Genomic DNA, 57,671 nt, shown 5'->3' with positions numbered 1-57,671 from the left:
GCGCAATCAGATGGCGCTGACGCTGGATCCGCATCAGAAGCAGGCGCGCAGCGGCGTGGTGGAGGCGCAACGCGATCTCGACCGCCTGGATCTGGCCGATGCCGGGTTCGCATCGCTGCAGCAGGAATATCCCGACGACGCCGGCCTGCAACGGCTTGGCGCATCGCTGGAACGTCAACGCGGCTGGCAGGTGCACCTGAGCCATGCCTGGGGGCGCAGCGAGAACGACACGCTGACCAACAGCACCTCGCCGCTCGGCAATCATTTCGGAAGCTCACTGCTGGAAGCCGAATCGCCATTGCTGGGCGAGCGCTGGCGCGTCGGTCTGCGTGCACGCGACGACTGGGCCGATTTCCAGGACACGCGCGTGCGTTACCGCAGTTTCTGGCTGGGCACGCATTACCGCTACGACCGCCTGGACTTCAGCGCATACGGCGGCCGGGCGTTGGACGATTTCGATCGCGACGGCACTGCCTGGGCACTGGATGCCGGCTGGCGCTTTTCCGATGCGTGGTACGGCAGCCTCGCCTGGCGCACACGCGACCCGGAAGCCTCGCTGCAGGCGCGCCGCCTGGGCATTACCGGCGACAGCATCGGCGCCGCCGTGCGCTGGACGCCCAGCGACGAAAGCCGCTGGGATCTGCAGGCACGCCAGTTGCGCTACAGCGACGGCAATCGACGCGAACAATTGGACCTTTCCGGCAGCCAACGCCTATGGGCCAACCCGCATGTCCTGGTCGATGGCCTGTTCGCCGCATCGGCCGGGCGCGCCGAAGACGACCGCGTGGTCAATTACTTCAATCCACGCCGCAATGCGAGCGTGGCCGCCGGCGTGCGCATCGAACAGATCGGCTGGCGCCGTTACGACGACGCGTTTCGGCAGCGATTTGAAGTGACCGCCGGGCCGACCTATCAAACCGGCTTCGGTAGCCGCTGGGTGCCTGCGGTGGCCTATCGCCACCTGTGGTCGCTGGGCGATGGCAGCGCATTGAGCTACGGCGTGAGTTGGTCGCGCCCGGTCTACGACGGCCAGCGCGAACAACAACTTGGATTGGACCTGGATTTCCGATGGGGAGGTACGCCGTGATCCGCCTGCCGCTGCTGCTGGTCGCATTGCTGCTGATGACGTTTGCTTCGTCGGCGCAGGCAGGCCTGCTGGTGCTCAGCTACCACGATATTCGCGACGACGTCGCGGCCAAGGGCGACCCGGACCGCTATGCGGTGTCCACCAGTAATTTCGCTGCGCACCTGGACTGGCTGCGTTCGCATGCCTACCACCCGGTGAGCGTGCAGCAGGTGCTCGACGCACGTGCCGGCAGGCGCGCCCTGCCCTCGCGCCCGGTGCTGCTTACCTTCGACGATGGCTTGCGCAGCGTCTATACGCGGGTGTTTCCGTTGTTGCAGGCCTACGGCTACCCTGCATTGGTGGCGCCAGTGACGCGTTGGGTGGAACTGCCTGCTGGGCAGGTGGTGCCCTATGGCCCACGCGATTTTACCCGCGACGATTTCGTCACCTGGGCGCAGTTGCGCGAGATGCAGGACAGCGGCCTGATCGAAGTCGGCTCGCATAGCGATGACCTGCATAAGGGAATCGCCGGCAACCCGTTCGGCAATCAAACCCCGGCAGCGGTCACGCGGCGCTGGGACGCAGGCAACGGCTACGAAAGCGAAGCCGATTATCGCCAGCGTATCGAGACCGATCTGCGCCACAGCCGCGACGCCATCGTGGCGCATCTGGGCAAGCCGCCGCGCGCCATGGTGTGGCCGTATGCCGCCTACAACCGGGCCAGCAACCAGATCGCCGCACGCCTGGGCATGACGCTCAGCTTCGACCTGGAAGGCCGTTCGCACGAAGCCGATATCGGCCAGCAAGGCCGCGACCGGGTGGATGGCCAATCGCTGGCCAGCCTGGGTCGCCTGCTGCTGTTCAACAACCCCGACGTGCGCGATCTGGCCGGCGAACTGCGGCGCGACCTGTCGCGCGATGGCGTGCGTGCGATCCAGATCGACCTGGATTACGTCTACGACCCGGACCCGGCGCAGCTGGCGCGCAACCTCGATGTGCTGGTGCAGCGGGTCAAGGACATCGGCCCCAGCCACGTGTTTTTGCAAGCCTTCGCCGACCCGGATGGCGATGGCGCTGCAGACGCGCTGTATTTCCCCAACCGCCATCTACCGGTGCGCGCAGACCTGTTCGGGCGTGTCGCCTGGCAGCTGCGTACCCGTGCCGGCGTGCGCGTGTTCGCCTGGCTGCCGGTGCTTGGCTTCCACCTGCCGGATGCGCAGCAACAAGCCGCGTTGCAGATTCGCGGCAACGACCCCAAGGATGTGCCGCGCCTGGATCCAGGCAACCCGCGCACGCGTGCGTTGGTGGCGGACATCTACGAAGACCTCGCCGCAAATACCTACTTCGAAGGCCTGCTGTTCCACGACGATGCCTACCTGCGCGACGACGAAATACCGGCCTACGGCAATGGCGACCCGGCCAGGCGCACCCGGGAACTGATCGGCTTTACGCAGGAACTGAAAGCCGCGGCCGAGCGCTGGCGCCCGAAGCTGGTGACGGTGCGCAACCTGTTCGCGCAGCCGGTGCTGGAACCGCACAGCGAAGCCTGGTTCGCGCAGCGTCTGGAGGCGTTTGCCAACGCCTACGACTACACCGCACTGATGGCGATGCCGTACATGGAACAAGCCAACGACCCGAGTGCCTGGCTCACCCAACTGGCCAAGCGCGTCGGCCAGCAACCGCGCGGTTTCGACAAGACCATCTTCGAACTGCAGACGGTCGATTGGCGTAGCGGCAAGCCGCTGCCCGACGGTGTGTTGCTTGCGCACAGCCAGCTGCTGCTGGCAGCCGGCGTGCGTCACCTGGCGTATTACCCCGACGATTTCATCGGTGGTCATCCGTCTCTGCCGGAAGCGCGCGAGGCCATCTCGGCTCGCCAATTCCCCTATATCGAGCGATGACCGATGACGACCAGCCGCTTATTGGCCGCCCTGTTCAACTTTGCGTTTTATTACCCGATCATCATGGCGTTCTTCTGGATGATCGGCGGCATCTACTACTACCTGCGTCGTGAACGCGGCACGCCCGGCCCATTCAAGCCACCGCCGATGGCCAGCGAGCCGTTCGTCTCGATCCTGATGCCTTGCTACAACGAGGCCAAGCACGTTGCCGAAACCATCGCGGCGATGAGCGCGCAGCAATACGCAGACTTCGAGATCATTGCGATCAACGACGGCAGCACCGACCGCACGGCCGAAGTGCTCGACGACCTCACCCACCAGCACCCACGCCTGCGCGTGGTACATCTGGAGCAGAACCACGGCAAGGCCAACGCATTGCGAGTCGGCACGCTGGCCGCACGCTCGGATTACCTGGTGTGTGTGGATGCCGACGCGATTCTGGACCCCAATGCGACACGCTGGATGGTCGGCCACCTGGTCTCCGGCCCGCGCGTCGGCGGCGTCACCGGCAACCCACGCGTGCGCAACCGCACCACGCTGATGGGCCGCATGCAGGTGGGGGAATTCTCCGCCATCGTCGGCCTGATCAAACGCGCGCAGCGAGTGTACGGGCGGCTGTTCACCGTCTCCGGCGTGATCTGCGCGTTCCGCCGTTCGGCGCTGCACCACGTCGGCTTCTGGTCCGACAACATGGTCACCGAAGACATCGACATCTCCTGGCGCCTGCAGCTGGACGGCTGGGATATCCGTTACGAACCGAATGCGCTGTGCTGGATCCTGATGCCGGAAACCTTTCGCGGCCTGTGGATGCAGCGCCTGCGCTGGGCGCGCGGCGGCGTCGAAGTATTGCTGAGCCATGGCCGCCGCGCACTGGCCTGGCGCAGCCGGCGCATGTGGGCGGTGCTGCTGGAATACGCGCTGAGCCTGGCCTGGGCGTACACCATGTTGCTGATCATCGTGCTGTGGCTGCTCGGCAAGTTCATCGCGCTGCCACCTGCGTTGTATGTCGACACCATCCTGCCGCGCTGGCATGGCCTGGTCCTGGCCGTGGTTTGCCTGCTGCAGTTCGGCACCAGCCTGATGATCGAACGCCGCTACGAAAAAGGCCTGGCCCGCCAGTTCTTCTGGGTGATCTGGTACCCCGCCGCGTTCTGGATGATCGGCATGCTCACCGCCGTCATCGCCTTCCCACGCGCCCTGCTCGCACGTCGCAACAAGCGCGCCCACTGGAAAAGCCCCGACCGAGGAATCCAATGACACCGCCCATCATCAACCTGCCGCAACGCCTTGGCCGCTCGCGGCGCCTCGCCTACGGCGCCGCCACCGCCGGCGCCTGGATGGTCTACTTCTACCTGTGGGCACCACTGGCAACGCTGATCGCCTGGTTCTTCGGCCTGCGCAGCGCGTACACCGAGCTGTACCTGAAGCACAACGCGATCGACCCGTTCGCCCTCGGCGCACTGCCGGTGATCGCGTTGATGGCCGCCATCACCACGGTCGGCTGGGCCGAATACAACCGCCTGCGTTTTGCCAAGGCCGACAAGCGCAAACGCCCCGGCACCGTCGCCGAACCGGAGGTCGACAAGCGCCTGGGCGCTCCCGAACAACTCGGCAGCTTGCTGCGCCACAGCCGTATTTCGACGGTGGCGATGGACAAGTTTGCGCGACCGGTGGCGGTCCGTGTGGTGCGGCATCGGTGAGTGATTCTGGCAGTTCGCATCAGATCCCGCTGAACAGGCGCATCGTGCAGTAGCGACTTCGCCGGCATGGCCCCCATTGCCACGAGGAGTCAGGTGATGAGGACGTCACGCGATCGCCTAAAGATCGAGGCCCGCCCCGGTGGCGTTCTTGCATTGCGGGCGAGTCTAGTCGCCCATGCTTAGATCGTTCGGGCTGCCAGGTCCTACCTTGGCAATTCACTTCCCATAGGCTGGATGACTTGAGACGTCGGCTGCCCCGCACCATCCAGACGCTGAGCAATAAAGTGAAGCTGCTGCGACATTGTCGCCAGTGCAGTGTTCGTCTTGCGCTGCTCCGCCAGCAGTTGTCCCAGTAACGGTTTGATACCAAAAACAGCGAACGGCACCAGCAGCCACAATACCGACAGCACAAGGCCGAAGATCGCAGCTGCGAAATAGATCAGTTCCATGAGTCAGCCCTAAATTAAAATTTTTCGAAGGTTCTTCCAACGTAAGTGGGTCCGCACTGGCCTATTTACGCATTCGCCCAGTCAGGTGCTGCCGATCAGTTGCGAGGATCAGCGATCAGCCTGGACGGCGAACCGTACAGAACAAGCACGCGGACGCCTGCTGCAAATGCAGGCGTCGCGCCTTGCACTACTGTCATCAGTGAACCGTTTTCGGTCTGCACGACGTACTCCACGCCATCCGCCTGCGATGCGGAGCGCTCAGCTGCGGCCCCGACAATGGCGCCGGCGACTAACCCGCCAACTGCTCCTACTGCGTTGGCACGACTACTGCCGCCCATCGATGAGCCGGCAATGCCGCCTGCTGCCGCGCCCGCCGCCGCGCCGCCGCCCTGGGTGCCATTGATCGAAACAGCGCGCGCACTGATCACCGTGCCGGCAACGGTCCGATTTACTTGACCAACCGACCCCACCGAATAGCTGTCGGTGCGCACGTTAGGTGCGCACCCAGCTACTGCGGCAGTGAGGATGACCGCGGCGATGAAAGACCTCACGGGGTCGCCTGGCTGCTCGGGAACATTGGCTTGCTGACGTCGACCGTTTCCAAAGCCTGCAGGAACAGCGCGATGTTGTTCTGGGCAGAGCGATTGACAGACTCGCGAGCGCGGATCACGCCGGCGAACGCATAGCCCGCCGGCACAGTGCCCGAAGCGCTCACGTCCTGGGTGTAGACGATGCTGCCATTCGCTCGATCGATCAGCTCGTAGCGCGCGATGGTCTTGGTGGTCATGGACGCGCCGAACGACGGTATGTCGATCGCCAGGATCTTCACCGACAAACTCAACTTTCGCGGTGCGTCGTCACGAAAAATCGCCATCCGGTTGAGCGCCTCGGTCAGGGCGTTCTCCCACATGTCCGGTATTTCGTGCTGCGCCTCGGGCGGAACCTTGCCCTTTGCCTCGTCCGGCCGGGCTAGCGTGACCGTGAGCGACTTCAGCTCAGCATCGAGCTTCTTGCTGCTGACTCCTACGCCCGGCACAGAGAAGTTGAGCGGCGGATTAGCCGCACAGCCAGAAAGCGCCGCGATCACGATCGCAGCGGCGAGTAGCTTTTTCATTCCATTCCCCTGTTGCTTCCATTGCGGCATGGGGCCGCACCCCTACAGCTAACGCGATAGTAACAAATGACTCGAACTTCACTAGATGAACATCTCCCCCAGCTATCGATGTCGCAGACCAGCAGCCAGCTCTACCCCACGTTCGGCTGGCGCAGGCCAAGGACTGACATGCGCCAGGAAGCTATGCCCTTGCCGCCCAGCATTCCCGAATGCCAGCCGGGCCACCGCCCTCAGCTGGTCACCACAGACGGCGCACCACACCGCTATCGCATCGGCGGGCCGGCGCCAACCACGGTCCACATCAGCGCTGCCGCTGCCGCATCGACGGCTTGGTGGCTCTGGCAACGGCGATAGGCGCCGCGACCAGCGCCGGAGGCCGAGGCATCCCCATACTCAGAGAGGGGCTTGCTACTCTTGGTAACCGCGCAGTAGACAGCTGTAGTTACCATGCAGTTACGGAGCTTGCGCAAACACCGACCCTAGCGCTGACTGCTTGATTTTCCTGGTGACCCCGGCCCGATTCGAACGGGCGACCTTCCCCTTAGGAGGGGGACGCTCTATCCAGCTGAGCTACGGGGCCAAGGGCGGCATTGTCGCACGATCGTTGCGATTGCCAAGCCGGCAGGTGGTCGGCGGAGCCTGCTAAAATCGCCGGCTACCCGTGTCGTGGGCTGGCTTTGCCGCCGTGCGACCGCCACTGCTTCCAGGAGATCCCATGTCCGCTGACCTGCTCAAGGCGCTCGACCTCGCTGCGTCCAATTCCGGCACCTATCTTGGCGAGGCGACCTGGTCGCAGGCCACCGGCGCCGGAGTGCTGCAGCCGCTCAATCCGACCACCAATGCGGTGATCGCCGATGTGCAGGCCACCACGCCGGAAGATTACGAGCTGATCATCCAGCGCGCGCAGGCCGCCTTCAAGGTATGGCGGACCACGCCTGCTCCGCGTCGCGGTGAGGCGGTGCGCCTGTGCGGCGAGGCGCTGCGTGCGCACAAGGATGCGCTCGGTTCGCTGGTGGCGCTGGAAATGGGCAAGAGCAAGCCCGAAGGCGATGGCGAAGTGCAGGAGATGATCGACATCGCGGACTTCGCGGTCGGGCAGAGCCGCATGCTCTACGGCTACACCATGCACTCGGAGCGTCCGGGCCACCGCATGTATGAGCAGTACCAGCCGCTGGGGCTGGTGGGCATCATCAGCGCGTTCAACTTCCCGGTGGCGGTGTGGGCGTGGAATGCGTTTTTGGCGGCGATTTGCGGCGATATCTGCATCTGGAAGCCGTCCAACAAAACGCCGCTGACCGCGATTGCGACGATGAAGATCTGCAATGCGGCATTGAAGGACGCCGGCTTCCCGGACATCTTCTTCCTGATCAACGATGCCGGCACTTCCCTGTCGGAGAAGCTGGTCGAAGACGGCCGCGTGCCGCTGATCAGCTTTACCGGTTCGACCCAGATCGGCCGCGTGGTCGCCGAGAAGGTCGCGCATCGCCTGGGCCGTTGCCTGCTGGAACTGGGCGGCAACAACGCCATCATCCTGGACGAAACCGCAGACCTGAAGCTGGCCATCCCCGGCATCGTGTTCGGCGCCGTCGGCACTGCCGGGCAGCGCTGCACCACCACGCGCCGCCTGATCGTGCACGACTCCATCTATGAGAATGTGCTGGCGACGCTGGTCAAGGCGTACAAGCAGCTCGACAGCAAGATCGGCGACCCCACCGACCCGGCAAACCTGATGGGTCCGCTCAACAGCCAGGGCGCGGTCCAACAGTTCCTCGACTCGATCGCCAAGGCCAAGGCGGCCGGCGGCACGGTCGAAGTGGGCGGCACCGCGATCGATCGCCCGGGCAATTTCGTGCTGCCGGCGATTGTCACGGGGCTGCAGAACAGCGATGCAGTGGTGCAGCACGAAACCTTCGCACCGATCCTGTACGTGATGCAGTACAGCACGCTGGACGAAGCGATCGAGCTGCAGAACGGCGTGCCGCAAGGCCTGTCGTCGTCGATCTTCACCCAGAACCTGAAGGCGGCAGAGAAGTTCCTGTCGGCGGCCGGCAGCGATTGCGGCATCGCCAACGTCAACATCGGCACCTCGGGTGCGGAAATCGGTGGCGCGTTCGGTGGCGAGAAGGAAACCGGCGGCGGCCGCGAGTCCGGCTCGGATGCCTGGAAGGTGTATATGCGTCGTCAGACCAACACCATCAACTACTCCGATTCGCTGCCGCTGGCGCAGGGCATCAAGTTCGATCTTTGATCGGAAGCGGCTAGCAAGCGCACCGCGCCGCCGTCAGGCGGACGCGGTCGGTGCCCGGGGCGCACCTGCCATGCGGACATTGCAGGGCTGATCGCGCTGCTCACAGCCGCGACGATTGTTCGCTTCGTTTCGCTGGCCAGGCGAAGGCTGTAAGCCGCGCCTGGCAGTCATCGGCGCGCCTGTTCTGCCGTGCAGCCGTGCTGGGGATGCACCAGGCTGACAGGGACTGGCTGGGTCTGCTGATGCAGGACGGCATGAAGCCCAGAGCCTATCCCTGCACGAAGCCGTCCCCGGCCACCGCCATCAGCTCTGATAGCAGCAGCAGCTGGCCGACCTACCAATGGCAGCGTCGTAAGCGCGAACCGCATGGCCTGCCCCACCCGGCGCAGCCGCGCCACGTCGCCGGTCGGTAACAGCACCAAAACGACCAGATCGGCCTGTTCAACCCGTCAAATTCGACTCAGCACGCCCACCCAACTGCGTTTCGCCGCAAACGGCACGCCTTTTGCCCGGCGGCTCTGGGATAATCGGGCAACGCCAGCCGCCGGCTGCCGGCCTTTCAAGGAGTTCATGATGAACGTTGTCGTTCGACAGACCAGCGCCATGGCGATCGTCAGCCTGGTCGCAGGCATTCTCGGCTGGACGCTGATCCCCTTCCTGGGCAGCATCTGCGCCATCATCACCGGCCATCTGGCGCGCGCGGAAATCCGGCGCAATCCGCAGGGGCTGGACGGCGACGGCCTGGCAATTGGCGGCCTGATCCTGGGCTGGCTGGCCGTGGCGCTGTGGGTGCTGGGCGTTGCGGTTTTCATCCTGTTCTTCGGCGGCATGGCGTGGCTGGCGGCCGCAAACAGTTGAGCATGGCCGCGCCCTCCTCGGCCCAGCGTTTCAACGACCGTGTGGCGGCCTATGTGCGCTACCGGCCAAGTTATCCGCCGCAATTGCTGCGCTGGCTGCATGAAGAACTGGGTGTGACACCGGCGACAGCGGTGGCCGATATCGGCGCCGGCACCGGCATTTCCAGCCGTCTGTTTCTGGAAGCCGGTTATGCGGTCACCGCGGTGGAGCCCAACCCGGCCATGCGCGAAGCAGCGCTGCAATGGCTGGCGGAATTCCCCAAGTTCCAGGCAATCGACGGCACCGCCGAAGCCACCGGGCTGGCCGATGCCAGCGTAGGCGTGGTGTCTGCTGCGCAGGCCTTCCACTGGTTCGACATGCAGGCCGTGCGCGACGAATGGGCGCGCATCCTGCAGCCCGGTGGGCTGGCGCTGGTGTACTGGAACTCGCGCGAGCTGGACAGTACCGCGTTCCTGCGCGGCTACGAGCAGGTGTTGCTGGATTACGGCACCGACTACTCGGCAGTGGCCGAGCGTTACCAGGACGATGCCACCATGCAGGCGTGGTTCGGCGAAGGTTTCCGCGCAATGGCGCGTTTCCCGAATGTGCAGCGGCTGGACTTCGATGGCTTGCGCGGCCGCCTGCTGTCGTCTTCGTATGCCCCGCTTGCGCACGACCCACGTCATGCCCCGATGCTCGCCGCGCTGCGCACGCTGTTCGATGCCTACGCGCACGATGGGCTGATCGACTTCCACTACCAAACCCGCGTTTTCGCCGGGAGATTGAACTGACCCGCATGTATTCGCTTGCCCGCCCCTTCCTGTTTTCTCTCGATGCCGAGCGTGCCCACGCGCTGGCCTTGCGCTCCATCGACACCGCCTACCGGACCGGCACCACGGCGCTGCTGGCCAAGCGCCCGGTACCGCTGCCCACGCCGGCCTTCGGGTTGATGTTTCCGAATCCGGTCGGGCTTGGTGCCGGGCTGGACAAGAATGGCGAGCACATCGATGCGTTGCTTGCGCTGGGCTTCGGCTTTGTCGAGATCGGCACGGTGACGCCGCGTGCGCAGGAGGGCAACCCGAAGCCGCGCATGTTCCGGCTGCCCGAATATCAGGCGGTGATCAACCGCATGGGTTTCAATAACCTGGGCGTGGATGCGCTGGTGGCCAACGTGCAGCGCGCGCGCCGCCGTGGCGGCCTGCTCGGCATCAACATCGGCAAGAACAAGGACACGCCCAACGACGACGCGACCAGCGATTACCGCTATTGCATGGAGCGCGTGTATCCGCTGGCCGACTACATCACGGTCAATATTTCCTCGCCCAACACCGCCGGCTTGCGCGAATTGCAGGAAGAACAATCGCTGCGCCGCCTGATTTCCGACTTGCGTGAAACCCAGGAAGCGCTGGGTGCGCAACACGGCAAGCGCGTGCCGATGCTGGTGAAGGTGGCGCCGGACCTCAACGACCGCGACATCGATGCCGCTGCACGTGTGTTGGCCGATGTGGCGGTGGATGGCGTGATCGCCACCAACACCACGGTGACGCGCACCTTGATCGCCAATCACCCGCTGGCTGCGGAAGCCGGCGGGCTGTCCGGTGCGCCGCTGCTGGGGCAATCCACCCTGGTGTTGCGACGCTTGCGCGCGCGCCTGCCGGAATCGATTCCGTTGATCGGCGTGGGCGGCATCAACTCCGGCGCCGATGCGGTGGCCAAGATGGCAGCCGGTGCGAGCCTGGTGCAATGCTATAGCGGCCTGGTGTACCGCGGGCCGCAGCTCATCGGCGACTGCGTCGACGCGATCCGGCGCCGCCGCGAAGCGCCGAGCGGTGGCGCGGTGTCGCCGTTATGAGCGAGGCCGTGCAGGTGGGCTGGCAGCTGAGCGAGCATGCACCATTGCGCGCGCTCAATACCTTCCATGTGGAGGCCACCGCGCGCTGGTTGCTCAGCGTCCACACGCCCGAGGCACTGCCGCAGGCGCTCGCCGCGCCGGAGATCGCCGGCCAGCCGCTGCTGGTGCTGGGCAGCGGCAGCAACGTGTTGTTGGCCGGCGACCCGCCTGGCTGCGTGCTGTGTTTCGACAACCGCGACACCGCCATCATCGCGCACCGTATTGACCACGCCATCGTGCGTGCCGGTGCCGGCGTGAACTGGCATGCGCTGGTGCTGTATTCGCTGCAGCAAGGCTTGTCTGGCCTGGAAAATCTGGCATTGATTCCGGGCACCGTGGGCGCCTGCCCGATCCAGAACATCGGCGCGTACGGCGCGCAGGTGGGCGACTTCATCCACGTGGTGGAAGCCTTCGATCGCCACAGCCAGCAGTTCGTGCGGCTAGATGCGGCCGCTTGCGCGTTCGGCTACCGCGATAGCGTGTTCAAGCAGCAGCCCGAGCGTTATCTGATCGTGGCGGTGGAATTCAATCTGCCATTGCTGCACGAGCTGCGGCTGGACTACGCCGGCATCCGCGAGGAACTCGCCAGCATGGGTGCTGAATTGGCGGGCTCTGCCGATGTGGCGCAGGCAGTGATCAATATCCGTCGACGCAAATTGCCCGACCCGGATGTGCTCGGCAATGCGGGTAGCTTCTTCAAGAACCCGCTGCTGCCGAGCGAGCAGATTGCCGCGTTGCAGGCCAGCTTTGCCGACCTGCCGGTGTACCCGGGCGAGCATGCAGGCCAGGGCAAATTGTCGGCCGCCTGGCTGATCGAGCAGTGCGGCTGGAAAGGCAGCCGCGAGGGCGATGCCGGCGTGTCGCCCGAGCATGCGCTGGTGCTGGTCAATTACGGCACCGCCAGTGGCGCGCAGTTGCTGGATTTCGCGCGGCGCATCGCCGAGTCGGTGCGCGAGCGCTATTCGGTCATTCTGGAGCCGGAACCGCGCATCATCGGAGCGCATTGGTGACTGCAGCGCAGGTCTCGCGACGTGCCGCGCTGTGGATGCTCACCAGTACCTTCGCCTTCGGCCTGATGGCGATCACCATTCGCCTGGCATCGAGCACCATTGCCACGACCGAAATTGCATTCTTTCGTAATGCATTCGGGCTGTTGGCGTTGCTGCCCTTGATCGTGCGGCCCGGCAAGGCGCTGCCGCGCACCCGGCAATTGCCGCAGTATTTCGCCCGCACCCTGATTGGTCTGGCCTCGATGCTGTGCGGGTTCTGGGCGATCGGCCATCTGCCGTTGTCGCAGGCTATTTCGCTCTCCTACGCCACACCGCTGTTCGTCACCGTGCTGGCAGTGATCTGGCTGCACGAGCAGGTGCGCATGCGGCGCTGGCTGGCAGTGGCGGCGGGCTTTATCGGCGTGCTGGTGATCCTGCGGCCGGGTTCGTCCACCTTTACGCCCGGCTTGCTGATTGCGCTGCTGGCGGCGGTGATCAGCGCCATCGTTGCGATCCAGATCAAGCAGCTCTCGCGCAGCGACGACTCCGACACGGTGGTGTTCTACACCTACGTGTTCTGGGTGCCGATGTCGCTGATTCCGGCGCTGTTCCAGTGGACTTGGCCGCAGGGCATCGACTGGCTGTGGTTGGTGGCCACCGGCATCTTCGGCACGGCCGGGCAGTTGTTCTGGACGCGCGCACTCAAGCTGGGCGAGGTCTCTGCATTGCAGCCGATCAGCTTCATGCAGCTGCCGCTGGTGGCGCTGCTGGGTTGGTGGCTGTTCGGCGAGGCGATCGAACGCCACACCGTACTCGGCGCGGCCATCATCATCGGTGCCAACGTCTACATCGCCCATCGTGAAACCGTGCTGGCGCGCCGCGCCGCCACGCATGCGCCGGTGGAAGGCGCCAAGCCGGGCGAGTAGCACCCCGGCGCAGACGCGCAGGCATGTCCAGACGACCGAAACGCCCGCATAGCCATGGCTGCGATACAGAATCGGCATACCGGGCGAGGCCGCAGGACGCGCTAGCATTGGATGTCACGCCGCGAACACTGTGACTGGCAAGGCGCGTCACCAACCGCAACAGGACGCAGCTGCATGAACACGCATAACGCGCTTGGCACCGCCGCAGCAAACCACCTGACACGCCGCGACTACAGGACGCTGGGCTTGGCCGCGCTGGGCGGCGCGCTGGAGTTCTACGACTTCATCATCTTCATCTTTTTCGCGAAGGTGCTGGGCGAATTGTTCTTTCCTCCCGGCATTCCGGAATGGACGCGGCAGTTGCAGACCTTCGGCATTTTTGCGGCCGGCTACCTGATCCGTCCGCTGGGCGGGATCGTGATGGCGCACTTCGGCGATCTGCTCGGCCGCAAGCGCATGTTTGCGCTCAGCATCGGCTTGATGGCATTGCCCACGCTGGCCATCGGTGTGCTGCCGACCTATGCGCAGATTGGCCTGGCCGCACCGTTGTTGCTGCTGACAATGCGCTTGCTGCAAGGCGCCGCGATCGGTGGCGAGGTGCCCAGCGCATGGGTCTTCGTCGCAGAACACGTCCCCGCGCAGCGCCGAGGCCTGGCCTGCGGTACGCTGACTGCGGGCCTGGCTGCCGGCGTGCTGCTCGGCTCGCTCAGCGCCGGGGCGCTCAATCGCGTGTACACGCCGCAGGAGATCGCCGACTACGCCTGGCGTCTGCCGTTCCTGGCGGGCGGCATCTTCGGCCTGTTGTCGGTGTACCTGCGCCGCTGGCTACACGAGACCCCGGTGTTCGCCGAGATGGTGGCGATGCGTGCATTGGCGCGCGAGACGCCGCTCAAGGTGGTGATGCGCGATCACCCGCGCAGCCTGGCGCTGTCGTTATGGCTGACCTGGATTGTGGCAGCGGCGGTGCTGGTGGTGTCGCTGATGACGCCTACCCTGCTGCAAAGCGCCTATGGCTATCCAGCGGCGGTCGCCTTGCAGGCCAATCTGCTGGCGGTACTGCTGCAGGCCATCGGCTCGGTGGTGGCCGGTGCGCTGTCGGATCGCTGGGGCAACGGCCGCGTGCTGCTGGGTGGGAGCGTGCTCCTGGGCGCGAGCGCATGGCTGTTCTATCGCTTTGCCGGCGACCCGCAGTTGCTGTTCCCGCTGTATGCGCTGCTGGGCGCCGCGCTTGGTGTGCTGGGCGCAATCCCGCGTGTCATGGTCGAAGCGTTTCCAGCGGTGATCCGCCTGTCTGGCGTGTCGTTCGCCTACAACCTGGGCTACGCCGTGTTTGGCGGCCTGACCCCGCTGGTGGTGGTGATGTTGCTCAAGCAGCACCCGATGGGACCGGCGTATTACGTGATGTTGCTGGCCTCCATCGGAACCATCGTTGGCGCCCGGCTATGGCGACGGGAGCTTCCCGGCCGCTCTTAATCTGCGAACGGCAAGTGCCCGGGCTGCTCCGCCACCGCCGCGCTCGGTTTGCGCCAGTGCGGCCGCCGGGCACCGCGAAACATCACCAGATACAGGCCGACCACCCATACCAGCGCGGCCGACCAGCCGCCCAGGATGTCGGAGGGGTAATGCACCCCCAGATAGATCCGCGAGGTGCCCACCAATAGCGCGAACACGCTGGCGGCGATCGTCACCGGCCAGCGCCAGCGCGTGTTCCAGGCCAGCGCGATGACCACCGCCGCGAGCGTCATCGAGCCCATCGCATGACCACTGGGAAAGCTGAAGGTGCTCTCTGGCGCGATGGATTCCCACAGGCTGGGGCGGTCGCGCTGGAACACCTGCTTGGCCCCCATGTTCAACAACGCCGAGCCAGCGAATCCCGCTGCCGCGAAAGTGCCCTCGCGCCAGCGGCGCAAGACCAGCAGCACCAGCACGATGGCGATATCGGCCGGAATCACGCCGTACTGGTAGCCCAGCTTGGAGATCACCCCGAAAAACGCGTCCAGCCCGGGCGTGGCAATGCTGCGCATGCTCCACAGCAGCGGCTCGTCGAAATAAAAATTTTCCAGCTCATGGACTTCATCGGCCAGGTCCACGAACAAGCCCAGCGGCAGCAACACCCCGGCGAACAGCAGCGCCATGCGCCAGGCATTGCTGCGCAGCCACCGCTTGAATCCGGCCCGCGATTCAGCCGGCGCGGCGGACATAGGTGCGTTCGACGTATTGATCGATCAAATCGATGAATTCATAGGCGATATTTTCGCCGCGCAAGGTGACGCTTTTTTCGCCATCGATGAACACCGGCGCCGACGGCGCCTCGCCCGTGCCCGGCAGCGAGATACCGATATTGGCGTGGCGCGATTCACCGGGACCGTTGACCACGCAGCCCATCACCGCAAGCGTCATGTTCTCGGCGCCGGGGTTGGAGATTTTCCACTCCGGCATCTTGGCGCGCACGTGGTTCTGCACCACGCCCGCCAGTTCCTGGAAGAACTCGGAGGTGGTGCGGCCGCAGCCCGGGCAGGCAGTGACCATCGGGGTAAACGCACGCTGGCCGGTGGTCTGCAGCAGTTCCTGCGCCACGATCACTTCCTGGGTACGCGACTGTCCCGGCTCCGGGGTCAGCGAGATGCGGATGGTGTCGCCGATGCCTTCCTGCAGCAGCACGCTCAGCGCCGCCGCCGAGGCCACGATGCCCTTGCTGCCGATCCCGGCCTCGGTCAGGCCCAGATGCAGCGCAAAGTCGCAGCGGCTGGCCATGTCGCGATATACCGCGATCAGCTCCTGCACGCCGGACACCTTGGCCGACAGAATGATGCGCTCGCGCGCCAGACCCAGCTCCACCGCACGCTCGGCCGAATCCACCGCAGAGCGGATCAGCGCCTCACGCAGCACGCGGCCGGCATCCCAGGGCGTTTCGCGCTGCGAGTTTTCGTCCATCAGCTGCGCCGCCAGCGACTGGTCCAGCGAACCCCAGTTGGCACCGATGCGCACCGGCTTGTCGTACTTGATGGCGAATTCGATCAGCTGCGCGAACTGCAGATCCTTCTTCTTGCCAAAGCCGACATTGCCCGGATTGATGCGGTACTTGGCCAGCGCCTCGGCGCAGGCCGGTTCGGCAGCAAGCAACTGATGGCCGTTGTAATGGAAGTCGCCGATCAACGGCACCTCGATCCCCATCATGCGCAGCTTGTCCACGATGCGCGGGATGGCGGCAGCGGACTCGGCGTTGTTGACGGTCAGGCGTACCATTTCCGAGCCGGCGCGCCACAGGTCGGCCACCTGCTTGACGCTGCCGGCGATGTCGGCGGTGTCGGTGTTGGTCATGGATTGCACGACGACCGGATGGCCGCCGCCCACGATCACACTGCCGACCTTGACGGCCTGGGTGATGCGGCGCGGCCAGGCGGTGGCGTCGGCGGGAGCGGTTGGGCGGGTCACGGCGTCATGCATCGCGGTATTTTAGCCTGTCCGCCGTGCGCTCACAGCTGAAGCGCCTTACCGGCCGTCCTCCGGGCCGATGCGACGGTTTGTCGCAGGCCACCACCTCCCCGAGCGCATAGCATTGCCGTGATGAACACCTCCGACGCTTCCTTCCTGCGCACCCTGTGCAGCCTGCGCTGGCTGGCCACCGCCGGCCAGGCCGCCACCATCCTGGTCGCCACCGGGCTGATGGGCCTGAACCTGCCGCAGCAACCGTTGTGGGCCGGCGTGGCCGCACTGGCGGTGTTCAACCTGTATGCGCAGCTGCGTGTGGCCCACCGTGGCGCGGTGGGCCCGGCCACCGAGTTCGGCCACATCCTGGTCGATGTGACGGTGCTGACCTGGATGGTGGGCTGGAGCGGCGGCATCGCCAACCCGTTCGGTTCGTTGTTCCTGGTGCTGATCGCGCTGGCCGCGCTGGCCCTGCCGCTGGGCTGGGCGATGGCGGTGGCGGCATCGTGCGTGGCCGGCTACGTGATCAGCGCGGCATTCGGCCTGCCGCTGCCGTACGGCAGCTTCGACCCGCTGAGCCTGCACATGTGGGGCATGGCGGCCAACTTCCTGCTGTCCACGGTGGTGGTGCTCACCTTTGCCACCCGGCTGGCGTTGTCGATGCGCGAACGCGAGCGCGAGATATCCACCCTGCGCGAACGCTTCGCGCGCAACGAAGGCATCGTGGCGCTGGCCACGCATGCGGCGTCGGTCGCGCACGAACTGAACACGCCGCTGGCGACCATGACCCTGCTGGTGGACGACATCGCCGACCAGTGCGAGCAAGGCGAATTGCGCGAAGACCTGGACACCCTGCGCGAACTGCTGGTGCAGTGCCACGAACGCGTGCTGGCCCTGGCCGCGCCTGCCGACAACGGCCACCTGAGCCGCGAAGTGGCAGTGAAGGAAGTCCTCGAACAATGGCGCCTGGTGCGCCCCACCATCGAGCTGCGCCGCAACGACGATGCGCCGATGCGGCTGATGCTGCAGCCCGGCGTCAGCCATCTGCTGATGGTGCTGCTCAACAACGCCGCCGATGCCGGCGAACGCGCCGGGCGGCCGCAGATCGACCTGACCCTGCGGGTGGAACACGACCACCTCAGCGGCGAAGTACGCGACTACGGCCCCGGCTTCGACACCTCGCAAGCGATGTTGCCGGGCACCTTGTTCAACAGCGGCAAGCACGACGGCATGGGTGTAGGCCTGGCGCTCTCGCATGCCACCGTCGAACGCCTGCAGGGTGAGTTGTGGATGCTGCCCGCCGAAGGCAGCGGCGCGCGCGTCGGTTTCCGTCTGCCGCTCTCCGAACACGAGGCACTCGCATGACAAGCCCCCCGATCCGCACCGGCCTGCTGGTCGACGACGACACCCTGTACCTGCGCACGCTGCAACGCAGCCTCGCGCGCCGCGGTGTGGAAACGCTCACCGCCACCGATGCGGCCAGCGCATTGTCAACCGCACGCCGCGCATTGCCGGATTTTGCGTTGATCGATCTCAAGCTCGGCCACGATTCGGGCCTGAGCCTGATCCAGCCGCTGCGCGAGATCCGTGCCGACATGCGCATCCTGCTCGTCACCGGGTACGCAAGCATCGCCACCGCAGTGGAGGCGATCAAGCTCGGTGCCGACGATTACCTGCCCAAGCCGGCCAATATCCCCACCATCATGCGTGCGCTGGGCGAGGAAGACGACGAGTTGCCCGAGCCGGACGAAGAAGAAACCGCACAGGAAATGATGACCCCGCTCAGTCGCCTGCAGTGGGAGCACATCCAGCAGGCGCTGCACGAAACCGGCGGCAATGTCTCGGCAGCCGCGCGCCTGCTCGGGATGCATCGCCGCTCGCTGCAGCGCAAGTTGACCAAGCGGCCAAGCCCGGGCCCATTGCGCGAGCCCGGGCGCTGAGACATAGCGAGGTTGTCGCAAGGACGCGCTGACTGAATGTGCCGTGGCCTCACCGGGACATTCCGGTCGAGGGCGCGGTGCCCTCACCGCTCGCGGGACACACCGTTAACCCGTCCATGGGGGCTCGGTGGCGGCATCCATGCCGCCAACGGTCCCGCAATCGGCAAGGACACCGCACCAGACAGTTGGCTGGTGGTTTTGTTGAAGAGCGAAGACACCACGCCGCCGATCTAATCGGTCGCTGTTTTGAAAACTCTGCACACCGACCATCTCGACTGGCCCTTGCCCGCCCACCATCGCGGGACCTCGAGCGGCATGGATGCCGCGCCAGAGTTACACGGACCTGCTTGTAGCGTGTCCCGCGATGGTGGGCGGGCAAGGGACCTGCAGGACACTCGCAGATCGACTGCCTTCCAGTGAGCTATCCACCCAACCACAGACCTTGACCGCAGGGCTTGAATCTCAACGCGGGCCGAACACACGCGCCTTGCGCGAGGTCGCTGCGATGCCATCTGTACCCAGGATCAAGCGGCGGCCCCAGGTGCTCAACCGCCCGGCATTCCAGCCCATTGCGATATCCAGCGATTGCGTGCTGCTGTCGTTGCCCGACCATGACCAGCCCATGTAGCCAACGTTGTATTCGCGCGCGCGCCGCATGATGGCCGCTTCATCAACATGCGCACCACGATGGTCGCCGCCGAATTCGCCGATCACCAGCGCCAGCTTTTTATCGTTGAAAGCGCGCAAGTAATTATTGACCGTCGCATCGCTACCGAATACTTCGTACATGTGCACGCTAAACATCACATTACGACGGCTGTCGCGCGTGAGCAGTGCGGCGGCGTTGTCGCGCATGTAGAACTGCCAGTCCTGGCCCCAGTTCGGCGCATCCACCATCAAGGCGTGGGTCAATCCGTTCTTGCGCAAGGCAGCGATTGCAGTGGCATGGCCGTTGACCCATTCGCTTGCACTCAGGCGGTTGCCGAATGGTTCGTTGGCGATATTGATGATTACATGGTCTTCGTTGCCAACCAGTGCCTTGCGGATGCTGACCCAGTAATTGGTTGCGTTGACCAGATTGGCTGCCGCGGTGTCTTCGCCATAGCCAGTGGTGTCATGCACCTCCAGCACCGCGATCAGGCCCAGGCTTTTGCAGCGCGCGATGATGCGTGCCACGTCAGCTTCCGGCGTGCGCGTCCAGCGGTAGCCGGAGCTGAGCACGATGCGCACGCTGTTGGCGCCGGTCGCCGCGATCGCAGCCAATGCCGCATCGGTGCGGCCCGCATACCAGGCATGCGGAAGATTGACACCGCGCAACACCAGTGCATTGCCGTTGGACTCGCGCAGCTGCGTCCCGGACACCGTAAGCCCTGCATGGGCGACAGAAGACAGCGCCAGACCGGCGATCACCAGCAGCGTGCGTTGTGCGAAAGACAGCAATGAATTCACGACGACTCCAAACGTGGGGATGACAGAACGCGATGGCGAGATTCACAGCGCGAGTGAAGAATGTGTCAATTCACGCCGCAGCTGAGTCAAACGCGCATCACAGAAGCAAATATCTATCGGCGCTTAGTTGGTCGGCTGACCAAGGGCGGATAGTTGCGTCGAGCGGCAATCCGCTGCGGACAAATAGTGATCGGCAGCGCACGCGCAATATTTAGCTCTGTGACCGCAACCGGCATACGCCACGCGCGTTGTTGTGATCACACTTTCCCGCTGAAGCGGATCAGCGATTGTTTCGTGGAGACAGCGCCGCGCCGTTGCATCGACCATCTGATTTGCGCAACGCGCGCAGTGTCTTTCTAGCGCTTCGGCTGCGGCGTTCTTCGGCTGTGTCGCTGTATCGTGCTGTCGCTACGGCGCTCTGCCAACCGGTGCGCTGTCGGTAGCTGCTCTGGTCCAGTCGCTCTTCAAGTCGCGTGGCCCCGACGTCGCAACGTCATGACGTCGCAGGCACGTTGGATGCTTCGCTTCTTCCACTTGGCGTTTCCTCACGCCTGCGTCGTTGCCTCCATGCGTTTGCGCTCTTTCGCTTGCCGCAACGTTCCACACCGGCGCATCCCCCCCCCGGCCCATCCGACATCAACTGAACGGAGTCAATCATTGCCGATCAAGGGATTGCGCTTCAGGCCGATACGAGCACATGCCTTCCCTGCCCGCCTCCGTCGAATCCCTCCTTCCGCCCACGCTCGACGAGTCGACTCGGCTGGCGGTGCTGCGAGGCTTGTGCCTGCTGGATTCGCCGCCGGACCCGGTGTTCGACACCGTTGCCGCCATGGCGGCGCGCAGCCTGGGTGCGGAAATTGCGCTGGTCTCGCTGGTGGACGAACACCGCCAGTGGTTCAAGGCACGCGTTGGACTGGAAGCGCGCGAGACGCCGCGCAGCCAGGCGTTCTGCGCGCACGCGATCCGCTCGGACGAAGTGATGGTGGTGCCGGATGCGCAGCTGGATCCGCGTTTTTCCAATAATCCGCTGGTACTGGGCCCGCCGTTCATCCGCTTCTACGCCGGTGCGCCGCTGAAACTGCACGACGGCCACAGCATCGGCACCTTGTGCGTGATCGGCACCAGCCCGCGCCCCGGACTGGATGCGGCGGCGATCACCCAGCTGGAAGGCCTGCGCGACCTTGCCGTGCTGCGCGTGGAAAACCTGCGCAGCACCACCTACCGCGATGGCCCGACCGGGCTGCCCAATCGCTCGCGTTTCAGCGAAGACCTGGATGCCTGGCTGTCGCAACGCGACACCGCTCCGGCCACCACGGCGGTGGCCATCGACATCTGCGGCAGCGATTACTTCCGCGACATGGTCAAGGCGCTGGGCTGGGATTACGCCGACGGCTATGTGGCCTTGGCCCAGCGTCGCCTGGCGGCCTACCTGCCCGCCACCACTATGCTGTACCGGCTCGACCCGACCACTTTCGGCTTTCTGGCCCAGGCCGAAACCCAGCGCCTGGCCACGCTGTGCACCAAGGTATCGAAAGCCTTCACCGAGCCGCTGGAGCATCAAGGCATCCCGCACACCGCCGTGGCCTCGATCGGCGCAGTGGCATTGCAGACCAGCTATGGCGCTGCCGACACCATCCGCTCGCTGACCACCGCGGTAGATGTTTCGCGCGAGCGCGGCCAGGCGTGGAGCATGTACGAGCGCAAGCACGATGTGGTCCAGCGCAATACCTTCCGCCTGCTGGCCGCCCTGCCTGCCGCCCTGGACAGCGCCAGCCAGCTGCGCCTGCACTATCAACCGCGCGTGGACCTGCATGACCACCGCTGCGTGGGCGTGGAAGCGCTGCTGCGCTGGCAACACCCGATGATCGGCCCGGTGATGCCGTCGGACTTCGTTCCGATGGCCGAGAAAACCGCGCTGATCAACCGCATCACCGCCTGGGTCATCGACAACGGCATAGCCCAGGCCGCGCGCTGGCAGCAGCAAGGCCTGGACTTCAACCTGGCCTTGAACGTGTCGGCTGCCGACCTGGATCGCCCCGGCTTTGCGGGCCTGCTGCGGCGTGGCCTGGATCGCCACAAGCTGGATCCGCGCCGGCTGGAAATCGAATTCACCGAAAGCGCGATGATCCGTCACCCGGAGCACCTGGCCGAGCAATTGGCCGCCATCGCGGCGCTGGGCGTGCATATCGCCATCGACGACTTCGGCACCGGCTACAGCAATTTCAGCTACCTCAAGCAGCTGCCGGCCAGCGCGTTGAAGATCGATCAATCCTTCATCCGCTCGCTGCCGGACAACCGCACCGACCGCACCCTGGTGCCGGCGATGATCCAGCTCGGCCACAGCCTGGGCCAGCGTGTGGTTGCCGAAGGTATCGAATCGCCGGAGGCCTACGCGCAGCTGCGCGCCTGGGGCTGCGACGAAGGCCAGGGTTACTGGATCGCCCGGCCGATGCCGGCCGCAGCGCTGGAAACCTGGCTGGAAACGCCGTGGCACGATCAGCACGCCGCGCCGACCAACCTGCTTGCCGAAAGCCTGGCCGCCGCACGCGTCTAAGCGCAGCGACCAACACGACTGCACAGTCGCCATCCGCGCGCGGCTACTGCTCGGCATCGGCATGTACCCCCGCGAACAGCACGATTCTGAGTGCGTCGTCCGCATCCACCTGACAACTGCTTGCTACGTGTTGGCAGCCGCTCCAAGCGATGGCCAAACTGCAAGCGTTAAACGCAGCGCGGCGCGACACCCGGGTGCCGCGCCGCGTTGCGTTTCACACCATCAATCTGCAGCGACGGCGCTTACCAGAACACCGTGTACAGCACGATCAGGATCGCGATCACGCCCGCCGCGCCGACCTTGAAGCCCAGCGTGGTGCCATAGGCCACATCGTCGGTACGAATCAGGTCGCGTGCCTGCGTGGGCGCGGTCAGCAACGACACCACCACCGCCAGCACCAGCGCCGCAACGAACACCACGCCGATGCGGTCCATGAAGGGCAGTTCCGGCCAGGCGAACTTGAGCGCGAACGACAACACCACCGAACCGATCGCCGCGGTCAGCGCGCCGGCTTCGTTGGCACGCTTCCAGAACAGGCCGAGCATGAAGATCACAACCACGCCCGGCGTAAAGAAGCCGGTGAATTCCTGGATGAACTGGAAGCCCTGATCGAAGTTGCCCAGCAATGGCCGCGCGGTGAGGATGCCGATCAGCACCGACACCGCCGCCACGATCCGGCCCACACGCACCAGCTGCTTCTGCTCGGTCTGCGGGCGGAACTTGGCGTAGAAATCCAGGGTGAAGATGGTCGCCACCGAATTGATCTTGGACGCCAGCGAGGCCACGATCGCCGCCACCAGTGCCGCGAACACCAGGCCCAGGATGCCGGTCGGCAGCAACTGCATCATGGTCGGATAGGCCTGGTCGGGCTTGGCCAGATCCGGCGCCAGCACCACCGCGGCAATGCCCGGCACCACGATCACCAGCGGCATCAGCAGCTTCAGGAACGCGGCAAACACCATGCCCTTCTGCGCCTCGCCGATGTTCTTGGCCGCCAGTGCGCGCTGGATGATGTACTGGTTGAAACCCCAGTAACTGATGTTCATCACCCACAGCCCGCCCAGCAGCACGCTCAGGCCCGGCAGATCTTTGTAGAACGGGTTGTCCTTGGTCAGGATCATGTGGAAGTGCTCGGGGTGCGCGCTCCACAGGTGCTTGAAGCCGGCCAGCACGCCGGCGCCATCGCCGATCCGCGCCAGGGTCAACCCGGCCACCAGCAGGCCGCCCAGCACCAGCAGCGTGACCTGCACGATGTCGGTCAGCGCGACAGCTTTAAGACCGCCATACAGCTGGTAGACCAGTGCGAACACGCCGATCAGCGCCAGCGCCAGGGTCTGGTCCATGCCGGTGACCTGGCTGACCGCGATCGACCCCAGCCACAGGATCGAGGTGAGATTGACGAACACGTACAGCAGCAGCCAGAACACCGCCATCAGCGTGCGGATCCACTTGCCGTACCGCTGCTCCAGGAACTGCGGCATGGTGTAGATGCCGTTGCGCAGGAAGATCGGCAGGAAGAACTTGCCCACGATCAGCAGCGTCAGCGCCGCCATCCATTCGTAGGAGGCAATCGCAAGACCGATGGCATAGCCCGAACCGGCCATGCCGATGATCTGTTCGGCCGAAATGTTCGCGGCAATCAGCGAGGCGCCGATCGCCCACCACGGCAACGATTTGCTCGCCAGGAAGTAGTCCTCGGCGCTCTTGCTATGGCCTGCCTTCTCGCGCGAGACCCACTGCGCAAGCACGAAGATGCCGGTCAGGTAGACCAGCACAATCACGATATCCAACGTCGCCAAACCCACTGCACTCTCCTGTCTGGCTCTGGGGTGTGCGCCGAGCGCCGGACAAGCCTGCAGAATGCCGCCGCAACGCACAGCGTGCGCCACGGCAGCGCGGCGAACCGCAGCTGCAGGCCATCCCGGCCGATCGACGCGCGCGTCCCGCGGCGGCTGATGACACCACCGATGAGGGTGGCCGCTGTAACGCGTCGCCAACACTGGCGACGCACCTGTTTCGTCTGATCTACCGCATTCCCGCAGGCGTGCCTGCGGGAATGCCGCTTACTTGACCGCGCAGTCGACGGTGACTTCGGCTTCGTTGAGCGCGCCCAGCGACACCTTCGACACCGCCAGGTCCAGCGCGGCAGCGCTTTCGATGCTGGCCACCTGGGTCAGCTTGGTCACGTCGGCACCGGCCACTGCGAAGCACTTCAACGGCACGCCGACCACCTTCCACTGGCCTTGCGGCAGTGCGGCCAGGGTCTTGTGCACATCGACGCGGCCGCCGCACTTGTCGCCACAGCCCACGCCCAGCCATACCGGCGCGGTCACCGCGCTGTCGCGGCGCAGGGTCAGCTGCAACTGCACATCGCCGTTGCTCTCACGCGAGACATCGACCGGCTTGCCGGACACCAGCAACACACTGGCCGCCTTGGCACCGGACCAGACCAGACGCCGCGCATCTTCCTGCGCCTTGTGATCGACCGCGGTCATCTTCAGGCTGCCATCGGACAGACCCACCGGCAGCGTGGTGGCCGGCATATTGGCCTGGCCGGCATTGGACAGCTGCATCGCGATACCCAGTGCCGGCTTGCCGCGCACGAAGTACACCCCGCCCACCGACTGCTCGCCGGACACGCCCGATTCCTCGGGCAGCGCGGCCAGGTCGCCCTTGTCGGCGTAGGTCAGGCCGAAACCGAACTTGAACTGCGGGTCGTAATCCTTCTGGCCCACGTTGTTGGCGAACTGCACCGCGGTCTTGGGCCAGGAGAAGCTGAGCTTGCCCTTGAAGTCGTTCTGCACGCTGCCATCGGCCTTGCGCAGCAGCACGTCGGCAATGCCTTCGCCTTCCGAGCCCGGCAACCATGCGGCGACGAATGCATCGGCCGCGTTGATGTACTGGTTCATCCACAACGGACGCCCGCTCAGGAACACTGCCACCACCGGGATGCCTTCGGCCTTGAGCTTCTTGATCAGCGCCAGCTCGCTCTCGTCGCCCGGCTTGTACAGCAAGGTGGCGATGTCGCCCTGGAACTCGGCATACGGGTTTTCGCCGAACACCACCACCGCCACGTCGGGCTTGGTCTTGTAGGCGCCGTCCACGGCCAGCTCGGCCTTGCCGCCGGCCGCCTTGATCTGCTTGTCCAGGCCTTCCCAGATGGTGTTGCCATTGGGGTAGTCGCTGCGCTTGGTGCCGGTGCCCTGCCAGTTCAGCGTCCAGCCGCCGGACTGCTTGCCCATGTCGTTGGCGCCGTCGCCCAGCACCAGCACGCGCTTTTTCGGATCCAGCGGCAGGATGCCGGCCTGGTTCTTCAGCAGCACCAGCGACTCGCGCACCGCCTGGCGGGCGATGGCGCGGTGTTCCGGCGCGCCCAGCAATTCGTACTTGCCACCGAGCGGACGCTTGGACGGCTTGCCGGCTTCGAACAGGCCCAGACGCAGCTTGACGCGCAGGATGCGGCGCACCGCATCGTCCAGGCGCTCGGCCGAGATCTGGCCCGACTTCACTGCTGCCAGTTCGGTTTCGTAGATGCCCTTCCAGCTGTCGGCGGCCATCGCCATGTCGACGCCGGCAATGAACGAGGCCGGGCAGTTGTCGTTGGTGCAGCCCTTGACCTGGCCGTGGCCGTTCCAGTCACCGACCACGAAGCCGCCGAAGTTCATGCGGCCCTTCAGCACGTCGGTCAGCATGACCTTGTTGCCGTGCATCTTCTCGCCGTTGAAGCTGTTGAACGAGGCCATCACCGTCTGCGCACCGGCGGCGATCGCCGGCGGGTAACCGGCGGCGTGGATGTCGCGCATGGTGGCTTCGGACACCTTGGTGTCGCCCTGGTCCTTGCCGTCGGTGGTGCCTCCGTCGCCGACGAAATGCTTCACCGAGGAAATCACGTGGCTGCCGTCCAGGAACTGCGGGGTGCCCGGGGTGCCCTGCACGCCTTCGACCATCTTGCCGGCAAAGCTGGCCACCACATCCGGCGATTCGGAATAGCCTTCGTAGCTGCGGCCCCAACGGTCGTCCTGCGGCACCGCCACGGTGGGCGCGAAGGTCCACTCCATGCCGGTGACGCGGGTTTCGGCAGCGGTGACTTCGCCGATCTTCTTGATCAGGTCGGGGTTGCGCGTGGCCCCTAAGCCAATGTTGTGCGGAAACAGCGTGGCGCCGACGATATTGCTCTGGCCGTGCACCGCATCGATGCCGAAGATGATCGGGATCGCGTTGCCGCCCTTGGAGGTGTCCATCGACGCCTCATAGAACGCGTCGGCCAGCTTCAGCCATTCGGCCGGGCTGGCGTTGTACTTGCCGCCGGGATCGGAGTTGCCGCCGGCCAGCACCGAGCCGATGCGGTACTTGCGCACGTCGTCCGGGGTCAGGCTGGCGATGTCGCCCTGAACGGTCTGGGCGACCTTCTCTTCGACGCTCATCTTGGCCATCACCTCGGTGATGCGTTGCTCCAGCGCCGCGTCCTGCGCGAACGGCCACTTCGGCGAGGGCCACTGGTCCGGATGGATGGTGGTCGAAGACTCCGCAGGCGTGCTGGCCGGGGCGGTCTTGCTCGCCTCGGCAGCGGTGTCCTTGCCTTGGCAGGCGGCCAGCATCAGCACCGCCGCAGCGGTTGCCAGAGAGAGGGCACGCCGCGCGACGGGCGCGGCGGTACGACGAAGCAGCTTGTCCAAGATCCGGGTCTCCAGGGTGGTTCTCCCACGGCGATGCGTTGCGCCGCAGGCCATTAGGCGGCGTACGCTTGCGTGATTCCCCTACCCTGTCAACAACAGCTGTCCATATGCCAAATGGCCGGCAACTTATTGGCCGGGGCTATAGCCTTGGAATACCGGCAGCACCTGTGAAACCACGGAAAACTGCCGAATCCGCTGCCGCGCTTGGCATTCCGCGCAGCCGCACTTTGCTGCAACGCACCACCCGCAGGGTCGGGCAGTGCGCAGCCCCCGCCCACGCCGGGCCTGCTGCTGCGCTCGCTTGTGCGGGCGTGCCCGAACGCACGCCAACGGGTGGGCTCGCCGTCAAACAACTGTCATACCGCCGGCCTAGCGTGACCGGCTTGCCGATGTGTCATTGCCATTGTTGATCGTTGCCTTTGCCTGGAGTTTCGATGTCCGCCTCCCCCGATCCCTCACGTCGCCGCCTGATGCAGCTGCTGGCAGCCGTTCCCTTGTTGCCGCTCGGCAATGTCAGCGCCGCCGCGTTCGAGCAACTTGGCGGTGCCGCACTGGCCGCGCGCCCGTTGCGGCCATCGGAAACCCCGGCCCACCTGGTCTCGGCCACCTTCCACGGCATGCCCGCGCCCAGCCTGGCCAACCCGGCGGCCATGGCCACCACCACGGTCGGCTCGGCACTGACCGTGGCGCGCAGCGACGGCAGCACCCAGCGCTATGCGTTGGCGTATCACCCGTTTTTCGTCACCGGCGATCAGGTGCCCGACGGCAAGGGCGGCACCGTGCTGGCCGGCGGCTATTACGACATCCGGCACCGACCGATCATCGACCGCTCCAAACCCGGTGCCGAGCGGCCGTTCTTTTCCGATTGCCCGGACAGCTCCTCGCTGCTGACCCTGCCCAATGCCAAGGTACCCGGCGTCAAGGGCAACCACGTGTTTGCGGTGGTGCAGTTCGAATACACCACCCGCGACCAGGCCGGCAACGACACCAACCGCCACCTGCCCGCGCCGATCGCGGTACTGACGCTGGACCAGGACCCGGCCACCGGCAAGTTGTCGCTGGTGAAGTACCACAATGTCGACACCGCGCCGGTGCACGGGCTATGGACTACCTGCGGCGCCAGCCTGTCGCCATGGAATACCCACCTGTCCAGCGAAGAGTACGAGCCCGACGCCACCGCGCTGGCCGGCAACACCCAGTTCCGCAGCTATAGCACGCATCTGTACGGCGACCCGGAGAAAGCCAATCCGTATCACTACGGCCACCTGCCGGAAATCACCGTGCACCCGGACGGAACCGGGAGCGTGCGCAAGCACTATTGCCTGGGCCGCATCTCGCACGAACTGGTGCAGGTGATGCCCGACCAGCGCACCGTGCTGATGGGTGACGACGCCACCAACGGTGGGTTGTTCATGTTCATTGCCGACCGCAAGGCCGACCTGTCGGCCGGCACCTTGTACGTCGGGCGTTGGCACCAGACCTCCGGCATCGGCCCGGGTGCGGCCACGCTGAGCTGGATCAAGCTGGGCCACGCCACCAGTGCCGAAATCCAGGCCCTGGCCGATCGCCTCACTGCCGCCGACATCCTCGATGTGCACCTGAGCGATCTTGGCGATGCCTCGTTCACCAAGATCCCGTTCAACGGCACCTTCAACTGGATCCGCATCAAACCGGGCATGGAAAAGGCCGCCACCTATCTGGAAACCCATCGCTATGCCGCGCTGGCCGGCGGCAGCCTGGGCTTCACCAAGCTTGAAGGAACCACCGTCAACGCACGCGACAAGGTCGCTTACATGGCGATGTCCTACATCGTCACCAGCATGCGCAACGGCTCGGGCGATGTAAAAGTACAGGGCCCGGAAGCCGGTGCGGTGTATGCCCTGAATCTGCGCGGCGGCCAACGCGACAGCCACGGCGCACCAATCCACAGCGACTGGGTGCCAATCGACATGGCCGCCCCGGCGGCCCTCACCGGCCACGATCTGGCCAAGGCCGACGCGCTGGGCAACCTGGCCGACCCGGAGCGCCTGGCCAACCCGGACAACCTCAAATTCTCCGAAGCGCTGCGCACCTTGTTCATCGGCGAAGACAGCAGCCTGCACGTCAACAATTTCCTGTGGGCCTACAACGTGGACAGCGGCGCACTGACACGCGTGCTGTCGGTGCCGGCCGGCGCCGAATCCACCGGCCTGCACGCAGTCGACCAGATCCACGGCTGGACCTACGTGATGAGCAATTTCCAGCATCCCGGTGACTGGGAAAGCCCGCTGCACGACATCGTCAAGCCGGTACTGGACCCGCTGGTGCGTGCCCACTACAAGAACCGCTTCGGCGCAGCGGTGGGCTATCTCACCGGCGATCCGGTGGCAGTGCAGTTGGGCAAGGCGTAAGCGCAGGCGTCGTCGCTCGCAGTGCTGGCAATGCGCTGCGAGCGGCATCTTGTTTCGTCGGTCGTATCGACTGCGCGACAGGCGCTTGCATGAGGGCGCGCTGATGTATGGCCATCGCGCAGCGTCGAGCGCGCGGTGCCCTCACCGCTCGCGGGACACGCCGTCAACCCGTCCACAGGAGCTCGGTGGCGGCATCCATGCCGCCAACGGTCCCGCAATCGGCGAGGACACCGCACCAGACAGTTGGCTGGCGGGTCTTATCAAGACGAGGCATGCCGGCCCGCGGTAGACCGGTGTGACGTCGTTTTACTAGCCGCTCTTATTTCCAGCGCGGTGCGCGTCAGGCAGGCGACTCGCGCAGGCCAGCCCGGATGCGCAGTTCAAGACACGCGGCGCGTCTCCAATGCCGCCATCACGATGGGCTTGGCCCAATCGGGCACCTGCGCCAACTCTGCCGGTGTTTGCGGGTAGTGCAGGCCGCTGCGGTCCAGTTCCAGCACGAGCGTCGGCGCCGCCTGACCCGCCGCGTCGGCCGGCGCGCTGTTGTCGTAAACATGCAGCACTGCCAGATGCGGCAGCAACGCGATCAGGTTGGCGCGCGATGTGTCGTAACGCGCGCGGATCTTGTGCTCGGGAATGGCATGGCCGCCGGCAGCGACCCGTGCTGCCACGCGCTGGACGTGCAGGTCCACCGTCGCCAACCCGCAGAACCAGACCGCCACCGTGTGCTGCACGCTGGCCTCGCGCAGCAGGCGCGGAATGGTGGTCGCGCCCAACGTTGTTTCGAATGCGAAATCGCTGCCGTCGGCCATCGCCTGGCGCAGCCGTCGCACGCCTTCCTGCCAGGCCTGGGCATTGGCCTCTTCCAGTGTCCAGCCCTGCTCCACCAGTTGCCGGGTGAAGGCATCCGGGTTGTACCAGCTGGCGCCGTCTTCCTGCAGCAAGGTGCCCAGCAATGAACTTTTACCGGCGCCGTTGACGCCAGCCAGTACCAGGATATTTCCCATCGATCAGAGCGACGGGCCCAAGGCGATCTTGCGACCACGGCGTGCGGGCTTGGCGATCACCTGGGCCAGCACCGCGGCATCGGTGACCGCGGCAAGATGCGCGTCGAATTTGGCCTGCAAGGCCTGCAGCGACTGCGCGCGCGTGGCCGCATCGGCAAGCGCACTGGCCTGCCGCACCAGATGCCGGTATTCCTCGGCATCCACCACCACCGCTTCGGGGTGGTTGTGATTGGTGATGACCACCGCGCCGTGGGTGCGCACCTTGCGCATCAGGCTGGGCCAACCCTTGATCTTGATGTCGGCCGCTGGCGCTTTTTCAAGCTCGGGCAAGTCCTGATGACGGGACATGAGGACGATCCTGCGAAGTGGGTGATTTCAGCCTACGCCAAAACGTCCATTTTGGGAAATTTGTCTATTTTGGACTGGTTACAAGGGTGCTCAGGCTGACAACAACGGAGCAGACAGTCATCAGGTGGACGCAGACGCACTCAGACCCAAACGCACGCGTGATGCATGCCGCCCCAGCACGGGCCTCGCCGGCCTGAGATGAGCGCACGCGTTTCGTTGGCCGCTGCAAACGGAAACGGGGCCCGCAGGCCCCGTTCCCTGTCACGCGCGCTGCGCCTGGCTCAGCCGCGCAGCTTGCCCAGCAGCTCGCGCGTCACCGGGTCGGCCACCTCGGCCGCTTCGCCCTTCAGCGCCGGCAGCAACTGGCTCGCCAGCTGCTTGCCCAGCTCCACGCCGAACTGGTCGAACGCGTTGATGCCCCACATCACCGACTGCACGTACACGCTGTGCTCGTACATCGAGATCAGCGCACCCAGCGCCTGCGGGGTGAGCGCATCGAGCAGGATCACCGTGCTCGGGCGGCCGCCCGGATAGCTGCGGTGCGGGTCGCTGCTGTCCTGGCCGTTGGCCAGCGCCTCGGTCTGCGCCAGCACGTTGGCCATCAGCGCGACGTGGTTTTCCGCATACGGGTCGTCGTTGTGCACGGTGCCGATGAAATCGGCCGGCACCACGCTGGTGCCCTGGTGCAGCGCCTGGAAAAAGCTGTGCTGCACATCGGTACCCGCACCGCCCCACCACACCGCTACGGTGTCGCTGTCCACCGCCGAGCCATCGAGCTTGGCCCGCTTGCCCAGGCTCTCCATCACCAGCTGCTGCAGATACGCCGGCAGCAGTGCCAGGCGCTGGTCGTAGGTCATCACTGCGTGCGTGGCGCTACCGAGCAGGTTGCGGTTCCACACCGCCGTCAGCCCGTGCAGCACCGCGACGTTTTCTTCCAGCGGGGTGTTGAGCACGTGCGCATCGAACTGCGCGGCACCTTGCAGCAAGTGCTCGAAACGCTCAAAGCCAATCGCCAGTGCAATCGGGAAACCGACCGCCGACCACAGCGAATAACGTCCACCCACCCAATCCCACATCGGCAGCACGCGGCCGGGTGCGATATCGAAGGCCTTGGCGGCGCGTTCGGGGTTGGCGCTCACCGCGTACAGGCGCTCACTGCCACCCAGCCAGGCATGCAGGATGCCGCCGTTGAGCAGGGTTTCCTGGGTGCCGAAGGTCTTGGAAATCAGGATGCCGGCGGTGCGCGCCGGGTCCAGCGTGGCCAAGGTGCGCTGCATCGCCGCGCCATCGACATTGGACACGAAATGCACGCGGAAACGCGCACCGGACGGCGCACGCAACGCATCGGCGACCAGGCGCGGGCCCAGGTCGGAACCACCGATGCCGACACTGACGATGTCGGTGACATCGGTGGCTTCCAGCTGCTGGATCAAATCGCCCATGCGTTGGCGCACTTGCGCAGCCGTTGCATACGCCTCGGAGGCAACCGGCGCGTCGGTCAGATCGCCGCGCAACGCGGTGTGCAAGGCCGCGCGCTGTTCGGTGACATTGACCTGCTCGCCACGAAACAGGCGCTGGAACGCACCGGCCAGATCGCGCTCGCGGGCGATGGCGAACAGTGAATCGAGCGCGGCGCGGTCGTACTTCTGGCGCGCGAAATTGAAATACAACGGACCGACTTGCCTGGCGTATTGCGTCGGCCGTTCCGGCTCGGCGGCAAGCAATGCGGGGATGGCAGCGCCACGCAGGCGCTGGGCGTGGGCGTGAAGCGCGTCGAATCCGTTGGTCTGTGTCATGCGGCCTGCGTGGGGATGCTGTGGTTGGTGTGGGAGATCGCGTTGTGCGCGTTCACATATACCAGATTGGGCTTGAAGGTCTTGGCTTCGTCTTCGCTCATGCTGGCGAACGCCGCCACGATGATCAGATCGCCTACCTGCACATGACGCGCCGCGCCGCCGTTGAGCGACATGATGCCGCTGCCGTCTTCGGCGCGAATGGCATAGGTGCTGAAACGCGCACCGTTGGTGACGTCCCAGATATGCACCTGTTCGAATTCGCGGATGCCGGTCGCTTCCAGCAGCAGGCCGTCGATGGCGATCGAGCCTTCGTAGTTGAGTTCGGAGTGGGTGACGGTGGCGCGGTGGATCTTGGCTTTCAGCAGGGACAGATGCATGGACGGAAGGCAACGACAAAAGGAAAGCCGGCATTTTAGCGGAAAGCACCCGCCCCCACCGGTTCGCGCTGCGGCCGGTGGTGAGGGCTTCAGGCCGGCGCGGTGCGAAAACGCACTCGCATCGGTTCGCTGGCGCTGCTGCTGAAGCCAGGCGCTGCGTCCGCAGCGCAAGCCCGCTCAGAATTCCAGGTTGTCGATCAAACGCGTATTGCCCAGGCGGGCCGCGATCAGGGCCACGCGCGCGCCGGCGTGGCTGTCGCCCGGCTCGCTCAGGTCGGGCAGCCGCAGCACCGCATAATCGACCCGGAAACCGGCCTGCTCCAGCGCATGGCTGGCCGCATCTTCCACCTGCGCACGCGGCGTGCCGGCGGCATAGCTGTCGCGCATCTGCAGCAGCACCTTGCGGATCTTGGCCGAGGTCGGGCGATCTTCTGCCGACAGATACTGGTTGCGCGAACTCATCGCCAGGCCATCGGCCTCGCGCACGATGCTGCCGCCCAGGATCTCGATCGGAAACGCCAGGTCGGCCACCATCTGCCGGATCACCGCCAGCTGCTGGTAATCCTTCTTGCCGAAGGCGGCCACGTCCGGCTGCACCTGGTTGAACAGCCGCGCCACAACCGTGCACACGCCATCGAAGTGCCCCGGCCGGCACTCGCCTTCCAGCACGTCACTGACGCCGGGCGCATGGATGGGCGTGGCCAGCGCGGTGCCGAGCGGGTACATGGTGTGCACGTCGGGCAGCCACAACGCATCGCACCCGGCATCTTCCAGGCCGCGCAGGTCGGCCTCGGGCGTGCGCGGGTAGCGCGCGAAATCTTCGTTGGGGCCGAACTGGGTCGGGTTGACGAACACGCTGGACACCACGCGGTCGGCGTACTGGCGCGCCAGCATCACCAGCGAATAATGGCCGGCGTGCAGGTTGCCCATGGTGGGCACCAGCGCCACGCGCAAGCCTTCACGCTTCCAGCCAGCAACCAGGGCGCGCAGTGCGGAAAGATCGGTCAGCGTCTGGATCATGCGGCGTACGCGTGCTCTGCATCGGGAAAGCTACCGTCGCGCACGGCCTGCGCGTAGGCACGCACCGCGCCGGCGACCGAGCCGCCTTCGGCGAGGAAATCCTTGACGAACTTGGGCCGGCGGTGGCCGCTGTCCAGGCCCAGCATGTCGTGCATCACCAGTACCTGGCCGTCGCAACCGGGGCCTGCGCCAATCCCGATGGTGGGCACGCCGAGCGCGGTGCTGATCTGTGCGGCGATCGGCGTCGGCACGCATTCCAGCACCACCAGGCTGGCACCGGCGTCGACCACCGCCTGCGCATCGCGGCGCAACTGCTCGCCGGCTTCGCCGCGGCCCTGCACCGTGTAGCCGCCGAAACGCAGCACCGATTGCGGGGTGAGCCCCAGGTGCGAGCAGACCGGGATCTCGCGCTCGACCAGGTAACGGATGACCTCGAGCTTGTGCCCGGCGCCTTCGATCTTGACCATCTGCGCACCTGCCTGCAGCAGCTGGGTTGCCGCATCGAGCGCGCGCAGCGGCGTGGCATCGGCCTGGAACGACAGATCGGCCACCAGCAAGGCCCGCTCCAGCACGCGTGCCACCGCAGCGGTGTGGTAGACCATGTCGGCCGTGGTCACCGGCAAGGTGGAATCGTGGCCCTGCACCACCATGCCGAGCGAGTCGCCGACCAGGATCAGGTCCACGCCGTTGGCGTCGAAGCTGCGCGCAAAGCCGGCGTCGTAGGCGGTCAACATGACCAGTTTTCGACCCTCGCGCTTGGCCTGCGCCAAGGCGGGCACGGTCCAGGGCTTGCTGTCGGCGTGGCTGCTCATGAAGTCATTACGTGGGGTGATAAGCCCGCCATTATCTACCCAATCGGCTCCAGCCCGCAGACATCGATGGCTTGCAGGGCGTGCCGCACTGTTCCATGGCCCGGAATGATCGCCTCCGGTGCAAGCTCCGACAACGGCAGCAGCACGAAGCCGCGGGCGTGCAGATGCGGGTGCGGCACCTGCAACTGCGGCAGATCGATCACCTGGTCCGCATACAGCAGCAAGTCCAGATCCAGCGTGCGCGGGCCCCAGCGCTCGCCGGCCCGACGCTCGCGGCCGAACGACTGTTCGATGCCGAGCAAGGCCTCCAGCAACGGCAGCGGGGCAAGATCGGTGCGCAGCCGGGCCACGGCATTGATGAAATCGGGCTGGTCTTCGCGGCCCCAGGCCGGCGTGCGGTACAGCCGCGAGGCCGCGACCAGCGTGGTCTGCGGCAACACCCCTAGCGCGGCGATGGCCGCGCGCACGCTGGCCTCGGCCGGGCCCAGGTTGGCGCCCAGGCCGACAAAGGCGGTCTGCATGCCCTACTCGCCTGAAGGCGCGCCGGTACGACGACGGCGGCGGCGACGCTTGCGCGGTGCACCCTCGTCGCCTTCGTGATCGACCTGCGCCGATTCGATCGCATCCACCAGCTCCTGGCCGGATGACTTCTGCGCCTCGCGCCAGAACTCCACATCGGCGGCGTGGTCGGCCGAAGCGAACTGACGCAACACCAGGAAATCGAATGCCGCGCGGAAACGCGGATGCGACAAGGTGCGGAATACGCGCTTGCGCTGACGCGAGGAGAAGCGTGTCTGCAATAGCCAGATTTCCTGCATCGGCAGCGAGAAGCGGCGTGGCAATGCAACGCGCTCCAGCTGATGCAAGGTGACGCGGTCGGCCGCACGGCGCTGCGCATCTTCCGGCTGCACGCCCTGCGCCTGCAGCCCCATCAAGGTGCGGCAGAACGCCGGCCACAGCAGCAGCGCAAACAGGAAGGCCGGCGACACCGGCTCGTCGTTGGCCACGCGCGCATCGGTATTGCGCAGACCTTCCAGCACCATGGCGCGCAACGCGCCGCTGCGGTTGGATTTCAATGCCGCCGCGCTTTCCGGAAACAGCGCGCCGAGCAGGCCGTAACGCTCCAGACCCTCGAAGCTGGCCACACCGTGCCCGGACAGGAACAGCTTGAGAATTTCTTCGAACAGGCGTGCGGGCGCGGCTTCGGACAACAGCCCGGCCAGGCGCGGAATGGGTTCTGCGGTGCCGGCTTCGATGTCGAAATTCAACTTGGCCGCCAGGCGCACCGCGCGCAGCATGCGCACCGGATCTTCCTGGTAACGCAGCTCCGGGTGCCCGATCAACTTCATCAGGCGCGCCTGCACGTCTTCGAAGCCGCCGCAATAATCGCGCACCGAGAAATCCTCGATCGCGTAGTACAGGGCGTTGCAGGTGAAGTCGCGGCGGATCGCGTCGTCTTCGATGGTGCCGTAGACGTTGTCGCGCACCAGCCGGCCATTATCCAGTTCGCGGTCGCCGCTGCCATCGTCGATGTTGGCGCGGAAGGTGGCCACTTCGATGATTTCGCGGCCGAACACCACGTGCGCCAGACGGAACCGTCGGCCGATCAGGCGACAGTTGCGGAACAGCGCCTTGACCTCTTCCGGCGTGGCGCTGGTGGCCACGTCGAAATCCTTGGGGTGGCCGCCGACCAGCAGATCGCGAACCGCGCCGCCGACCAGGTAGGCACCAAAGCCCGATTCGCGCAGGCGGTACAGCACGCGCAGCGCGTTGGGGCTGATGTCCTTGCGCGAGATGGTGTGCTGATCGCGTGGGATGACGCGCAGCGTGAACGGAGATGTAACTGAGGGTTCGATGATGGCGCTTCCGTCTTGTGTTGCAGGATTGCCCAACGGCTATTACCTCACTATACTAGCGCGCTGCACAAGACGTGACAAAAGCGCTCCCTTCGTCTAATGGTTAGGACGTGGCCCTCTCAAGGCTAAAACAGGGGTTCGAGCCCCCTAGGGAGCACCACCTCTCGTCTCACTGCAGAAACGCCAGAGCCCCGCATTGCGGGGCTTTTGCGTTGTGTTGCAGGCAATTTGCATTTGGTGTGGACTGCGCCGTTGTGCGGCAGGCCGCGACGGCCTTCGCGCGCATGCCTGGATCTGGACGACACGGCCCGGGCGCACCAAGTGGTCGAAATTGGTTGCCGTCCTGCGCTGCTGGAGTGCTCGCGTTGAACGTGGGTCCCATGCGGCCGTGCTGGTCTGGATGAGATGCCGCACGACCGCCATCGCTTCCTGGTTCAAGCGCATGCAGGCATCGCACGGCAGATGCCAGGGGCCACATCGCTCACCGTCGCGTCGCTCACATCAGCCACAAAAGCAGAAGAAACACAGACGGGTCGAACAGCAATGCCTCACGCATGCCGCGTTCGTCGCGCCTTGCTGAGGCGGTCGCCATACCTGATTTGCGCGCCAGTCGTGCCGGACGCCTCGGCAGTTTGCAGTACATGGCCTCAGCTCACACGGCAGCTAAAGAAGGTAACTCGGCGTCGCTGCCGGTTTCGGCGACGGCGTCGTGGGCATGCAGGCTTTCCAGATGGCGCACTGCCACATCAAAGGTCGCGTGGTGCTCTGCCAGCGCCTTGCGCAGGCGTCGCGCTGCGTCTTCGACATACATCAGGTTTGCGCCATTCAAGCGCGCGAACTCCTGCTCGTCGGTCCGCCGCACCGCGGCCTGCACCGGCGTTGCCAGCGCCTGCTCGCAAAGATCGAGCAGTTCACGGATCGCAAAGCGCTGCGTTTCCGCGCCCAGCTCAATGCGCACCTGCGCCACGCTGCGTTGGCTATGCGGGGTGGCGTAGGAACCGTGCTCCTGCAGCCATTGCGCAACCTCCTGCAGCGGCAGCGCCTCGCGCCCGGCGTGCTGCTGCACGAACGCATCGCTCAGCAACTGCCGCGACAACGCCGCCGAACATGGGCAGGTGGACGCGTACAGCACATCGACCTGTAGCTGGATTGTGGTGTGCCCTGCCCTGCGGTGCGCGACGATGTGCACCGGATAGGCACGCCAGCCGCTCAGCCCTTCGCTGCGCAACGCCGGCATGCGCAGCAGCATGTCAAAGCGCAGCGTCAGCCGCGCCGCGCGGCTCCCGCAATCGGCATGACTGGCGACCAGCGCCTGCAGCAGCTGCGACAGCATGGCCGGCGACACCGGCTGCTGCAGATGCAGGTCCAGCAGGCGATACAGCCGCGACATATGGATGCCCTTGAGCTCGGGCCGCGGCAGATCGACCTGCACGCTGGCGCGCGCGGCAAGCCCGGCGCCGCCAGCTTGCAGATGCACAGGGATGGCGATGTCCTGCATGCCCACCCAGCGCAACGGCGCACTCAGGGCGGAGAGTTCGGTAACGGCAACATCGGGAAGCGTGGCGGACATCGGGTGCTCGTCGAAGGGTAAAGGTGGCGATCGCGGCTCAGGCGCGACCGGGAAAGGCAGCGAAGTAGTCGTCGATGCCCGCATGCAGCGTCTGCGCCAGCTCGTCCTGATGCGTATCGCCGCACAGGCGCCGGCAATCGTCGCGATTGCTCATGAAGCCGGTTTCCACCAGCAACGAGGGAATATCCGGCGATTTCAGCACCGCAAAGCCGGCCTGCCCGACCTGGTGTTGGTGCAGTTGCGTCACCTGCTGCAGGCGCGCCAGCATCAACGTGCCAAACGCAAGGCTGCTGGCGATGGTGCCGCTCAGCGACAGGTCGGCCAGCACCTGCGACAGCACCGGATTGCTCGGCACCCGCAGCCGGCGCGCGGTGTCGCCCATGTCGTCGGCCGCGTTCTCGCTATCGGCGATCCAACGCGCCAGTGCCGAACTGGAACCAGTCTGAGAGAGCGCAAACACCGAGGCGCCGCGCGCTTGGCGTGTTGGCGCGGCATCGGCATGGATGGAGACGAACAAATCCGCGTTGTGGCGATGTGCAATCAACACGCGCTCATGCAACGGCACGAAGCGGTCGTCGCTGCGGATCATGGTGGGCCGATAGCGTGCATCGTTGGCCAGGCGTTGATGCAGCCGCCCGGCCACCGCCATGGCGACATGTTTTTCGTAACGCGCATCGGCACTGACCGCGCCCGGATCCTTGCCGCCGTGGCCGGCATCGATGGCGACGACATAGGGATGCAGGCGCGAACGGGCCGGGTCTGCGGGCGCTGTTTCAGCAGCATGGTCGCTGACGGTCAGGGCCGCGCCACCGGGCATGGTGGCCAGCTCCAGCACCAGCGCACTGCCATCCCAGCGCATGTCGACTGAACAGGGCTGCTGCAGATCCAGCACGACGCGCAGACCATCCAGATGCGGCGCGCTGCGTATGCGGGTTACCGCAGTGCCGGCGGGCATCGGATCGATAGGAGGCGACTGCGGCGACGCGCCAGAGAGATCGATAACCACGCGCTCAGGATCGGACAACCTGAAACTGCGGTAGGCCACCTGCGCACCCAGCTCCAGCCGCAGGAGAAGCAACTCGCCCTGCTGTTGCACGCGGTATCCCCGCAAGGCCGGGAGCCCCCGCGCAGCCCCGAAGGTCGGTGCAAGCATCAATGCAGCAGCTCCACCCTGTAACAGATGCCGACGCTTCATCACGCCCTGCCCTCACAACTCAAGCAATCGACCCGCCACAGCAAACGGCAGCGCAGAGCGCGGTGCGATTCAGGGCAGCAGCTGCACCACAGGAGAAGGCAGAACACGGGAGGTAAGACTGCGCGGCGAAGATGAAGTGTTATAAAGTAACATTTCTTCAGCAAAAGCAAGCCTGTTGCCGCCTTCCTGCGCCCCCGTGTTCATCTCCTCGTCCAGAAGCCGCCCATGTCCCACCCTATCCCCGAGACCTACGACGCCTGGCGTCGCTGCATTGAGATCGACTGCGCCCAGCCCCTGACAGCAACCTTCATTGCCCGGCGCCTCGCAGCGCTCCAAGACCCTGCCGATCACCACACTCAGCAGTTCCTGCGTCGCTGGGGGCCTGCGCATCACCAGCAGGTGATTGAGTGGTTTCGGCATGCGCTGCAGGATTTTGGAGCAAAGCGCTAGGTCGCTTGGGTTATAGCGTTCAAAAACCTCGTCAAGATTCGCACTCCTAGCGAACTGAGCAAGACGGCAGGTTTACCATCCGGCGGCTCTTAATTTCCGACGTTAAGACGAACGCGACTTTTCGCTGAGACCAGTGTCGACAGTAGGCCAACTGTCAAATAACTGACTCTGCATATCCTCTAGGGCACTGCAGTCGATAAGATATTGGCAGGAGATAAAGGCTGAGTTAGTCCCACCTAAAAATCGAAAGTGCGCAAGACAGAGTCACTGTCGGCAATTTTTGTGTGATCTCCCACACCCGTCCGCTTTATGGAAGTAACGTAGGCGAGCCTGAATCGCAGGCAGAATCGCCCCTAGCAGGGGAAGGCGACAATCATGGGAACGACAAAAATCGCAATGAAGACCATTTGCTTCCTGGCCGGCGTTTTGATGGTCGGCCAAGTATTTGCTCAGACCGGGGGGTGCTGCGCAGGCGGTATAGGTGCGCGTGCAACCAGTGGACTAGGTGAGCGCAACCCGACAGCAGCCACCAACCTCACATTGGATCCCGCGTGGTCGATCTACGAGTTCCAACGTGATGGGGTGACATACCTGCAGATCAACGATACGGAAGGAACTGTCAGAGCGGTTGTAGCACGCGTCGACGAAGCAATGTGGGTGCTGCCAATGGGCAAGGACGCCGATCGAGTCATATTGCCCACAGTCAATTCGATCTGGGCGGGCTCTACGCCGACGGCAGCTGTCACCGCACTAGGCCCCAATGCGCGCCTGGTTTACCGGACTGCTAATTTCACCGTACATGTCGAGCGGCAAGCCAACGCGGAAAATTGGAAGGTTTCTCCGTCGCAATAACGGCAGATGCTTCTGCAACCAAGAAGGTGAGCACTAACGCATGGCGGCGCCTGAATATGCCGCCATGCGATTTAAGACGGGCGCGAAATTCAGCCTCAGCTTCCGGGGACTCACGCCGTACGTAATTCACCAACGACGTGTCCGAAAATATTCTTATGACGACACCTTGCGCCCCCCTACCACGCCAGGCACGTGCGTGTATGAAGTGCTTGTTCGCTACAGGTAGCAGCTCTAGTGCATTCAGGACGCAACGATAGGCGGCCAGCTGCAAGCCAAGTGTTAACGATTGGCTATCGCCATGCAGTAAGCAATCAAACTTTGTGGAATTCAGCCGTTCAAATGCTGGCGAGCGCAGCGCTCGAAACAGGCCATGCGTCTCAATTTCCAAAGGATATAACGCTGCGACATATTCTTGTAGAAGCTGAGACTCAAGTACGGCAAAGCGAGTCATTTCCATTGCAGCAGCGTGGTGCCCACGCTCACGAAGATCCGCTATCACTGACTTCCGCATGCGATTCATCTGAACATTGACGTCAGAATAATCAACAACCCGATTCCGAAGCATCCTTTCTGCGGATAGATAACTTTCTCGAACAGCCTTCTGGGCATCAGCCCTGACTCGCCGGATAGTATCAAAGCGCTTTACAGGCTTAACAAGCCTCGCACTAAAAATAAAGAGGGCAGCACTGACAACTACGTGAAACACTTGCACAACAAACAGCGTCGGATTGTAGTAACCGATCTCATAAGTCTTTGGCAACGTTATGGCCAATGCAAAATTGGCAAGTAAGGTGCCTAAAGCAGTCCCCGTCCAGCCATGACGGCGGGTAAGGAAAATAGCCGGCCCGATCAATGCCGCCATCAACATCTCACGCAGCAATGGCAGCTGGGTGTAGCCAAGGGTGTAGAACAGCACCAGAATGCTAACGACCGACATTCCGAGATCTCTGGGCAGATCGATACGTGTCGGCCCTCGCCTCTGAGGCGACCAAAGCAAAACTGGAAGCAAAAAGCTCAATATTCCAAGATACCCACCCAACCAATAGCGAAAAAGGGATATAACTAAATTTTCTGTACTCGGCCCACCGAGTGAGGCATTGAGAATAATGCTCCACAGCGAATTACATAAAGCAACAGCGATTGCAAACGGGATTAAAAAAGGAGTTTGCTGGATCAGCTTCCGTCCGTAATGTTTCGCTAGCCAGATAGAGCAGGCGATCATCGGCGAATGCAGGACAGGGCTCAGATAGGCCCACGTCATGTCGTAACCCTGATTAAGCGAAAGCGGTATGCGCAACCAAAGCATTGCGGCCGCATCCCCTGCCAGAAGAAAAGGCCATTCGCGATATGGCCTGAACAGTAGGGTGACCACACGCAAGCCAACCGGCAGATACCATTGGTCGATTGAGCAATACCAAAGCGACAAGAACGCCAAGCAGTAGCACACGCTGATCAGCATGCCCCTGACAAGCTCTTTAGCTACTGCCATACCACCACTCCTTGGTTCCACGATGCATCCTAGTCTGGAGGGAATTGCTAAACGGAGTATAGCGATGGCGCACACATTGCGATAACGGCGTGTACGTTCTGGCGTGTAGCGTGTGCGTTTAACGACGCGCATTGCACTTTGCTGGTGCATTAGCCCCATACATGGATGAACGATGGCTTCGGCAGCAAGCGATAGGCACTGTCGCAGTCATTGCGATGCGGACATCGGCCGCGGGTTGATTACCCGGTATTGCCGTTGTTTGCAGTAACGCGGACCGTTTTTCTCAAAGGTGGCACAAAGCCGACCTTCGCCACAGGGAGCCACGTCCGCACGCGACACGCGGTCCAGGTAATCGATGGACGCTCGAAGCTGTGCAAGTTCGGTTCGCTTTTCGTTGATGATGCCCACCGAGTAGGCCACCGCCCCAGGCCCAACATACCCGCTACGAGCATCGTGGCGGCTGCAATGCCCATGCGCCGCGTGATCCGTGTCTCCAAGGACTGCTGGGCCTGCGACGTCCCCCCGATTTTGAGTAGCACCCCAGTTTGGAGTCCAATTCCCTACCCCGAAGGAGATTGGAAGTAAACAAGCGTTTGACCGACGGGCAGGTCACCGGCTTCCTGCGCGAGGCCGAAAGCGACGTGGATTTCCAGGTGGCGGCTGCGATGGCATGGCGGCCTTTGGTGATGTTGCTTTCGGTACGCGACAGCGCCTCTAAAATCAAGTTGCTGCGCGCCTTGCGACGAGGCGAGTTACATGAAGTAATTGCCGAGTTCGTCGGTGGCGGATGCAGCGCCCTGTACTTGGCGCCCCAGGTCTGATACCGGGGATTGCGCCGCCAAGAGATGTAGCAGGCTGCTGAGATAGCAACTCCGAAGTACAAAAAAGGCCACGCAGTGCGCGGCCTTCTTCGTTTTCCATGCCGATATCGGCATACAGAGGCGATCAGCCCTCCATTTGTTCCAGTTCCTTGCCCTTGGTCTCGTAGACGTACTTGAGGACGAAGAACACCGAGATGAAGGCGGCGACGGTGTAGATGCCGTAGGCGCCGGCCAAACCGATGCTGCCGAGCAGGATCGGGAAGCTGACGGTGATGGCGAAGTTGGAGGTCCACTGCGCGGCACCGGCGATGGCCAGGCCCGAGCCGCGGATCTGGTTGGGGAACATTTCGCCCAGCATCACCCACATCACCGGGCCCCACGAGGCGTTGAAGAACACCACGTAGACGTTGGCGGCGACCAGCGCGAGCATGCCCATGGCATCGGACATGGCGAGCTTGCCGGTGGCATCCAGCGAAGCGGTGGCGAACGCGTAGGTCACCAGGGCCAGGGAGACGGCCATGCCTGCCGAGCCGATCCACAGCAGCGGCTTGCGGCCGATCTTGTCGACCAGCATCACCGTGACCAGGCAGGCGCCAATGCTGAGGCCGCCGGAGAGCACGTTGATCAGCAAGGCGTCCTGTTCGGAGAAGCCGACCGCCTGCCACAACACCGCGCCGTAATAGAACACCACGTTGATGCCGACCAGCTGCTGGAACACCGCCAGGCCGACGCCGATCCAGACGATCGGGCGCACCTTGCCGGTGGCCTTGTTGATCAGGTCGGAGAACTTGGGCTTGTGCTGGTCGGCCGACATGGAGCCGGAGATTTCGCTCAGCTTGGTCTGCGCAGCCGCGTTACCGTACAGGCGCTTGAGCACTACCAGCGCCTGCTCGCGACGGCCCTTGACCACCAGGTAGCGCGGGCTTTCCGGGATGACCAGCAGCAGCAGCAAAAATGCCAGCGACGGAATCGCCTGCATCCAGAACATCCAGCGCCATGCGGCCTGCCCGCCCCATAGCGGCTCGGTGGACGCGCCAGCGGCGTTGGCCAACAGGTAATTGCTCAGGAACGCGCAGAACAGCCCGCTGATGATGGCGATCTGCTGCATCGTGGCGAGCCGGCCGCGATAGCGCGCGGAGGCGACCTCGGCGATATACGCCGGTGAAATGACACTTGCCGCGCCGACGGCAAAGCCGCCCATCACGCGCGCGAAGATGAAGAAGGCGGAACTGTGCGATGCGCCGGCGCCGATGGCCGAGAGCAGGAACAGCGCTGCAGAAATGATCAGGACCGCGCGGCGGCCCCAGCGGTCGGCCAGGCGGCCGGCAAAGAAGGCGCCGATGGCGCAACCCAGCAGCATCGAGGCGACCTCGAAGCCGGTCTCGGCGGCACTGGAATTGAAGGTCTGCTTCAGGCCGTCGACAGTGCCGTTGATCACGCCGCTATCGAAACCGAACAAGAATCCTCCGATCGTGGCTACGCAACTGATCAGGACGATAAAACGGGTGTTCTCACCGGCATCGGGGGCGCCGTTTACGGAGACACTGGACATGGGTTCACCTGGAAGCATGCAAAGGAGCGGCCACGGGGGTGGCCGACATCGGCCGACGACGCGCAGTGCGCCGCCGGCCACGGGACATCAACGCGTCAGATACTGATTGATCAGGTTTTCGTAGGCTTCCTGGCGGCCGCTGAGTTGCTTGGGCGCATTGCCGGCGGCGTGCTTGGCCACATCCACCAGCGTGCTAGTGCCGTTGGCAAAGTCTGCACCGGCGCCGTTGTCGAAGCTGGCGTAACGCTCGGCGCGCCACTGCTCCAACGGCGAAGACGTCAGCAATGCGTTGGCCACCTCCAGCCCGCGTGCGAACGCGTCCATGCCACCGATGTGGGCCAGGAACAGATCCTGCGGGTCGGACGATTCGCGACGCACCTTGGCATCGAAATTCAACCCGCCCGGTGCCAGCCCGCCCTGGCGCAGCACCACCAGCATCGCGCCGACGGTGTCGTACAGGTCGGTCGGGAACTGATCGGTATCCCAGCCGTTCTGCGGGTTGCCGCGGTTGGCGTCGATGCTGCCCAGCAGGCCGGCGTCGGAGGCGACCTGCAGGTCGTGCTCGAAGCTGTGGCCGGACAGCGTGGCGTGGTTGGCTTCGATATTGAGTTTGAAATCCTGGTCCAGGCCGTGCTGACGCAGGAAACCGATCACCGTGGCGCTGTCGAAGTCGTACTGGTGCTTCATCGGCTCCATGGGCTTGGGCTCGATCAGGAAGTTGCCGGTGAAGCCGATCGCGCGGCCATAGTCGCGTGCCAGGGTGAGGAAGCGCGCCATGTTGTCCTGCTCGCGCTTCATCTGGGTGTTGTGCAAACACGCATAGCCTTCGCGGCCACCCCAGAACACGTAGTTTTCGCCGCCCAATTCAACGGTGGCATCGATCGCCGCCTTGACCTGCACCGCAGCACGCGCCACCACATTGAAGTCCGGGTTGGTGGACGCACCATTCATGTAGCGCGGGTGCGAGAACAGGTTGGCCGTGCCCCACAGCAGCTTGACGCCGGTGTCGGCCTGGCGCTGCTTGGCGATGCCGACCATGTGTTTGAGGTTGCTTTCGTACTCGCCGATGTCATCGGCATCCGGTGCCAGATCGATATCGTGGAAGCAGTAATACGGCACGCCGAGTTTGGTGAAGAATTCGAATGCGGCATCGGCCTTGGCTTCGGCACGATCGAGCGCGCTGTTGCCGATATCCCACGGATACGCGCGCGTGCCCGGGCCGAACGGATCGGCGCCGTTGCCGCAGAAGCTGTGCCAGTAAGCCACGGCAAAGCGCAGATGCTCGGCCATGGTCTTGTCGCCGATCTGCTTGTTGGCGTCGTAGACCTTGAACGCGAGCGGGTTGTCGGAGTCGCGGCCTTCGAAGCCGATCTTGCCGATGCCGGGGAAATATTCCTTGGCGCCGATGTAAACGGTGTTGCTCATGGGGTGTGATGTCCTTGCTGCTGGGGGAGTTGTAGAAAAAGGCGTGTCGCTCAGCCGGCGTAGAGCGGGCTGACGACCTGCAGATGCTTGAGAAAGGTCTGGTAATGCTGCTGGTACTGGGCCACGCGCTGCGGGTCGGGCTGCGCGGCAAGCGCATCGTCCACCTGCAGGTGCTCCAGCACCACATCCGACAGCGCGGCATCGCCACCATCGTCGCGGTCGCAGGCCCACAGGGCCTGCAGCGCCGCACCGAAGGCCGCACCTTCGGGCTGGGTCGGCACCACGACCTGCAGGTTGAACACGTCGGCCACCATCTGCCGCCATTGCGCGCTCTTGCTGCCGCCGCCGGTGAGCAGGATGGTGTCGAACTGCAGGCCGGCCGCCACGAAGGCGTCGAAGCCGTTGCGCAGGCTATAGGTCGCCCCTTCCATCGCGGCACGATAGAAATGCGCAGCGGTGGTGTTGTGCAGATCCATACCGAACAGGCAGCCACGTGCATCGGGCAAATTGGGCGTGCGCTCGCCGTTGAAGAACGGCAGCAACACCAGGCCGTCGGCGCCCGGCGCAGTGTCGGCGATCATCGCTTCGGTCTGGTCGCGGGTGATGGCGAACATGCGCATCACCGCTTCGGTGGCGACGGTGCAATTCATCGTGCAGATCAGCGGCAACCAGCCGCCGCTGGACGAGCAGAACGCCGCCCAGCGTGCCTCGTCGTCCACCACCGGGTGATCGGCGTAGGCGAACAAGGTGCCGCTGGTGCCCAGGCTCATGGTCAGGCGGCCCGGCACCACGTTGCCGGTGCCGATGGCAGCCATCATGTTGTCGCCACCGCCGGTGGTGACACGTACGCCGGCCGGCAGGTTCAGTGCCTCGGCCGCGGCATCGGATAATGGGTAAACCGCGCCGGTTTCCACCAGCGGCGGCAATGCCTCACGCAGGTCGCGCTGCGCATCCATCGCGCCGAGCATGCGCTCGGACCACTGGCGCGTGCGCACATCCAGCCAGCCGGTGCCGGAGGCATCGCCGACTTCGGCAAAGCGCTCGCCGGTGAGCCAGAAATTGATGTAGTCGTGCGGCAGCATCACCGTGGTCATCGCGGCGTATGCCTCGGGACGGTGCTTGCGCGTCCACGGCAACTTGGAGGCGGTGTAGCCGGCCATGATCGGGTTGCCGGCGGTTGCGACACTGCCTGCCGCGCCGCCGACCGCATCCATGATCTCGTCGCATTCCAGCGCGGTGCTGGTGTCGCACCACAGCTTGACCGGTGCGGTGACGCTGCCATCGGCGGCCACCGGCACAAAACCGTGCTGCTGGCCGGACACGGAAATGCCGCGCACGCGCGCACGCTGTTCGCCATCGAGCTGCGCAAAGCAATGCACGATGCCGTCGATCCACCACTGCGCCTGTTGCTCGCGGGTGCCGTCGTCGCGGCTGATCAGCTCCATCGGCGCTGCGATGGTGGCGACCACGGCGCGGTCCTGCGCGTCGTAGGCCACCAGCTTGACGCTCTGCGTGCCCACGTCCAGTCCTACGTACAAGCTCATTGCTTCACCAATCGGTTGTTGTTGAGTCCCACCTGCTGGGTGCGGCCTGCGCCCAGTTCCAGGTCCAGGGTCTGCCCGGCGTAGGACAGTTGATAACGCCCGCCACGATCGCTGTGCACCCGTGCCTGCTGCAAGCGACCGCCATCCCATTCCAGATCGACGCTGGCACCGCCGCGCACACGCAGACCGCGCACGCTGCCGCGCGGCCAGGCGCCGGGCAATGCGGGCAGCAAAAACACGCTGCCGCCCCAGCTTTGCAACAGCATTTCGGTGATGCCGGCGGTGCCGCCGAAATTGCCGTCGATCTGGAACGGCGGATGCGCGTCGAACAGATTCGGGTAGGTGCGCTCGGGCGAGATCAGCAATTGCAGGATGCGATACGCATGCTCGCCATCGGCCAGCCGCGCCCACAGGTTCAAACGCCAACCGATGCCCCAGCCGGTGGTGTTGTCGCCACGGATTTCGAGCGTGCGCTTGGCGGCGGCGGCCAGCTCGGGCGTATCGCGCAAGTTGATCTGGCTGGACGGATGCAGGGCATACAGATGCGAAACATGCCGGTGCTGCATCTCCGGCGCCTGCATGTCCCAATCCTGCTGCCACTCCTGCAATTGGCCGGCCTTGCCGATGCGGTTGGGCGGCAACTGCTCGCGCAGCGTGGTCAGCTGCCGGGCGAAATCCGCATCCACATCGAGCAGCTTGCTCATGGCGATGCACTGCGCGAACAGATCACGCAACAGCTGCGCATCCATGGTGGGCCCGGCACACACCGCCGCGCCGAACGGGTGCTGGTTTTCCGGCGAGATCGAGGGGTTGGTGACCATTGCGCCCGTTTGCGGGTCGCGCACCAGGGTGGCAGCGAAGAACTCCGCCGCGCCCTTGAACAGCGGATAGATCTTGCCCAGATAGGCGCGGTCGCGGCCGTAATCCCAGCGGTCCCACAGCTGCTGCAGCAACCACACCCCGCCCATCGGCCACAGGCTCCACTTGGCGCCATCGATCGGGCCGGCCTGGCGCCACAGATCGGTGTTGTTGTGCACCACCCAACCGGGCGCGTCGTAGAGCGCTCTTGCGGTGTGCGCGCCGGTCTTGGCCAGATCGAACAGCATGGATTCCAGCGGTTCAACGCACTCGTGCAGCGCGTTGGCCTCGCTGGGCCAGTAGTTCATCTCGGTGTTGATGTTGATGGTGTACTTGCTTTCCCACGGCGGCTGCATCAGGTCGTTCCAGATGCCCTGCAGGTTGGCCGGCTGGGTGCCGGGCCGCGAACTGCAGATCAACAGGTAACGGCCGTATTGGTGATACAGCGCGGCCAGTGCCGGATCGTTGCCGCCTGCGAAGCGTTGCACGCGTTCGCCGGTGGGCAGGCTTGCCGCGTCGCTGCTGCCCAGGTCGATTGCCACACGCCGGAACAGGCGTTGATGATCGGCCAGATGCGCACGCAACAGCGCCGGGAAATCCAGCTTGGCGGCTTTTTTCAAACTTGCTGCGGTCAATGCAAGCGGTTCGCCATCGACCGCATCGAAGCGTTGGTAACTGGTGGCGGCGGTGAGCAGCAGCACCACTTCATCGGCCGCTTCGATGCGCAGACGGTCGCGCAACGCGGTAACCGTGCCGCCCTTCACCTGCGGCAATACCCGCAAGGCAAACCGCAGCTTGCCTTCGATGCCGGCGAAGCTGCCGTTGCGGCCACTGAACAGCAGCCCGCCCTGCTCCGCGGTGACCTCGCCGCTTTGCGGGCTGTCGATGCCCACGCGCAGGGAAATCGCGCGTGGCCGGTCGCACGACAAGCGCACCACAATGCAGTGCGATTGCGCCGAGACGAACACCTCGCGCGTGTGCACCGCGCCGCCGGAGCGGAACGTGGTGGTGGCCACGGCGGTATCCAGATCGAGCTGACGCCGGTACTCGCTGATGCCATCGGCACGATCGAAATCCAGCAGCAGATCGCCCAGCGGTTGATACGGCATCTGCTTGAGCGGGCGCGAGAGCAGCTTGGCATCGGCCAGTTGCTCGGCCTGGGCATAGCGCCCGGCGAAGATCAGCGCGCGCACCTGCGGCAACGCCGCCAATCCCTCCGGGTTGGTGGAATCGTAGGGCCCGCCTGCATACAAGGTGTCTTCGTTGAGTTGCAGGCGCTCGTGGGCGATGCCGCCCCACACCATCGCACCCAGACGGCCATTGCCCACCGGCAAGGCCTCCACCCATTCGCTGGCCGGTTCGCGATACCACAGCTGCAAGGCATCGGCGGGCGCCACCGCTGGCAAACCGCCGGCCTTTGCAGGGCCCGCCGCCTGTGCAGCCACGGGTGCGGCACCCAGGACCGCAAGCGCGGCCCCGGTTGCCTTGCACAGTTCACGACGGGTCAGCACGGCCACCGCCGTGCTGCATCACCGGAACCGCCCGCGACTGCCTTGCGGCGTTCCGGCATCTGCTTGCTCATCGACTGACCACAACCTGCAATCATCGACGACGTGCTTTGCCAGACGCAATCTTGCGCTGCAACACGCTGACCGGCTTGCCGTCGTACTGGATGCTGGTGTCGGTCTTGGGCGCAAGTGCGCCGGCGTCGTCGCGCGGGCCATCGACGAAGCGCACGTTGATGGTGCGTTCGGCCTGCATGCCGGTCCAGCTGCCTTCGCGCTTGCCGATGCTCAGCTCGCCCTTGGCCTGGTTCCAGGCCAGCGGAATGCGGCTGAACTCGCCCTTCTCGTAGCCGTAGCCCTTGCCATCGTCCTCATACAGCGAGAACTGGCCATCGGCACCGGTGTAGACCACCACGGTGAGCGGCGCATCCGGGATCTGGTCCACGTACTCCTGCACCGGGCCGGTCGGCACGATGGAGCCGGCACGCACGAACAGCGGCATGCGTTCGATCGGCGCGGCAGCTTCGATGCTCTGGCCGCCCTCGTAGCGCTTGCCGGTGGCGAAATCCAGCCAGCTGGTGCCGGCCGGCAGATACACCTGCCGCGAGGTGGCGCCGAAGCGGGTCACCGGTGCGACCAGGAATGCCGGGCCGAACAGGTACTGGTCGTTGATGTCGCGCGCCTTCGCGTCGTTGGGGAAGTCCATCATCATGCCGCGCATGATCACGCCATCGCGCTGGTAGGTATCGCCGGCCAGGCTGTAGATGTACGGCAGCAACGCGTAACGCAGGCGGTTGTAGTAGGCCATGCTGTCGTAGAACGGCGTGCCTTCGGGGGCGATGTTCCAGATCTCGCGATACGGGAACTGGCCGTGCGAGCGGAAGATCGGCACGAACGCACCGAACTGGAACCAGCGCGTATTGAGCTCGCGCCATTCCGGCAGATGCGCCGGGTCCTGGTTCTCGTAGCGCTTCTCCACCGCAAAGCCGCCGATGTCGAAGGTCCAGTTGGGCAGGCCCGACAGCGCCATGTTCACGCCGGCAGAAATCTGGTCGTGCATGTCGTCCCAGCGCGAGACGATATCGCCGCTCCACACCGCCACCGCATTGCGCTGGGTGCCGGCATAGCCCTTGCGCGAAAGGATGAACACGCGCTTGTCGTCGGCCGCACGGTCGCCCGCATACACGCCGTGCGTATGCGGCAGCGGGTAGGAGTTGAAGTACTCGGTGGACGAGCCCAGCGCGTTCGGCGTGGTGCGTGCCTTGCGCTCGGCGATGTCCAGGTTGGAATGCACGTCCGGCTCGTCGGCGTCCATCCACCAGGCATCGAAGCCCTTGCTGTTGAGCTTTTCGTTGACCTGGCGCCAGTAGATGGCCTGCGCCTTTTCCGAATACGGGTCGTAGAACGAGTTCTTGTAGCCCTTGCCGATCCAGTCCAGCTCACCCACTTCCACGTTGCGCTTGAACATGAAACCGGCCGCGTCCAGTTCCTTGTAGTTGGCGGTGGTGGGGTAGAACTTGGGCCAGATCGAAATCATGATCTGGGCGTGCATGTCATGCACGGCCTTGACCATGCCATCCGGGTCCGGGAAATGCTTCGGGTCGAAATCGTGCGAGCCCCAGGCATTTTCGGGCCAGTACGACCAGTCGAGCACGATGTTGTCCAGCGACAGCTTGCGCTTGCGGTATTCGGCCACTGCGCCGACCAGCTCGTCCTGGCTCTTGTAGCGCTCACGGCTCTGCCAGAAGCCGTAGGCCCACTTGGGCAGCATCACCGACTTGCCGGTGAGTTCGCGATAGCCGGCCACGGCCTGGTCGTACGAATCGGCGGACACGAAGTAATAGTCGATCATCTGGCCGGCTTCGGACCACAGCGACAGGTCCTTTGCCTCGGCAGCCGGCAGCGGGTCGCGGTGCAGCAGCGCGATGTAGCTGGGGTCGATCAAGTCCCATTCCACCTTGACCGTGTGGCGCGTGCCCGGCTCAAGATCGAGCTTGAATTCGTGATTCCACGGGTTCCAGTTCTGGCGCCAGCGGTCGACCACCAGCTTGCCGTCCACATACAACTTGGCGTATTCGCTCGAATACAGCGAGAAGGTGTGCTCGCCACCGGTGAGCGCTTCGATCTCGCCCTCCCAGGTGACCTGCATGCGGCTGTTCTTGTCCTTGGTGATCGCCTTCTTCGGGTACTTGGTCAGGTCGCTGATGTACTGGTAGTTCACCTCGCTCTCGCGGCGCTCGACGATCTGCTTGCCATTGATGGCGTAGCGCGCGGTCAGCGCACCGGCCTTGCCCTTGGCGTCATACAACTTCAGCGTCTTCGGCAACGGCTGCAGGCCACGCGGGTCGCCCAGGCGGCTGATGGAGTTGTTGTCCCACAGCAGGCCGTAGTTGCGGCTGGACACCAGGTACGGCACCGCCATGTCGATGTTGTTCTGCTGCAACTCGACGTTGCGGCCCTTCTGATTCATCCAGCCCTGCTGGTGCTGGCCGAAGCCGTACAGCGCTTCGTCATCGGGCGACTGGAAGCGCTGACGCACGCTCAGGTACTGCTTGCCTTCCACTTTGAGCGGGGCAAAGCTGCGCCCGCCGGCCACTTCGGCCAGCACCGGCTTGCCATTGGCATCGGCAAAGCTGACATGGCCATCGACAGTGGAGACGGTGGCGGTGACCTTGCCGGTCTTCAGCTGCACGCTGTCGCCCTGCTCGGCCACCTGGAAGGCGGTGTCGCCCTGCACCGGCACGCGCATCAAGCTGGGGCTGCGGGCGAAGTCGCCGTCCGGGTCCGCGCTGACGCGGATGATGCCGCTATCGACCACCTGCAGGCGCACCGGTGCGGCGCCCTTGGCGCTCGGCACCACGGTGACGCCATCGGCGGCCTTGCGCACTTCCTGCGCATGCGCGGCGTTGGCCAGCAGGGCCAGCGACAACGCCAGGCAATGGGCCAGCGGTGTACGCCGGTTGGCAGGCACGGTGCCGGCGGAACGGATGGTGGTTTGCATGGTCACTCCCTTTGAATTGCGAGGCGCTGCCGCGGGGGCGGCAGCGCATGGGTTTCTGTTTTTTTCTGCTTATTTGTAGGTGGCGAGCTTGATCTTGAGCAGCTGCGGGGCGCTGGAGAAATTGACACCGTAGTCGGTCTGGTCGCCATTCCAGTTGCGCTCGAATTTCCAGTCATTGCCTTCGTAAACGCCCTCTTCGACGCGGTCGTAAATCATGTTGGCGGTCGCTTCGCTGGCCGGGTGCAGGGTCACGCGCGCGTGGTAGCCGGTGACCAGGAACTCGTCCGGGCCCAGCTCGGCGATCAGCGCAGCACCGATCGGCTCGGGGTTGCCCGGCGGCTCGCCCTTGAACCAGAACTGCGGCACACCGTAAGTGACGGTGGCGCTCCAGCGGTCGTTGAGCTTGAGCTCCTGCACGGCCTGGCCGGGTTCTTCGGCGGTGCCGTGCAGCTTGCCTTCGGACGCGGCCTTGGCGAACGGGCGCATGCCGCGCTTGACCAGATCAAAGCCCAGCGCAAACGGTGCCAGGGTTTCTTCGTTGACGTGCTTGGCACCCAACGGGTAGTTGGAATAGCGCGTGTAATCCATGCCGAACGCCGACCAGCCGATGCCGTCGTGGCCCAAGGTCGGGAACAGGTAGCGCGCGTACTCGGGGCGGTTGCCGGTTTCGGCGACGAACAAGGCATTGTCCGGCCGCGCGTAGCGCTCCAGCACCGTGGTGTACATGCGGTATTCGGGCATGTAGATGTCCGGCGCCAGCAGGTCGATATGCGGGCCGGCGGCCTTCCACACATCGAGCACGTTGTCGGTGGGGCCGCCGCTGGCGTACTGGCCGGGCTGGCCCGGATTGAACGGGCCACGCAGCGCGGCGTTGACGTACATCGGCAACGGATATTCGGCCTTGCCGGCTTCGGTCACCTGGTCGATGTAACGGCCGATCGACCAGGCATGGAAGAATTCATCGGCATCGGCACCGAACACCTGCGCCCAGCTGCCGGGCTGCTTGTTCAGGCGCTTGAGCAGTTCCTCCGGCACCGGGCCGTCGAACAGCTTCTGCGCCATCGGCGAGAAGTCGCGCACGCTGCCGTAGGTGCCCGGCTCGTTTTCCGGCTGGATCATGATCACGGTGTGTTGCGGGTCCACCTTTTTCAGGTGCTGCATGAAGGCGACGAACGCCTTGCGGTCGGCATCCAGGGTGGCCTGCGCATGCGGCGACAGCGACCCGATCGCCTTGCCCTCGCGGGTGATCACACGCGGGAAGCGCTGGTTGTCGGCCTTGACCCACAGCGGCGCATAGGCCGGGCCATTGTTCTTCCAGGTCGCAAACCACAGCAGCACCAGGCGCACCTTGTGTTCGCGCGCCTGGGTAAGCAGCGTGTCGACGAAGGAGAAATCGAACTTGCCCTCTTCCGGTTCCACCTGTTCCCAGGCGATCGGCACCTGCACGGTGTTGGGGCCCAGCACCTGGATCGCCGGCCACACCTTGTCCATCACGCCCGGATAGTTGCTGGAATTGTTGACCTGCGCGCCGAGGATCAAAAACGGCGCGCCGTCGACCATCAACGCATGCTTGCCGTCCTTGCTGACGAACTGCGGCATCGGCGTCTGCGCGGCCGGCGCTGTTGCGCCGCTTGCCGGCGTGGCGGCGGTATTGGCGGCCGGCGTGGTTGCGGCGGATGTTGCAGCGGTGTCCTGCTCGCCGGACTGACAGGCCGCCAGTGCCAGCGTCAACGCAGACAGCAGCAGCGGACGCAGACAACGGCGTGCAGTGGACGAAGGGATCACACGCGTAACGGGGGAATGCATGGACATAAGACTCCGTGTCACCAGGTATCGGTGCGGAAGGGGGAAACGGGAAGGGCGTCGCGATTGATCAGGTTGGCGTCGTCGGGGTTCTCGCTCCAGCCGTAGCGCACCGCCACCGGTACGGCTACCGCATCGCTGCGCACGGTCACGCGGTCGCCTTCGATCTGCGCGGTGGCCGGATGGAAGCGCTGATCGGCGCCGGCAATGCGGAAACCCTGCACCGCACCGCCACCACGCACCTGCAGCGCACTGCCCTGCAGGTCGAAGCGCAACACCGCCTTGCCGCCGTCAAAACGTGCCTGCGTGAACAGCGGCGCGCTGTAGACCAGCGCTTCGCCGTAGGCCACATGCCGCGCGGCCAGCGCCAGGCGATGCCCGACATCGCGCTTGTTGGTGGGGTGAATGTCGGTGGGGTTGCCGATATCGATGATCACCGCCTGCCCGGTCGCCGGCAGTGCCAAGGTCTTGGACTGCGACTCGCGCAACAGCGCCCACGGGCTGAGCTCACCCTTGTCGCCGCCGGCCTTGAAGTTGGCCAGCTGCACCCACAAAAACGGCAGCTGCTTGTCGCCGCGTTCGGCGCGCCATTGCTGGATCATCGCCGCGAACTGCTCGCGATACTTCACCGCACCGCTGTCGGTGGCATTGGTTTCGCCCTGGTACCAGATCACGCCCTTGACCGGGAACGGCTGCAGCGGGTGGATCATCTGGTTGTACAGCAGTGTGGGCAGCTGGTTCTTGTTGTCGGTCAACGACACCCGCACCGCGGCGGGACGGAACTTCCACCCGCTCAGTGCGCGCTTGTCGCCGGCATTGGTCTGCACGAAGCGCTGCTCGTCCGGGCCATGCATGCCGCCACCGCCGCTGAGGTCTTCCACCCGCACCGCGATGTGATTGACCCCGGCATGCAACGCTGCGGCCGGCACCTTGTAGACGCGCGGCAGATTCCACTGCTTCTCGGTACTGCCCACCTGCTGGCCGTTGACGTAGGTGATGTCCGAGTCGTCGATCTGGCCCACACCCAGCGATACACCGGCCTTGGCCTCGGCCGCGCTCAGGGTCACCGTGGTGCGGTACCAGGCAATGCCGTCCATGCCGTCATAGCCGCTGGCTTCCCATTGCTGGGTGGTCGGGATGCTGTCCCAGTCGCTGTCGTCGAACGTCGCTTCGCGCCACTGCGGCATATCGCCGTCGACCTTGGGCCAGCGCGCGATGCGCTTGCCGGTGGCCGCCTGCGCGGCAGCGTCGCGTTGCTTGATCGCCTCGATCGCACCCTGGTTCTGGTCGGCATTCAAACCCAGCGACGCCGCATCCATCCACGCTTCGATGGCACTGCCGCCCCAGGTGCTGTTGACGATGCCGATCGGCACGCCGGTGCTGGCACGCAGCTCCTTGGCGAAAAAGTAACCAACCGCCGTGAATTCACCGGCATTGGCAGGCGTGGCCGCCTTCCACTCGCCACCGGTCAGGCGTGCTTCCGGCTGCACCGACCACGACTTGGGCACCTTGAAATGGCGCAGCTGCGGGTCGTTGGCCGCGGCCACCGCCTGCGCACCGTCGCTGGCCTGGGCCAGCGGCCATTCCATATTCGATTGCCCGCTGGCCAGCCACACATCGCCGACCAGCACATCGCGCACCTGCACGTCGCCACCGTCGCCTTGCACACGCAGCATGTAGGGGCCACCGGCTGTGTGCGCGGGCAGCTTGACCTTCCATTGCCCTGTCGCATCGGCCTTGGTGGTGGCGCGCTTGCCATCGAAGCTGACGGTGATCGCCGCATTCGGGGACGCCCAACCCCACACCGGCATCGGTTGATCGCGCTGCAGCACCGCGCCATCGGCGAACAGCAGTGGCAGTGTCGGTAATGCCCACGCGGCCGGGCTGGCCAGCACCAGGCCCAGCAAGCAGCTACGACGAACGAAAGAAACGGTCATGCAGTGATCTCCAGAGTCGGCGCAGCCAATCGGCGCGCAGCAAGGCGACGGCATGCGCCGCCGTACACAGTAGGCCAGCGCGATGACGCGCGCAGGCATGCAGCGCTCATCGTGGGTCGCCATAGAAGATGCCACGGCCGCCGGTGGCGAAATACACGCGGCCAGCAATACGCGGGTCGCCGGTCACGCTATACGGCCTGCCGAAGCGATGCGCGTCGTCATTGATGCGCAGCCAGTGGGCGCCCTCGTCATCGGAGCGGAAGATGCCATCCACGCCTTCCACGCGCCCGGCCAGATACAGGGCCGGTGGCGCGCCCGCGCGCAGCGGCTTGCCGATGCCCAGCGAGCGCGCTTCGTCCGGCTTGGAGAGCGAGCGCAATTGGCCGTTCTGCCAGCGCATCACGCCCAGGGTCGGGCTGGCCAGATACACCACGCCCGCATGCCAAGGGTCGGGCCGCAGTTGCGGGCGCGCGCGTTCATCGCGTGCCGGGCTGCCGACCTGCTGCCCGGTATCGCGAAAGCTGGCCGCGCCATCGCGGCTCTCGTACAGATGCCCGCTCACGCGATCGGCCGCGTACCAGCGCTGCGCATCGACGCGGTCGGCCACCGCAACCGCGGTAGCGGTCAGCCCCTGCACGCGCAACCAGTGCTTGCCTAAATCGACGGTACGCCAATGGCCGCCGTGTTCCGGCGCCCACACCACGTGCGACGCGTCGGCCGCGATGGCAATCGTGCCGGCGCCCTGCCCGCCCGGTGGCTCGCTGGCGAGGGCGGCCCAGTGCATGCCGCCATCCTGCGAATACAGCGCGCGGATCTCGTTGTTGCGGCGATCGCGCACGGTGCCGCTGCGCACCACCCACTGCGGCGCCTGGCCCGCAGCATCGATGCTCTCAC

45 protein-coding genes, 2 tRNA genes, 1 other RNA gene and 1 pseudogene (2 of these 49 running past the window's edge) are annotated in these 57,671 nt (G+C 64.8%); 20 read left to right on the top strand and 29 right to left on the bottom strand.

Going from position 1 to position 57,671, the window contains the following annotated elements:
* The 4 genes in view from pgaA to pgaD are tightly spaced (at most 3 nt apart) and all read left to right on the top strand, a layout consistent with a single transcriptional unit that may run on beyond the window.
* Nucleotides 1–1,087, top strand: the 3' portion of a protein-coding gene (gene pgaA / locus A7D16_RS00780; protein WP_064628905.1) for a poly-beta-1,6 N-acetyl-D-glucosamine export porin PgaA. It extends 872 nt beyond the left edge of the window; only the last 1,087 of its 1,959 coding nucleotides appear in the window; the start codon falls outside the window, past its left edge; the stop codon is at nucleotides 1,085–1,087.
* Nucleotides 1,069–2,967, top strand: coding sequence for a poly-beta-1,6-N-acetyl-D-glucosamine N-deacetylase PgaB (pgaB, locus tag A7D16_RS00775; RefSeq protein ID WP_064628903.1), 1,899 nt, complete (start codon nucleotides 1,069–1,071; stop codon nucleotides 2,965–2,967). Before pgaA ends, pgaB begins: the two co-directional genes overlap by 19 nt.
* A 3-nt stretch (nucleotides 2,968–2,970) precedes the next feature.
* Complete coding sequence (gene pgaC / locus A7D16_RS00770; protein WP_064628901.1) at nucleotides 2,971–4,224, top strand: poly-beta-1,6-N-acetyl-D-glucosamine synthase; 1,254 nt, start codon at nucleotides 2,971–2,973, stop codon at nucleotides 4,222–4,224.
* A complete protein-coding gene (pgaD, locus tag A7D16_RS00765; protein WP_064628898.1) occupies nucleotides 4,221–4,667 on the top strand; it encodes a poly-beta-1,6-N-acetyl-D-glucosamine biosynthesis protein PgaD in 447 nt (148 codons plus the stop codon). Before pgaC ends, pgaD begins: the two co-directional genes overlap by 4 nt.
* Before the next feature lie 203 nt (nucleotides 4,668–4,870).
* Here the strand turns inward: pgaD and A7D16_RS23580 are convergent, their stop codons facing one another.
* The 4 genes from A7D16_RS23580 to A7D16_RS00750 all read right to left on the bottom strand — a co-directional run bounded on the left by A7D16_RS23580 (nucleotide 4,871) and on the right by A7D16_RS00750 (nucleotide 6,810).
* Entirely contained in the window at nucleotides 4,871–5,116 is a 246-nt protein-coding gene (locus tag A7D16_RS23580; protein WP_064628897.1) for a hypothetical protein, read from the bottom strand.
* A 95-nt stretch (nucleotides 5,117–5,211) separates the two neighbouring features.
* Nucleotides 5,212–5,667 (bottom strand): outer membrane lipoprotein, encoded by a 456-nt coding sequence (locus A7D16_RS20960; protein WP_239686916.1) that lies wholly within the window; start codon nucleotides 5,665–5,667, stop codon nucleotides 5,212–5,214.
* Nucleotides 5,664–6,230 (bottom strand): hypothetical protein, encoded by a 567-nt coding sequence (locus A7D16_RS00755; RefSeq protein WP_064628895.1) that lies wholly within the window; start codon nucleotides 6,228–6,230, stop codon nucleotides 5,664–5,666. The genes A7D16_RS20960 and A7D16_RS00755 overlap by 4 nt, the downstream gene beginning before the upstream one ends.
* Nucleotides 6,231–6,733: 503 nt before the next feature.
* A tRNA-Arg gene (locus A7D16_RS00750) sits at nucleotides 6,734–6,810 on the bottom strand.
* A gap of 135 nt (nucleotides 6,811–6,945) precedes the next feature.
* Here A7D16_RS00750 and amaB point away from each other — a divergent pair.
* The 7 genes from amaB to A7D16_RS00710 all read left to right on the top strand — a co-directional run bounded on the left by amaB (nucleotide 6,946) and on the right by A7D16_RS00710 (nucleotide 14,594).
* Nucleotides 6,946–8,478, top strand: a complete 1,533-nt coding sequence (gene amaB, locus A7D16_RS00745; protein WP_064628892.1) for an L-piperidine-6-carboxylate dehydrogenase — start codon at nucleotides 6,946–6,948, stop codon at nucleotides 8,476–8,478.
* Between the two features lie 573 nt (nucleotides 8,479–9,051).
* A complete protein-coding gene (locus A7D16_RS00735; protein ID WP_064628888.1) occupies nucleotides 9,052–9,336 on the top strand; it encodes a DUF4190 domain-containing protein in 285 nt (94 codons plus the stop codon).
* Nucleotides 9,337–9,338: 2 nt separating this feature from the next.
* The gene (locus A7D16_RS00730) at nucleotides 9,339–10,106 is read left to right on the top strand and encodes a class I SAM-dependent methyltransferase (RefSeq protein ID WP_162841551.1); all 768 of its coding nucleotides are present in this window, start codon (nucleotides 9,339–9,341) and stop codon (nucleotides 10,104–10,106) included.
* Between the two features lie 5 nt (nucleotides 10,107–10,111).
* Nucleotides 10,112–11,167, top strand: coding sequence for a quinone-dependent dihydroorotate dehydrogenase (locus A7D16_RS00725; RefSeq protein ID WP_064628882.1), 1,056 nt, complete (start codon nucleotides 10,112–10,114; stop codon nucleotides 11,165–11,167).
* Nucleotides 11,164–12,216 (top strand): UDP-N-acetylmuramate dehydrogenase, encoded by a 1,053-nt coding sequence (gene murB, locus A7D16_RS00720; protein ID WP_064628880.1) that lies wholly within the window; start codon nucleotides 11,164–11,166, stop codon nucleotides 12,214–12,216. Before A7D16_RS00725 ends, murB begins: the two co-directional genes overlap by 4 nt.
* Nucleotides 12,210–13,121: a DMT family transporter gene (locus tag A7D16_RS00715; protein ID WP_064628878.1), complete on the top strand. Its 912-nt coding sequence runs from the start codon at nucleotides 12,210–12,212 to the stop codon at nucleotides 13,119–13,121. The genes murB and A7D16_RS00715 overlap by 7 nt, the downstream gene beginning before the upstream one ends.
* Before the next feature lie 174 nt (nucleotides 13,122–13,295).
* Complete coding sequence (locus A7D16_RS00710) at nucleotides 13,296–14,594, top strand: MFS transporter (RefSeq protein ID WP_064628876.1); 1,299 nt, start codon at nucleotides 13,296–13,298, stop codon at nucleotides 14,592–14,594.
* Here A7D16_RS00710 and A7D16_RS00705 read toward each other — a convergent pair.
* Nucleotides 14,591–15,322 (bottom strand): phosphatase PAP2 family protein, encoded by a 732-nt coding sequence (locus tag A7D16_RS00705; protein WP_064628874.1) that lies wholly within the window; start codon nucleotides 15,320–15,322, stop codon nucleotides 14,591–14,593. The two genes, A7D16_RS00710 and A7D16_RS00705, sit on opposite strands and share 4 nt — an antisense overlap.
* Nucleotides 15,303–16,568, bottom strand: a complete 1,266-nt coding sequence (gene ispG, locus A7D16_RS00700; RefSeq protein ID WP_064628872.1) for a flavodoxin-dependent (E)-4-hydroxy-3-methylbut-2-enyl-diphosphate synthase — start codon at nucleotides 16,566–16,568, stop codon at nucleotides 15,303–15,305. The genes A7D16_RS00705 and ispG overlap by 20 nt, the downstream gene beginning before the upstream one ends.
* Nucleotides 16,569–16,688: 120 nt before the next feature.
* Here ispG and A7D16_RS00695 point away from each other — a divergent pair, with 120 nt between their 5' ends.
* Both A7D16_RS00695 and A7D16_RS00690 read left to right on the top strand, forming a co-directional pair.
* Nucleotides 16,689–17,915 (top strand): ATP-binding protein, encoded by a 1,227-nt coding sequence (locus tag A7D16_RS00695; RefSeq protein WP_064628870.1) that lies wholly within the window; start codon nucleotides 16,689–16,691, stop codon nucleotides 17,913–17,915.
* A complete protein-coding gene (locus A7D16_RS00690) occupies nucleotides 17,912–18,490 on the top strand; it encodes a response regulator transcription factor (RefSeq protein ID WP_064628868.1) in 579 nt (192 codons plus the stop codon). Before A7D16_RS00695 ends, A7D16_RS00690 begins: the two co-directional genes overlap by 4 nt.
* Before the next feature lie 462 nt (nucleotides 18,491–18,952).
* On the opposite strand, the gene A7D16_RS00685 is transcribed toward A7D16_RS00690, so the two are convergent.
* Nucleotides 18,953–19,939, bottom strand: a complete 987-nt coding sequence (locus A7D16_RS00685) for a glycoside hydrolase family 5 protein (RefSeq protein WP_064628866.1) — start codon at nucleotides 19,937–19,939, stop codon at nucleotides 18,953–18,955.
* Between the two features lie 697 nt (nucleotides 19,940–20,636).
* Here A7D16_RS00685 and A7D16_RS00680 point away from each other — a divergent pair.
* Both A7D16_RS00680 and A7D16_RS00675 read left to right on the top strand, forming a co-directional pair.
* Nucleotides 20,637–22,493 carry a putative bifunctional diguanylate cyclase/phosphodiesterase gene (locus A7D16_RS00680; RefSeq protein WP_064628864.1) on the top strand — a complete coding sequence of 619 codons (1,857 nt, stop codon included), beginning with the start codon at nucleotides 20,637–20,639 and terminating at the stop codon, nucleotides 22,491–22,493.
* A gap of 61 nt (nucleotides 22,494–22,554) precedes the next feature.
* Nucleotides 22,555–22,632, top strand: a non-coding RNA gene (locus tag A7D16_RS00675) — sX9 sRNA.
* A 103-nt stretch (nucleotides 22,633–22,735) separates the two neighbouring features.
* Here the strand turns inward: A7D16_RS00675 and A7D16_RS00670 are convergent.
* Together A7D16_RS00670 and A7D16_RS00665 are read right to left on the bottom strand one after the other, a co-directional pair.
* Nucleotides 22,736–24,298, bottom strand: coding sequence for a sodium/sugar symporter (locus A7D16_RS00670; RefSeq protein WP_064628862.1), 1,563 nt, complete (start codon nucleotides 24,296–24,298; stop codon nucleotides 22,736–22,738).
* Between the two features lie 258 nt (nucleotides 24,299–24,556).
* Nucleotides 24,557–27,169 carry a glycoside hydrolase family 3 protein gene (locus A7D16_RS00665; protein WP_064628860.1) on the bottom strand — a complete coding sequence of 871 codons (2,613 nt, stop codon included), beginning with the start codon at nucleotides 27,167–27,169 and terminating at the stop codon, nucleotides 24,557–24,559.
* A 434-nt stretch (nucleotides 27,170–27,603) separates the two neighbouring features.
* On the opposite strand from A7D16_RS00665, the gene A7D16_RS00660 reads away from it, so the two are divergent.
* Nucleotides 27,604–29,559 (top strand): PhoX family protein, encoded by a 1,956-nt coding sequence (locus A7D16_RS00660; protein ID WP_064628858.1) that lies wholly within the window; start codon nucleotides 27,604–27,606, stop codon nucleotides 29,557–29,559.
* 380 nt (nucleotides 29,560–29,939) lie between these two features.
* On the opposite strand, the gene A7D16_RS00655 is transcribed toward A7D16_RS00660, so the two are convergent.
* From A7D16_RS00655 to pcnB, 8 genes are all read right to left on the bottom strand, one after another.
* Nucleotides 29,940–30,566, bottom strand: coding sequence for an AAA family ATPase (locus tag A7D16_RS00655; protein ID WP_064628856.1), 627 nt, complete (start codon nucleotides 30,564–30,566; stop codon nucleotides 29,940–29,942).
* Nucleotides 30,567–30,569: 3 nt separating this feature from the next.
* Entirely contained in the window at nucleotides 30,570–30,914 is a 345-nt protein-coding gene (locus A7D16_RS00650; protein WP_064628854.1) for a type II toxin-antitoxin system prevent-host-death family antitoxin, read from the bottom strand.
* A 281-nt stretch (nucleotides 30,915–31,195) separates the two neighbouring features.
* Nucleotides 31,196–32,710, bottom strand: coding sequence for a glucose-6-phosphate isomerase (pgi, locus tag A7D16_RS00645; RefSeq protein ID WP_064628852.1), 1,515 nt, complete (start codon nucleotides 32,708–32,710; stop codon nucleotides 31,196–31,198).
* Nucleotides 32,707–33,087: an aspartate 1-decarboxylase gene (gene panD / locus A7D16_RS00640; RefSeq protein ID WP_003481969.1), complete on the bottom strand. Its 381-nt coding sequence runs from the start codon at nucleotides 33,085–33,087 to the stop codon at nucleotides 32,707–32,709. The genes pgi and panD overlap by 4 nt, the downstream gene beginning before the upstream one ends.
* A gap of 177 nt (nucleotides 33,088–33,264) precedes the next feature.
* Nucleotides 33,265–34,107: a pantoate--beta-alanine ligase gene (panC, locus tag A7D16_RS00635; RefSeq protein WP_064628850.1), complete on the bottom strand. Its 843-nt coding sequence runs from the start codon at nucleotides 34,105–34,107 to the stop codon at nucleotides 33,265–33,267.
* Nucleotides 34,104–34,919 carry a 3-methyl-2-oxobutanoate hydroxymethyltransferase gene (gene panB, locus A7D16_RS00630; protein ID WP_064628847.1) on the bottom strand — a complete coding sequence of 272 codons (816 nt, stop codon included), beginning with the start codon at nucleotides 34,917–34,919 and terminating at the stop codon, nucleotides 34,104–34,106. Before panB ends, panC begins: the two co-directional genes overlap by 4 nt.
* A gap of 35 nt (nucleotides 34,920–34,954) precedes the next feature.
* The gene (folK, locus tag A7D16_RS00625) at nucleotides 34,955–35,440 is read right to left on the bottom strand and encodes a 2-amino-4-hydroxy-6-hydroxymethyldihydropteridine diphosphokinase (RefSeq protein WP_064628842.1); all 486 of its coding nucleotides are present in this window, start codon (nucleotides 35,438–35,440) and stop codon (nucleotides 34,955–34,957) included.
* Between the two features lie 3 nt (nucleotides 35,441–35,443).
* Nucleotides 35,444–36,811: a polynucleotide adenylyltransferase PcnB gene (pcnB, locus tag A7D16_RS00620; protein WP_064628838.1), complete on the bottom strand. Its 1,368-nt coding sequence runs from the start codon at nucleotides 36,809–36,811 to the stop codon at nucleotides 35,444–35,446.
* Between the two features lie 49 nt (nucleotides 36,812–36,860).
* Here pcnB and A7D16_RS00615 point away from each other — a divergent pair.
* Nucleotides 36,861–36,935: transfer RNA gene (locus A7D16_RS00615), tRNA-Glu, on the top strand.
* A 492-nt stretch (nucleotides 36,936–37,427) separates the two neighbouring features.
* On the opposite strand, the gene folE2 is transcribed toward A7D16_RS00615, so the two are convergent.
* Together folE2 and A7D16_RS00605 are read right to left on the bottom strand one after the other, a co-directional pair.
* Complete coding sequence (gene folE2, locus A7D16_RS00610; protein ID WP_064628833.1) at nucleotides 37,428–38,345, bottom strand: GTP cyclohydrolase FolE2; 918 nt, start codon at nucleotides 38,343–38,345, stop codon at nucleotides 37,428–37,430.
* Nucleotides 38,346–38,382: 37 nt separating this feature from the next.
* Nucleotides 38,383–39,540 (bottom strand): N-acetylmuramoyl-L-alanine amidase, encoded by a 1,158-nt coding sequence (locus tag A7D16_RS00605; protein WP_064628830.1) that lies wholly within the window; start codon nucleotides 39,538–39,540, stop codon nucleotides 38,383–38,385.
* Nucleotides 39,541–39,765: 225 nt separating this feature from the next.
* On the opposite strand from A7D16_RS00605, the gene A7D16_RS00600 reads away from it, so the two are divergent.
* Complete coding sequence (locus A7D16_RS00600; protein ID WP_064628827.1) at nucleotides 39,766–39,990, top strand: hypothetical protein; 225 nt, start codon at nucleotides 39,766–39,768, stop codon at nucleotides 39,988–39,990.
* 375 nt (nucleotides 39,991–40,365) lie between these two features.
* The gene (locus A7D16_RS20940) at nucleotides 40,366–40,842 is read left to right on the top strand and encodes a hypothetical protein (RefSeq protein ID WP_082925670.1); all 477 of its coding nucleotides are present in this window, start codon (nucleotides 40,366–40,368) and stop codon (nucleotides 40,840–40,842) included.
* Here the strand turns inward: A7D16_RS20940 and A7D16_RS00595 are convergent.
* A complete protein-coding gene (locus A7D16_RS00595; RefSeq protein ID WP_064628823.1) occupies nucleotides 40,781–42,331 on the bottom strand; it encodes an MASE1 domain-containing protein in 1,551 nt (516 codons plus the stop codon). The two genes, A7D16_RS20940 and A7D16_RS00595, sit on opposite strands and share 62 nt — an antisense overlap.
* Nucleotides 42,332–42,538: 207 nt before the next feature.
* Nucleotides 42,539–42,846 (bottom strand): annotated as a pseudogene (locus A7D16_RS20935) (hypothetical protein); the annotation flags it as partial.
* 60 nt (nucleotides 42,847–42,906) lie between these two features.
* On the opposite strand from A7D16_RS20935, the gene A7D16_RS23405 reads away from it, so the two are divergent.
* Nucleotides 42,907–43,152, top strand: a complete 246-nt coding sequence (locus tag A7D16_RS23405) for a hypothetical protein (RefSeq protein WP_064628820.1) — start codon at nucleotides 42,907–42,909, stop codon at nucleotides 43,150–43,152.
* A gap of 124 nt (nucleotides 43,153–43,276) precedes the next feature.
* Here A7D16_RS23405 and A7D16_RS00585 read toward each other — a convergent pair whose 3' ends face one another.
* The 8 genes from A7D16_RS00585 to A7D16_RS00550 form a co-directional block, all read right to left on the bottom strand.
* Complete coding sequence (locus A7D16_RS00585) at nucleotides 43,277–44,704, bottom strand: sugar porter family MFS transporter (RefSeq protein ID WP_064628817.1); 1,428 nt, start codon at nucleotides 44,702–44,704, stop codon at nucleotides 43,277–43,279.
* 87 nt (nucleotides 44,705–44,791) lie between these two features.
* The gene (gene xylA, locus A7D16_RS00580) at nucleotides 44,792–46,129 is read right to left on the bottom strand and encodes a xylose isomerase (RefSeq protein ID WP_064628815.1); all 1,338 of its coding nucleotides are present in this window, start codon (nucleotides 46,127–46,129) and stop codon (nucleotides 44,792–44,794) included.
* Nucleotides 46,130–46,179: 50 nt separating this feature from the next.
* On the bottom strand, nucleotides 46,180–47,673 hold the full coding sequence (gene xylB, locus A7D16_RS00575) for a xylulokinase (RefSeq protein WP_064628813.1): 1,494 nt from the start codon (nucleotides 47,671–47,673) through the stop codon (nucleotides 46,180–46,182).
* On the bottom strand, nucleotides 47,670–50,042 hold the full coding sequence (locus tag A7D16_RS00570) for a glycoside hydrolase family 95 protein (RefSeq protein WP_064628929.1): 2,373 nt from the start codon (nucleotides 50,040–50,042) through the stop codon (nucleotides 47,670–47,672). Before A7D16_RS00570 ends, xylB begins: the two co-directional genes overlap by 4 nt.
* Before the next feature lie 91 nt (nucleotides 50,043–50,133).
* Nucleotides 50,134–53,037 carry a TIM-barrel domain-containing protein gene (locus A7D16_RS00565; protein ID WP_064628811.1) on the bottom strand — a complete coding sequence of 968 codons (2,904 nt, stop codon included), beginning with the start codon at nucleotides 53,035–53,037 and terminating at the stop codon, nucleotides 50,134–50,136.
* A gap of 69 nt (nucleotides 53,038–53,106) precedes the next feature.
* Nucleotides 53,107–54,849 carry a GH35 family beta-galactosidase GalD gene (galD, locus tag A7D16_RS00560; protein WP_064628809.1) on the bottom strand — a complete coding sequence of 581 codons (1,743 nt, stop codon included), beginning with the start codon at nucleotides 54,847–54,849 and terminating at the stop codon, nucleotides 53,107–53,109.
* A gap of 11 nt (nucleotides 54,850–54,860) precedes the next feature.
* Nucleotides 54,861–56,777 (bottom strand): sialate O-acetylesterase, encoded by a 1,917-nt coding sequence (locus tag A7D16_RS00555; RefSeq protein WP_064628807.1) that lies wholly within the window; start codon nucleotides 56,775–56,777, stop codon nucleotides 54,861–54,863.
* Between the two features lie 106 nt (nucleotides 56,778–56,883).
* Nucleotides 56,884–57,671: the final stretch of a beta propeller repeat protein gene (locus tag A7D16_RS00550; protein ID WP_064628806.1), read on the bottom strand. Its footprint extends 1,471 nt past the window's final position; the window shows 788 of its 2,259 coding nt (coding positions 1,472–2,259); its start codon lies beyond the right edge, outside the window; the stop codon is at nucleotides 56,884–56,886.

Origin of the sequence: Xanthomonas nasturtii (assembly GCF_001660815.1) — a bacterium.
In the GTDB taxonomy this organism is placed as follows: domain Bacteria; phylum Pseudomonadota; class Gammaproteobacteria; order Xanthomonadales; family Xanthomonadaceae; genus Xanthomonas; species Xanthomonas nasturtii.
The sequence above is the reverse complement of the archived record's forward strand: the minus strand, read 5'-3'. Positions and strand labels throughout refer to the sequence as shown.

Bases quoted from the DNA above. Each gene is read 5' to 3' on its own strand.
- A7D16_RS00565 (WP_064628811.1), bottom strand. From the start codon at position 53,037: ATGCAAACCACCATCCGTTCCGCCGGCACCGTGCCTGCCAACCGGCGT.
- galD (WP_064628809.1), bottom strand. From the start codon at position 54,849: ATGTCCATGCATTCCCCCGTTACGCGTGTGATCCCTTCGTCCACTGCA.
- xylA (WP_064628815.1), bottom strand. From the start codon at position 46,129: ATGAGCAACACCGTTTACATCGGCGCCAAGGAATATTTCCCCGGCATC.
- A7D16_RS20940 (WP_082925670.1), top strand. From the start codon at position 40,366: ATGGGAACGACAAAAATCGCAATGAAGACCATTTGCTTCCTGGCCGGC.
- pgaB (WP_064628903.1), top strand. From the start codon at position 1,069: ATGGGGAGGTACGCCGTGATCCGCCTGCCGCTGCTGCTGGTCGCATTG.
- amaB (WP_064628892.1), top strand. From the start codon at position 6,946: ATGTCCGCTGACCTGCTCAAGGCGCTCGACCTCGCTGCGTCCAATTCC.
- xylB (WP_064628813.1), bottom strand. From the start codon at position 47,673: ATGAGCTTGTACGTAGGACTGGACGTGGGCACGCAGAGCGTCAAGCTG.
- folE2 (WP_064628833.1), bottom strand. From the start codon at position 38,345: ATGTCCGCCACGCTTCCCGATGTTGCCGTTACCGAACTCTCCGCCCTG.
- A7D16_RS00705 (WP_064628874.1), bottom strand. From the start codon at position 15,322: ATGTCCGCCGCGCCGGCTGAATCGCGGGCCGGATTCAAGCGGTGGCTG.
- A7D16_RS00660 (WP_064628858.1), top strand. From the start codon at position 27,604: ATGTCCGCCTCCCCCGATCCCTCACGTCGCCGCCTGATGCAGCTGCTG.
- A7D16_RS00555 (WP_064628807.1), bottom strand. From the start codon at position 56,777: ATGACCGTTTCTTTCGTTCGTCGTAGCTGCTTGCTGGGCCTGGTGCTG.
- A7D16_RS00755 (WP_064628895.1), bottom strand. From the start codon at position 6,230: ATGAAAAAGCTACTCGCCGCTGCGATCGTGATCGCGGCGCTTTCTGGC.
- ispG (WP_064628872.1), bottom strand. From the start codon at position 16,568: ATGCATGACGCCGTGACCCGCCCAACCGCTCCCGCCGACGCCACCGCC.
- A7D16_RS00690 (WP_064628868.1), top strand. From the start codon at position 17,912: ATGACAAGCCCCCCGATCCGCACCGGCCTGCTGGTCGACGACGACACC.
- A7D16_RS00605 (WP_064628830.1), bottom strand. From the start codon at position 39,540: ATGAAGCGTCGGCATCTGTTACAGGGTGGAGCTGCTGCATTGATGCTT.
- folK (WP_064628842.1), bottom strand. From the start codon at position 35,440: ATGCAGACCGCCTTTGTCGGCCTGGGCGCCAACCTGGGCCCGGCCGAG.
- A7D16_RS00650 (WP_064628854.1), bottom strand. From the start codon at position 30,914: ATGTCCCGTCATCAGGACTTGCCCGAGCTTGAAAAAGCGCCAGCGGCC.
- A7D16_RS00600 (WP_064628827.1), top strand. From the start codon at position 39,766: ATGTCCCACCCTATCCCCGAGACCTACGACGCCTGGCGTCGCTGCATT.
- A7D16_RS00595 (WP_064628823.1), bottom strand. From the start codon at position 42,331: ATGGCAGTAGCTAAAGAGCTTGTCAGGGGCATGCTGATCAGCGTGTGC.
- pgi (WP_064628852.1), bottom strand. From the start codon at position 32,710: ATGACACAGACCAACGGATTCGACGCGCTTCACGCCCACGCCCAGCGC.
- murB (WP_064628880.1), top strand. From the start codon at position 11,164: ATGAGCGAGGCCGTGCAGGTGGGCTGGCAGCTGAGCGAGCATGCACCA.
- A7D16_RS23580 (WP_064628897.1), bottom strand. From the start codon at position 5,116: ATGGAACTGATCTATTTCGCAGCTGCGATCTTCGGCCTTGTGCTGTCG.
- panC (WP_064628850.1), bottom strand. From the start codon at position 34,107: ATGATCCAGACGCTGACCGATCTTTCCGCACTGCGCGCCCTGGTTGCT.
- panD (WP_003481969.1), bottom strand. From the start codon at position 33,087: ATGCATCTGTCCCTGCTGAAAGCCAAGATCCACCGCGCCACCGTCACC.
- A7D16_RS00680 (WP_064628864.1), top strand. From the start codon at position 20,637: ATGCCTTCCCTGCCCGCCTCCGTCGAATCCCTCCTTCCGCCCACGCTC.
- A7D16_RS00725 (WP_064628882.1), top strand. From the start codon at position 10,112: ATGTATTCGCTTGCCCGCCCCTTCCTGTTTTCTCTCGATGCCGAGCGT.
- A7D16_RS00735 (WP_064628888.1), top strand. From the start codon at position 9,052: ATGAACGTTGTCGTTCGACAGACCAGCGCCATGGCGATCGTCAGCCTG.
- panB (WP_064628847.1), bottom strand. From the start codon at position 34,919: ATGAGCAGCCACGCCGACAGCAAGCCCTGGACCGTGCCCGCCTTGGCG.
- A7D16_RS00710 (WP_064628876.1), top strand. From the start codon at position 13,296: ATGAACACGCATAACGCGCTTGGCACCGCCGCAGCAAACCACCTGACA.
- A7D16_RS00695 (WP_064628870.1), top strand. From the start codon at position 16,689: ATGAACACCTCCGACGCTTCCTTCCTGCGCACCCTGTGCAGCCTGCGC.
- A7D16_RS00585 (WP_064628817.1), bottom strand. From the start codon at position 44,704: ATGTCCAGTGTCTCCGTAAACGGCGCCCCCGATGCCGGTGAGAACACC.
- A7D16_RS00655 (WP_064628856.1), bottom strand. From the start codon at position 30,566: ATGGGAAATATCCTGGTACTGGCTGGCGTCAACGGCGCCGGTAAAAGT.
- pgaD (WP_064628898.1), top strand. From the start codon at position 4,221: ATGACACCGCCCATCATCAACCTGCCGCAACGCCTTGGCCGCTCGCGG.
- A7D16_RS00730 (WP_162841551.1), top strand. From the start codon at position 9,339: ATGGCCGCGCCCTCCTCGGCCCAGCGTTTCAACGACCGTGTGGCGGCC.
- pgaC (WP_064628901.1), top strand. From the start codon at position 2,971: ATGACGACCAGCCGCTTATTGGCCGCCCTGTTCAACTTTGCGTTTTAT.